The 57671-nt window shown below is 64.1% G+C and carries 49 protein-coding genes and 2 pseudogenes; 39 read left to right on the top strand and 12 right to left on the bottom strand.

Annotation, left to right across the window (positions count from 1 at the left end; translation table 11 throughout):
* Positions 1-4 precede the first annotated feature (4 nt).
* The 8 genes from DES41_RS33255 to DES41_RS33225 all read left to right on the top strand — a co-directional run bounded on the left by DES41_RS33255 (position 5) and on the right by DES41_RS33225 (position 11044).
* Positions 5-568, top strand: a complete 564-nt coding sequence (locus tag DES41_RS33255) for a hypothetical protein (RefSeq protein WP_114471923.1) — start codon at positions 5-7, stop codon at positions 566-568.
* A gap of 74 nt (positions 569-642) precedes the next feature.
* Positions 643-1656, top strand: coding sequence for a DUF7146 domain-containing protein (locus tag DES41_RS33250; RefSeq protein ID WP_114471922.1), 1014 nt, complete (start codon positions 643-645; stop codon positions 1654-1656).
* Between the two features lie 292 nt (positions 1657-1948).
* A complete protein-coding gene (locus DES41_RS33245; protein WP_245965991.1) occupies positions 1949-2986 on the top strand; it encodes a DUF932 domain-containing protein in 1038 nt (345 codons plus the stop codon).
* A gap of 650 nt (positions 2987-3636) precedes the next feature.
* On the top strand, positions 3637-5160 hold the full coding sequence (locus DES41_RS38135) for a hypothetical protein (RefSeq protein ID WP_147283024.1): 1524 nt from the start codon (positions 3637-3639) through the stop codon (positions 5158-5160).
* A gap of 116 nt (positions 5161-5276) precedes the next feature.
* On the top strand, positions 5277-6110 hold the full coding sequence (locus DES41_RS38130; protein WP_147283023.1) for a hypothetical protein: 834 nt from the start codon (positions 5277-5279) through the stop codon (positions 6108-6110).
* 560 nt (positions 6111-6670) lie between these two features.
* Positions 6671-8527, top strand: a complete 1857-nt coding sequence (gene mobH, locus DES41_RS33235; protein ID WP_114471919.1) for a MobH family relaxase — start codon at positions 6671-6673, stop codon at positions 8525-8527.
* A gap of 1 nt (position 8528) precedes the next feature.
* Entirely contained in the window at positions 8529-10427 is a 1899-nt protein-coding gene (traD, locus tag DES41_RS33230; RefSeq protein WP_114472056.1) for a conjugative transfer system coupling protein TraD, read from the top strand.
* A complete protein-coding gene (locus DES41_RS33225) occupies positions 10424-11044 on the top strand; it encodes an IncC plasmid conjugative DNA transfer DtrJ family protein (RefSeq protein WP_114471918.1) in 621 nt (206 codons plus the stop codon). Before traD ends, DES41_RS33225 begins: the two co-directional genes overlap by 4 nt.
* An 11-nt stretch (positions 11045-11055) precedes the next feature.
* Here DES41_RS33225 and DES41_RS33220 read toward each other — a convergent pair whose 3' ends face one another.
* From DES41_RS33220 to imuA, 3 genes are read right to left on the bottom strand one after another with little or no spacing between them, the layout of a single operon-like run.
* Positions 11056-14196 (bottom strand): error-prone DNA polymerase, encoded by a 3141-nt coding sequence (locus DES41_RS33220; RefSeq protein WP_114471917.1) that lies wholly within the window; start codon positions 14194-14196, stop codon positions 11056-11058.
* A complete protein-coding gene (locus tag DES41_RS33215; RefSeq protein WP_211333134.1) occupies positions 14193-15527 on the bottom strand; it encodes a Y-family DNA polymerase in 1335 nt (444 codons plus the stop codon). Before DES41_RS33215 ends, DES41_RS33220 begins: the two co-directional genes overlap by 4 nt.
* Positions 15472-16272, bottom strand: coding sequence for a translesion DNA synthesis-associated protein ImuA (imuA, locus tag DES41_RS33210; RefSeq protein ID WP_114471916.1), 801 nt, complete (start codon positions 16270-16272; stop codon positions 15472-15474). Before imuA ends, DES41_RS33215 begins: the two co-directional genes overlap by 56 nt.
* A gap of 99 nt (positions 16273-16371) precedes the next feature.
* Between imuA and DES41_RS33205 the strand changes: the two genes are divergently transcribed.
* The 5 genes from DES41_RS33205 to DES41_RS38595 all read left to right on the top strand — a co-directional run bounded on the left by DES41_RS33205 (position 16372) and on the right by DES41_RS38595 (position 19577).
* Entirely contained in the window at positions 16372-17031 is a 660-nt protein-coding gene (locus tag DES41_RS33205; protein ID WP_114472054.1) for an alpha-ketoglutarate-dependent dioxygenase AlkB, read from the top strand.
* Positions 17032-17045: 14 nt separating this feature from the next.
* Entirely contained in the window at positions 17046-17846 is an 801-nt protein-coding gene (locus DES41_RS33200; RefSeq protein WP_114471915.1) for a S1/P1 nuclease, read from the top strand.
* A 481-nt stretch (positions 17847-18327) separates the two neighbouring features.
* Entirely contained in the window at positions 18328-18681 is a 354-nt protein-coding gene (locus tag DES41_RS33195) for a hypothetical protein (protein WP_245965990.1), read from the top strand.
* A gap of 17 nt (positions 18682-18698) precedes the next feature.
* Positions 18699-19319, top strand: a complete 621-nt coding sequence (locus DES41_RS33190) for a FlhC family transcriptional regulator (RefSeq protein WP_114471914.1) — start codon at positions 18699-18701, stop codon at positions 19317-19319.
* A 117-nt stretch (positions 19320-19436) separates the two neighbouring features.
* Positions 19437-19577, top strand: coding sequence for a hypothetical protein (locus DES41_RS38595; protein WP_170168364.1), 141 nt, complete (start codon positions 19437-19439; stop codon positions 19575-19577).
* 13 nt (positions 19578-19590) lie between these two features.
* Here DES41_RS38595 and DES41_RS33180 read toward each other — a convergent pair whose 3' ends face one another.
* On the bottom strand, positions 19591-20187 hold the full coding sequence (locus tag DES41_RS33180) for a helix-turn-helix domain-containing protein (protein ID WP_114471912.1): 597 nt from the start codon (positions 20185-20187) through the stop codon (positions 19591-19593).
* Positions 20188-20496: 309 nt separating this feature from the next.
* Here DES41_RS33180 and DES41_RS33175 point away from each other — a divergent pair, with 309 nt between their 5' ends.
* Entirely contained in the window at positions 20497-20748 is a 252-nt protein-coding gene (locus DES41_RS33175; RefSeq protein ID WP_245965989.1) for a helix-turn-helix domain-containing protein, read from the top strand.
* Between the two features lie 119 nt (positions 20749-20867).
* On the opposite strand, the gene DES41_RS33170 is transcribed toward DES41_RS33175, so the two are convergent.
* Positions 20868-21557 carry a LuxR family transcriptional regulator gene (locus tag DES41_RS33170; protein WP_211333133.1) on the bottom strand — a complete coding sequence of 230 codons (690 nt, stop codon included), beginning with the start codon at positions 21555-21557 and terminating at the stop codon, positions 20868-20870.
* A 217-nt stretch (positions 21558-21774) separates the two neighbouring features.
* On the opposite strand from DES41_RS33170, the gene DES41_RS33165 reads away from it, so the two are divergent.
* The 10 genes from DES41_RS33165 (at position 21775) to traC (ending at position 31616) form a co-directional block, all read left to right on the top strand.
* On the top strand, positions 21775-22353 hold the full coding sequence (locus DES41_RS33165; RefSeq protein WP_114471909.1) for an acyl-homoserine-lactone synthase: 579 nt from the start codon (positions 21775-21777) through the stop codon (positions 22351-22353).
* 469 nt (positions 22354-22822) lie between these two features.
* Complete coding sequence (locus DES41_RS33160) at positions 22823-23566, top strand: lytic transglycosylase domain-containing protein (RefSeq protein WP_245965988.1); 744 nt, start codon at positions 22823-22825, stop codon at positions 23564-23566.
* A 356-nt stretch (positions 23567-23922) separates the two neighbouring features.
* Positions 23923-24294, top strand: a complete 372-nt coding sequence (locus DES41_RS33155) for a hypothetical protein (protein WP_245965987.1) — start codon at positions 23923-23925, stop codon at positions 24292-24294.
* Between the two features lie 25 nt (positions 24295-24319).
* On the top strand, positions 24320-24619 hold the full coding sequence (gene traL / locus DES41_RS33150; RefSeq protein ID WP_114471907.1) for a type IV conjugative transfer system protein TraL: 300 nt from the start codon (positions 24320-24322) through the stop codon (positions 24617-24619).
* Between the two features lie 9 nt (positions 24620-24628).
* Positions 24629-25195 carry a type IV conjugative transfer system protein TraE gene (gene traE, locus DES41_RS33145; protein WP_114471906.1) on the top strand — a complete coding sequence of 189 codons (567 nt, stop codon included), beginning with the start codon at positions 24629-24631 and terminating at the stop codon, positions 25193-25195.
* Between the two features lie 106 nt (positions 25196-25301).
* Positions 25302-26120 carry a type-F conjugative transfer system secretin TraK gene (locus DES41_RS33140; protein ID WP_245965986.1) on the top strand — a complete coding sequence of 273 codons (819 nt, stop codon included), beginning with the start codon at positions 25302-25304 and terminating at the stop codon, positions 26118-26120.
* On the top strand, positions 26117-27538 hold the full coding sequence (locus DES41_RS33135) for a TraB/TrbI/VirB10 family type IV secretion system protein (RefSeq protein WP_114471904.1): 1422 nt from the start codon (positions 26117-26119) through the stop codon (positions 27536-27538). The genes DES41_RS33140 and DES41_RS33135 overlap by 4 nt, the downstream gene beginning before the upstream one ends.
* Positions 27522-28388 (top strand): DsbC family protein, encoded by an 867-nt coding sequence (locus DES41_RS33130; RefSeq protein WP_114471903.1) that lies wholly within the window; start codon positions 27522-27524, stop codon positions 28386-28388. The genes DES41_RS33135 and DES41_RS33130 overlap by 17 nt, the downstream gene beginning before the upstream one ends.
* Before the next feature lie 47 nt (positions 28389-28435).
* Positions 28436-29035, top strand: a complete 600-nt coding sequence (locus DES41_RS33125) for a TraV family lipoprotein (RefSeq protein ID WP_245965985.1) — start codon at positions 28436-28438, stop codon at positions 29033-29035.
* A 7-nt stretch (positions 29036-29042) separates the two neighbouring features.
* Positions 29043-31616 (top strand): type IV secretion system protein TraC, encoded by a 2574-nt coding sequence (gene traC, locus DES41_RS33120; protein WP_114471901.1) that lies wholly within the window; start codon positions 29043-29045, stop codon positions 31614-31616.
* Between the two features lie 213 nt (positions 31617-31829).
* On the opposite strand, the gene DES41_RS33115 is transcribed toward traC, so the two are convergent.
* From DES41_RS33115 to DES41_RS33105, 3 genes are all read right to left on the bottom strand, one after another.
* Positions 31830-32783, bottom strand: coding sequence for a methyltransferase (locus DES41_RS33115; RefSeq protein ID WP_114471900.1), 954 nt, complete (start codon positions 32781-32783; stop codon positions 31830-31832).
* 189 nt (positions 32784-32972) lie between these two features.
* Positions 32973-34586, bottom strand: a complete 1614-nt coding sequence (locus DES41_RS33110; protein ID WP_245965984.1) for an ATP-dependent helicase — start codon at positions 34584-34586, stop codon at positions 32973-32975.
* Between the two features lie 32 nt (positions 34587-34618).
* Positions 34619-36943: an ATP-dependent nuclease gene (locus DES41_RS33105; protein WP_245965983.1), complete on the bottom strand. Its 2325-nt coding sequence runs from the start codon at positions 36941-36943 to the stop codon at positions 34619-34621.
* A gap of 403 nt (positions 36944-37346) precedes the next feature.
* Here DES41_RS33105 and DES41_RS33100 point away from each other — a divergent pair, with 403 nt between their 5' ends.
* The 4 genes from DES41_RS33100 (at position 37347) to DES41_RS33090 (ending at position 41311) form a co-directional block, all read left to right on the top strand.
* Positions 37347-38306 carry an IS5 family transposase gene (locus tag DES41_RS33100; RefSeq protein ID WP_114471898.1) on the top strand — a complete coding sequence of 320 codons (960 nt, stop codon included), beginning with the start codon at positions 37347-37349 and terminating at the stop codon, positions 38304-38306.
* Positions 38307-38566: 260 nt separating this feature from the next.
* A complete protein-coding gene (locus DES41_RS33095; RefSeq protein WP_114471897.1) occupies positions 38567-39124 on the top strand; it encodes a hypothetical protein in 558 nt (185 codons plus the stop codon).
* A 357-nt stretch (positions 39125-39481) separates the two neighbouring features.
* On the top strand, positions 39482-39874 hold the full coding sequence (locus tag DES41_RS38125; RefSeq protein ID WP_147283022.1) for a hypothetical protein: 393 nt from the start codon (positions 39482-39484) through the stop codon (positions 39872-39874).
* A 12-nt stretch (positions 39875-39886) separates the two neighbouring features.
* On the top strand, positions 39887-41311 hold the full coding sequence (locus DES41_RS33090; protein WP_114471896.1) for an FAD-dependent oxidoreductase: 1425 nt from the start codon (positions 39887-39889) through the stop codon (positions 41309-41311).
* A 373-nt stretch (positions 41312-41684) separates the two neighbouring features.
* On the opposite strand, the gene DES41_RS33085 is transcribed toward DES41_RS33090, so the two are convergent.
* A complete protein-coding gene (locus DES41_RS33085; protein ID WP_114471895.1) occupies positions 41685-43529 on the bottom strand; it encodes a biotin--[acetyl-CoA-carboxylase] ligase in 1845 nt (614 codons plus the stop codon).
* An 840-nt stretch (positions 43530-44369) separates the two neighbouring features.
* Between DES41_RS33085 and DES41_RS33080 the strand changes: the two genes are divergently transcribed.
* The 11 genes from DES41_RS33080 (at position 44370) to DES41_RS33030 (ending at position 55920) form a co-directional block, all read left to right on the top strand.
* On the top strand, positions 44370-44735 hold the full coding sequence (locus tag DES41_RS33080; RefSeq protein WP_114471894.1) for a hypothetical protein: 366 nt from the start codon (positions 44370-44372) through the stop codon (positions 44733-44735).
* A gap of 80 nt (positions 44736-44815) precedes the next feature.
* A complete protein-coding gene (traF, locus tag DES41_RS33075) occupies positions 44816-45313 on the top strand; it encodes a conjugative transfer signal peptidase TraF (protein WP_245965982.1) in 498 nt (165 codons plus the stop codon).
* A 10-nt stretch (positions 45314-45323) separates the two neighbouring features.
* Complete coding sequence (locus DES41_RS33070; protein WP_114471892.1) at positions 45324-45698, top strand: hypothetical protein; 375 nt, start codon at positions 45324-45326, stop codon at positions 45696-45698.
* The gene (gene traW / locus DES41_RS33065; RefSeq protein WP_245965981.1) at positions 45674-46330 is read left to right on the top strand and encodes a type-F conjugative transfer system protein TraW; all 657 of its coding nucleotides are present in this window, start codon (positions 45674-45676) and stop codon (positions 46328-46330) included. Before DES41_RS33070 ends, traW begins: the two co-directional genes overlap by 25 nt.
* Positions 46327-47355 (top strand): conjugal transfer pilus assembly protein TraU, encoded by a 1029-nt coding sequence (gene traU, locus DES41_RS33060; protein ID WP_114471890.1) that lies wholly within the window; start codon positions 46327-46329, stop codon positions 47353-47355. The genes traW and traU overlap by 4 nt, the downstream gene beginning before the upstream one ends.
* The gene (gene trbC, locus DES41_RS33055) at positions 47345-48013 is read left to right on the top strand and encodes a type-F conjugative transfer system pilin assembly protein TrbC (RefSeq protein WP_245965979.1); all 669 of its coding nucleotides are present in this window, start codon (positions 47345-47347) and stop codon (positions 48011-48013) included. Before traU ends, trbC begins: the two co-directional genes overlap by 11 nt.
* A 4-nt stretch (positions 48014-48017) precedes the next feature.
* The gene (traN, locus tag DES41_RS33050; RefSeq protein ID WP_245965978.1) at positions 48018-50414 is read left to right on the top strand and encodes a type-F conjugative transfer system mating-pair stabilization protein TraN; all 2397 of its coding nucleotides are present in this window, start codon (positions 48018-48020) and stop codon (positions 50412-50414) included.
* On the top strand, positions 50411-50791 hold the full coding sequence (locus tag DES41_RS33045; RefSeq protein WP_114471888.1) for a hypothetical protein: 381 nt from the start codon (positions 50411-50413) through the stop codon (positions 50789-50791). Before traN ends, DES41_RS33045 begins: the two co-directional genes overlap by 4 nt.
* A gap of 10 nt (positions 50792-50801) precedes the next feature.
* A complete protein-coding gene (gene traF / locus DES41_RS33040; protein WP_114471887.1) occupies positions 50802-51656 on the top strand; it encodes a conjugal transfer protein TraF in 855 nt (284 codons plus the stop codon).
* Positions 51657-51666: 10 nt separating this feature from the next.
* Positions 51667-53121 (top strand): conjugal transfer protein TraH, encoded by a 1455-nt coding sequence (locus tag DES41_RS33035; protein WP_245965977.1) that lies wholly within the window; start codon positions 51667-51669, stop codon positions 53119-53121.
* A gap of 21 nt (positions 53122-53142) precedes the next feature.
* The gene (locus DES41_RS33030; protein ID WP_114471885.1) at positions 53143-55920 is read left to right on the top strand and encodes a conjugal transfer protein TraG N-terminal domain-containing protein; all 2778 of its coding nucleotides are present in this window, start codon (positions 53143-53145) and stop codon (positions 55918-55920) included.
* Here the strand turns inward: DES41_RS33030 and DES41_RS33025 are convergent.
* From DES41_RS33025 to DES41_RS33015, 3 genes and pseudogenes are all read right to left on the bottom strand, one after another.
* Positions 55917-56252, bottom strand: a complete 336-nt coding sequence (locus DES41_RS33025) for a hypothetical protein (RefSeq protein WP_114471884.1) — start codon at positions 56250-56252, stop codon at positions 55917-55919. The genes DES41_RS33030 and DES41_RS33025 overlap by 4 nt on opposite strands.
* Before the next feature lie 197 nt (positions 56253-56449).
* Positions 56450-57223 (bottom strand): annotated as a pseudogene (locus DES41_RS33020) (PDDEXK nuclease domain-containing protein); the annotation flags it as partial.
* Positions 57224-57270: 47 nt separating this feature from the next.
* A pseudogene (locus tag DES41_RS33015) lies at positions 57271-57579 on the bottom strand (integrase core domain-containing protein); the annotation flags it as partial.
* Positions 57580-57671: the final 92 nt, after the last annotated feature.

The raw sequence follows: 57671 nt of genomic DNA, 5'->3' as shown, positions 1-57671 counted from the left end.
TGCCATGTGGCATAGCTTTGCATTGGAGCATCCCAGCGGCCCGACCGCCGGGAACATGTACTTCCTGACCCCGAGCACCGCACTCGCCGGCGCGCGGATCGTCAGGAAGGTACTGGAGGATCCTCTCCTGTCGGAGGATGAGGACGACATGCAGGACTGGACCGAGGAAGAGATCGTCTTCCTCCACTGGCGCCTGCTGCAGGACGTGCAGGCGCTTGCCCTGCCTGAGACACCGCTCGACGAGAAGCTCGCAACCTTGCGATGGATCTTCACCGAGCCGGAGAAGGACATGCGTCCGTTCTCGTTCGCGAACTGCCTGCGGGTGGTCGGCTGCAGCCCGCTGTCGCCGATCGCCTACTGCGGGGCAGTGGACTGCGAGACGGTACGTGCGTTCATCGCCGCCGGCGCGAAGCGCTGGCTCGAAGAGACGCTGTCCCGATACCCGAGCTGGGTCAGCGAGGCGCTGGCGCGCAATCCGGAATGGATCGACGCCCAGCTGACGAGAAATCCCCAGTGGATCAACGAACAGCTCAAGCGGCTCACGCAGCAACGCGACCTGTTCGCATGAGCAAGTTCTCTTCTGAAACCGCCGAGCATTGACCGTCCTTGAGACGGCCTGCGCGGCTTTCGACAGGAGCCAACATGGACGAGCAGACATACGCGATACGCGTGGAAGACGTGCAGGCACGTGCGCACGGCCGCTGGGACGAGATCCTGCGCAGCCTGGGCGTGGAGGAACGGATCCTGCGCCGCAGGAACATGGCATGTCCGGCCTGCGGTGGTACGGACCGCTTTCAGTACACGGACCGTTTCGGGGAAGGCAACTACCACTGCCGCAATCCCGAATGCGGTCCTGGAGGGGGCTTCAAGCTGCTGCAGGCCGTCTTCGGGTGGGACTTCGCGACGACGCTGAAGAAGGTCAGCGCCTGTGTCGGAGGCCTCCCCGCAGCCACGGAGAAAGATGCCCCAGGAGCCAGCGCGGAGCGGATGACGCTGCTCGCGCGCCGAATCTGGGACGAAGCCCGGCCGGTCACACCAGGAGATGCCGTCGATCGGTATCTCACGGCGCGCGGGCTGGGCAGGGAGGTCTATCCGCGCACGCTGCGGCTCCACCCGAGCCTTGGCTACTACGAGCGCACGCAGGAAGGCAGATCCCAACGGGTCGCCGAGTACCCCGCCATGCTGGCGCGGGTCGACGGCGCCGATGGGCAGTTGGTGACGCTTCACCGCACCTATCTGGGCGACTGCCGCAAGGCACCGCTCGATGACGCGAAGAAGCTGTTGTCGACCGGCGTGAACGGCGCGGGCATCCGGCTGTTCGATGCCGGCGAGGAGTTGGCGGTCACCGAAGGCATCGAGACGGCCCTAGCCGTCAACATGCTGCGCAATGTGCCGGTCTGGGCCGGCCTGAGCGCAGGGAATCTGGAGCGCATCTGGATTCCCGAGTCGGTGCGTCGGGTGCATGTCTACGCGGACAACGATGCCGATGCGGACTTCGACGGACAGGCCAGCGCCTACGCGCTCGCCCGCCGCCTTCGCAAGGAGGCGAGGCACGCCGGAGAGCGCACGGTGGAAGTGTGGATTCCGCGCAAGACGGGAGCAGACTGGGCGGACGTGTGGTGGGCTGTCGTGCGCAACATGAAGCGCGTGGCGTGAACTCGCAGGCGAGCCGCTGAAGGAGAGAAGGACCGGCGCCACCTTGGCGAGCACCGGTTCCGAGGAGTGTGGCGCCGACCGAGAGCGCCCAACAGGATGCCGCCGCCGTGTGCCCTGCAGTCGAGGGCACCGGGCTGGCGGCGGGTAGCAAGGGGCGCGCAGCGATGCGCGCACACAGGGCCGGGCGCATGCCTGGCCATTCATGACCCCGCGGGGACGCACTCCCCGCGGGGGATGGTGCGCCTTCGCATTTCACCCAAGGAGAGATGACATGCGTAACGGAAGGACCCTCGTGCAACTGGCCGAAGAACTCGAACGCCAACGCACGACGAAGAAGGATCTGGTCCTGCACTCGTCCATGATGCGGCACGAGACAGGAGAAGGCGGAGATACACGGCTCATCGTGGACCATGTGGAAGGAGGTCAGTTCGCGGTCACGGAGTTGGCGCGACGCCAGTTGGCCGGCAAGCTCAACATCCCGTATGCGTACTTCGAGCGCATGCGGGTCGAGCAACCAGGCTTGCTGGATAGCAACGTCAACACTTGGCTGCAGACCGACGACAGCCGAAGGATGCTGCGCACACTGGATGGCCAGGCGCGCGCTGTCCTGTCGGACAGATACCGTCGCCTGGACAACTACGATCTGGCCAGCGCGGTGATCCCGATCCTCAAGACGCTGACGGACCTGCGTTTCGAGTCGGTGGAGCTCACGGCCACGCGGATGTACCTCAAGGCCGTGGTTCCGGTGCTGGCCTACACGATGACGCCTGGCGACGTCGTGCAAGCTGGCATCGTGATCACGAACTCCGAGGTCGGCCACGGTACGCTGTCGGTGCAGCCGCTGCTGTACCGGCTCGTGTGCAGCAACGGCCTGATCCTTCCGGACCGGGCGCTGCGAAAGACCCACATCGGGCGCGCGCTGGGCTCGGAGGACAACCAGGTGCAGGTGTACCAGGATGACACGCTACGTGCGGACGACCGGGCCTTCTTCCTGAAGGTGCGCGACGTCGTGCAGGCAACCGTGACGGAGACGGCCTTCCAGGAGGCCGCGCGCAAGATGCAGCGCACGATGGGGATCCCGCTGACCGGGGATCCGGTGCGCAGCGTGGAGGTGCTCGCCGATCGCTATGACCTGAGCGAGGGAGAGCAGACGGGCGTGCTGCGGCACTTGATCCAGGGCGGAGACCTCTCCGGCTATGGTCTGGTGAACGCGGTCACGCACTTCAGCCAGGAGGTCGAAGACTACGACCGCGCCACCGATTTCGAGGAGATCGGCGGCAAGCTCGTGGAACTCACCTCGAAGGAATGGGATGGGCTGCTGACGGCGTAGCCGCAATCCCAGCCAAGTAGAGCCAGACCCTATCGCCCAACCTGGGCGATAGGATCCTTGGCGCCTATGCCATCGCACGCGCCGTGCGCGCGGTCGCCCAGCTTTTATGGGCGTGGGGCGCTGCTGCATAACCGCGCACTCGTGGAGAAATGCGAGCGCTACCGATGTCCGCACCAGGGCCAACGCGACGTCTCTGTGATCGCAGACGCCGCGAATCGGGTGATTCCGCCGCGCGACTTCGCCCACGTTCGTGCCTTGCTGCTGCAACACAGAAACCCACAGGCGGGCCCACATCGCCACGATCTGCGCTTTGTCTAGGCCACGGGCTCGGGCACTAATCCACATCCTCCAGCGCAGCTGCTTCCGACAAGCTGGCCACACGCAACATCCACCTGAGCCTGCGCTGACGCGTGCGCGCGCTCCCCACTGCGCGCCTCTGTTCCGACGAATAGACGAGCAAGAGCGCCAAACGGTACCTCAAGCAGTTAATTTTCGGATTTTCAGCAGTTTGCATGATGGATTTTCTGCGCACGTTATTGGTGCGTACTACATGCGTAGTAAAAATACTTACTCGATTATTTCGAGGAGTTTTCAACCAGCCAGAAAATTGATCTACCTCAATGACAAGAAATATTTAGATGGAGTTCAGTATGAGAAATCTCATTCAGGTCAGTACGGTAAGACTGCGAACCAGCGGATACTTGGCATCGGTCGCAATGGCCTCGCTTCTATCTGCCTGTGGCGGTGGTGAGGATGCACTGGCAGTTCGTGACTCAGCAAATGCCGTAACCACGGAAACAGCTTCGGAAAGGCTCGTTGTTGATGAGAAAGCTGGTACTGTAAAGTTTTCCTACAACACCATTGGCGGTGGAGTTCTTACCTCGGCATTTCCTCTCGCGGACCAAGACAAGAAGTTCATTTCAGTATCAGAAGCCGAAGCGGCGACTTTGACAAAGCAAAGCACAGGCCGCGAGCAAGCACAGGCAGTAAATCCATCGCCATGCAATACTTATCGATTCAGTGGAACTCAAGGGTGCCTACAACCCGGTTCCGACGTTTTTGAATACGTAGGATCAAGTACTGCCGACATCGTCGGCGTGATACCCAATTGCACCGAAGTAACCGTTGGATCGGCATTCTCTGCAATCACGCCAGCACCGGGTGCTAGGGCGTGTTTTCAGTACACGGTCGAAGCCTCGACAACATTCACGAATCAGGTCATTCTACCTGCCACGATCTCAGCGGCTACTGTTGAGCTATTCGCAGTTATTCCGAATACGCTTGCATTCAAGAAGGCACTTTCTCAGAGCCCGACGAATCCGCACAACCTAACTGCGACGCACGCATATGCCCGTTATGTGCTGATGGTACGGGCGGCTGACGGCGCAGGAGGTCAGCCATTCAACGTCGGCATCGGTGTTCCGGCTGGTCCCCTAGCCACTGCGCTGAACGATGACCCGACGCGGCCTAGTCTGGCTCCGATGAACGAAACGAAGACCGCGACCATCAACACCACCGGACAAGGTGACTTCTACTACTTCTATCCGACGACACCAGGCCAAACCACGGCGCAGTTCCTTTCGACGTTCACTGCCAACCAGACCGTCGCGTGGCGCAAGGCATCGCGGTCGGCCGCAGGCGTCTACACGCTGGTGACGACAGAGACTGTTCTTCCTGCGACGGCGAGCGGGAACACACAGGTGATCAGCGGACTGACGGCCACTGCCGCCGGAGCCGCCACAACAAATGGCGTGATGGTCCGCGTCAGCAAGAAGGCCCCCTTCGCTGGCGTGGCCCAAAACTTCTCAACCCGTGTCGGCGTCAAGACCGGCTATCTGACCGACTATGAGCTTTGGAACTTTGAAGGTCTCAACAACATTTATGACCTCGCCATGGGCCTCAAGCAGGCGCACAACTACATTGGGGTGACTCTCTATGTGAAGGACGCCAACGGCCAACCAGTCAAGGGCGAAGCACTGACGGTCACCGTTTACCAGGACGAATGGGATTTGCCCAGTGCACCAGTGATCGAAGGAACAACCGATGCTTGCCGGCAAGTTCACGATCAGCGCGAACTTGCTCGGATGCCCGTCTGGTGCGTTTTACCAGGAGAACTTTGTAGCATCGAGTCCTGGCGACCACTGGAAGATGCTGGGTACGGCAGGCAAGGTTGAACTTAATCTTCCCAACGCAACGCCGATAACACCTAATGCGGGGGGCAACGCCAGGAGCCTGCGCTACTACCGCGTTTGCAGCGAAACCTACCTAGGCCGTTACTAAGGAGTGCTTGATGAGTGTTTCCGTCACTTCGGTGTCTTCTGGTGTTGCAGCCACAACGGTGAATCTGGCACCGTCGGCGACGGAAGCACCATCTACAAAGAAATCTTCAACACCGTCCACCATTGTCTCGATCAGCAAAGAGTCTACGAATAACCAAGAATCGACGGGTGTGGATGGTGAGTACACTGAGAGCCCCGGTGCAACTCTCCAGTTGTTGAGTCCGCTCGCCCAAGCGGAGAATCGCATCAAAGCGAATGCAACTTTCTCCATTGAGCCAAGGCAAGCTGCCAACAGTGCGTTGCGCACTGCAAATGCAGAACTGGTCCGCCTGCAAGACAGAATCTCTGCCAACCGCCCCACTATGCTGGGGAAGACGTGGGATTTCGTACTGAAGGACAACAAGATTGAAGTTGTCAATGACAATTTGAGCGACAAAGATCGCCAGTGGCTCGAAAACACTTTGAACAAGAATCAGAAGCTAGTTTCTTCTGTTCAGAATTTCTACGGCGCAGTCACTAAGTTTTACGACCATACGGCAGAAAATTCCGCCGCGACAGGTCGCAACTCAACCGGCACTGAATATGCCGGTTATGTCATTAACGCGGGGGAGCAGATCAACGGAAAGCTGGCAATACGGGATATCATGGACAGGTCCATGCAGTCCTTGAATCGGCCTAGCAACACTCTGTCTCCTGACACCACAAAGCCGTATCAGAATTCAATTCTTCTGGTATCCACATACCTAAAATTCGACGCAGAGCCCAAGTTCCAAGGATCCCAATTCGACCTGTCTGATCCTGCTACTGCCAATTATCTGAAGGAGAACCCAGGATTCCAGGGCTAAACTCCTTTGGCCGGGTGCGGTAGCTTCGTTGCGCCCCAAATAAACAAACAAGGGTCAATTTCAATCGCTCATGAAGCGAGTAGACCGCTCGATCGTGGCAGTGCTGGCCTGTTAAGCCTTTGCAAGGCTGACGGTAGGTAAAGAAGGAACGTGTTCAACACGTTCTCTCTTTCCTTTTGACCGGCCTTCTGTAAACCACTCCGACTAAGACCTTTGCCGATTTGCCCTCCGGCGCCGTGGCCAAGTTGGAGTGCGCTGATCGATCCCGCTTGTTAAGCAGCCATCCAGAAATGTCGGGCGAGCGGCTGCTTACCTGGACGATCTGCTGATCCTGTAGAAGCGCAGGCTGCGCGCAGTCCTTCGTGTCCTCATCGCTCGCCCGGCCACGTCCCCGGCCGCTGTGGCACGCGCCACACCGAATAGGCATCGATGGCGGAGAAGTCGGACAGGCCAGCCGCTCGCTTGCGTACGACCCCATCCGCTTCACCCTACCCTGGCGTGCCCCGCGATGAAAGCGCTGTTCATCGCCGACAACTCCACCCCTTCCGGAAAGGGCAGGCATGCGTGCAGACGACCCGGCGGACCCCAGCGCACCGCAAGCGCCATGGGCGGACCCGTCCTCGTTCCATGGCGACGTGGTCCGAGCTTTCGCCTATCCCTCCGTCGATCCCGGGTTCCCCGCGCTGGACCTGAATCGGTTGATGGACGCACACAAGGAGCTGATCACCCGCATCAAGATCTGCTACGGGACCGACAACGCCACGTTCGAGAACGATGTTCTCGTGCCAGTCCGACGCTACGCCGCCTTCGTGCACCTGCTGCCGGCCACGCCGGCAAACTACTTCAATGAGCCCGGCGGCCTGTTGCGGCTCGGCCTCGAAACGGCCTTCTACGCCCTGCAGGGAACCGACGCGCACATCTTCTCCGGCCGCGCAACGATCGCGGCAAGGCGACACCTGGAGCCGCGCTGGCGGCTCGCCACCTTTCTCGCAGGCCTGTGCAGCGAGATCCACCGCACCTTGGGAGCCGTGATCGTCACTGACCACGCGGGTAACGAGTGGAGCGCCTACCTGCAAGGGCTGCAGCCCTGGCTGGTATCGACGAGCGCCGGCCGCTTCTACCTTAAGTGGCGTCCGCGGCCGATGGAAAATCCTGGGCTGGGGCTCTTCGCACTGCCCCACATCGTGCCCGCCCCGATGCTTGCGCATCTTGCCCAAGGCAACGCGATCGTGGTTCCGCACATGATGGCGAGCATCACGGGGATGTCGCTGCCGCGTGAGCACAACGTACTGGGAGACTTGGTGCGCAGGGCCGCGGCACTGGTCATCGACCGCTTCCTCAGGCTCAGCGCCGACCGCTTTGGAAAGCCGCAACTGGGCTCCCACCTGGAGCGCTACCTTGTGGACGGGCTGCGGCGCCTCGTGGCGACGCACCCGTCCTGGACTCCCAACGCGGAGCGATCCCGCGTCTGGTATGGCAACGATGGCATGTTCATCGTGTGGCCCAACGCGGCGCACGACCTTCGCAAGCTGCTCGAGGACGACCAGCTTCCTGGCATTCCCAAGTCCGCGGAGACCATGCTGGAGATCCTTTGTGCGGCGGGTGTCTTCCTGGCACAGGCGGATGAGAAGCCGCTCTGGCCGATCCTGCCCCCGGACGCGAAGGGGCCGTTGGAAGCCGTCAAGCTGGCCGACCCGGCGATCGTTCTCGCCGGACTGGAGCCAAGGCCGACTGCTGCGAGCAACTCGATCATCGCTCCGCCCGCTCAGGCGAAATCGCCGCCTGCGCCAGCCAAGGCGTCCTGCGAACCCTTACCTGCCGCTGAAGGGGCGCCAACGGAAGGCGTGAAGGATGCAGCGCACCTCGACGCACCCGACACGGCGGACGTCCCCCCATCGGATCGCCCACGAAGCGCGCTGTCGCCCAGCCCGCCGCCGCAGCAGCCGATCCCGCAGCAGCTGGAGTTGCCCATTGGGCAGGTAGCCCCCGCGCTACCTGCCGCGCCTGGCAAAGAACTGGGTAGAGAGCCCGCAGCGACGAGTGCAGGCGAGCTGAGCCGCCCCGCTCCTACGAGCGCTGCACTGCGCCTGGCCGCGCCGATGCGACTTGCGACGCAGGTGAAGGCCGCGCTCGTCGATGTGATCGACGCTCTCAGCGGCGAGGATGGTGCGCCCCAGGCGAGGTTGACGGCCGACGGGCTCTTCATCGCGTGGTCGGAGTTTGCCCGCAGAGGCATTGCACCGCCGCGGGCCCAGCAGGCGTTGGCGCAGGCAGGGATGCTGGTGCTCGCCGACGCGGATGACTCCACGCCGGCGCCCAGTGCATCCCAGGGATCTTCAGCTGGCGGTCTCGTGGTCGACAAGGCCTTCCTCACCGGTGCAGCGATGGCCGTGGATGGCCCGCCCCCTGGACGCTGAGATGCTCGTGCGCCCCTATGAGATGCCGTGGCGCAGGGCCTACGAGGCCTATGCGGGCTTGGCCTGGCTGGTCGCCTTCGGCGCGATCGTCCTCGACGCGGGGCGTGGCCGCACGCCGTGGCTGCTCGCAACGCCGATGGCACTTGTGTGCCTGCTGTTCGGCGTGTGGAGAACGGCGCAGGCCTTGCGCATCCTTGTGGTGCGCGCATCCTTGTCCGGACGGGCCATGCAGGTGATCGATGTGCGCACTGTCGAGCGGCTCACGGCCGCTTCCGAAAAGGTGTACCTTGGACAGGGCTTCGAGTGGCTGCCGGTGCACTCCCAGCGCCTGTACGAGCTCGCCAAGGTCGACTACCGCGAGTTCCTGGTCTCCCCCGCCCTGCTGAACCTGTTGGGATACCGAGCGGATCCGCAACCGGACGAGGAGATCGGCCTTCCCTTCATCCACGGCGTCGAACCGCTGGAACAGGCAGTCTATCGACCGCTGCAGAACTTCGAGGGCGGCCTCTTGCTGGTCGGCACAACGCAGTCCGGGAAAGGTGTGGCGCTGGCAATCCTCGTCGCCCAGGCAGTTCGCAGGGGCGACGTGGTCATCGTGATCGACCCCAAGAACAGCCACCGCCTCAAGCGCGTCGTGCAATGGGCTTGTGACCGCTACCGTGAGCCAGACACCTTTCTGGAGTTCCACCCGGCCTTTCCGGACACCGGCATCCGCATCGACTTCACCTTCAACTGGCAAAAGCCCACCGAAGTGGCCTCGCGCATCCAGGCCATCATGCCGCCGGACACGGCGGGAGCCTTCAGCGCCTTCGGCTGGGATGCCGTGAACGTCGTGGTCCAGGGCCTGGTGGAGCTGGAGGAAAGGCCGAACCTGCGCAAGCTCATGCGCTACATCGAGAACGGCATCGAGCCCATCCTGGAGGCCAGCCTTCGTCGCTTCTACGAGGAGCTTCTGGGACCGCAATGGCGCCAGGTGCCGGAGATGAAGAAGCTGCTGCACGATGCTCAGCGCGGCGGCATGCGCAAGCCGTCCGAGGCCGCGAGCCACGAGTTGATGGGCATGGTCTCGTACTACGAGCACCAGGTCAGCGACAGCCAGCGCACCAAGACCATCGACGCGCAGGTACGCACGTTCCGGCACGACAGGGAGCACTACCAGAAGATCACGGCAAACCTGCTGCCGATCCTGTCCATGCTCACGTCGGGTGACCTTGGACGCACGTTGTCGCCCGATCCCTTCGACTTGGAGGACGTCCGTCCCATCATGAACCTGGAGAAGATCGAGCAGGCCGGCCACGTGCTGTACATGTGCGTCGACTCCCTGCCCGACCCTTCGGTCGCTTCAGCGATCGGAGCGCTGGCACTGGCGGACCTGGCCGCGCGCGCGGGGATGCGCTACAACCTCGGGGCACACCGGCGCATCGCTCTGTTCGTCGATGAGGTCTCCAACGTCATCAACCTGCCCCTGATCGAGATCCTCAACAAAGGTGCTGAGGGCGGCATCTACTCGACCTGCGCGATGCAGACGCTGGCCGACCTGGCCAGGCGCCTGGGCAGCGAGGATGCAGCGCGCATGGTGCTGGGCAACCTCAACAACCTCATCGCGCTGCGTACCAAGGACCGTCCGACGCAGGAGTTCGTCGTCGAGACCATCGGCCGCACGGCCATCCACTCGATGCGCGTCGGACTGAGCCACGGCTCCGACGTGCACCTGGGGGACTTCTCGTCGTCCTATTCCACGCAGGTCTCCGAAACCCTGGAGGAGGCGATACCGGCAGACATCCTCGGCAAGCTGCCCAACCTGCACTATGTCGCGTCAATCTCGGGCGGCCGGCGCATCAAGGGCCGGTTCCAGATCATCGATCCTGGCCCGGATCCCCGGGCGGCCAAGCCGTCATGATCCGTATCGTCGCAACAGCCTGCCTGACCGCCCTGCTCGCGGCCGTGCTGTACCTTCCTTCGGCCCATCCGCCTGCCCACTTCTTCCAGCAGATGCTGCAAGAGCATCAAAGTACCGCGCAGATCTGGGGATTTCCCTCGGCAGAGAGCATCGCGCAACGAGCGCTGTCGATGCAAGCCAACGTCGCGAGTTCAAAGCCGATGCCACTTCCTGCTGCGGCGGCCGCAACATCACCGGAGCGCCCGGTCGGCCATGAGATGGCCCAGGTGCAGCTGCGCCTGTTCGGCAGCACCTACTTCCGGTCGGTCGAGGCATTGCTGCTGCTCGCGATGTACCGCGCATCGGCCATCTTCGAGTGGATCCCACGCTGCATCCCGCTCGCCTTGGTACTGGTCCTGGACGGCCTCATGCTGCGCGTTGTCAAGGCGAAGGAATTCCGCCACCACAATCCGGAGCGCTTTGCGCTGCATGTCTGTTTCGGCATCTTCACGATGTGCGCGAGCGTTTTGGTCCTGGTGTGGCCCGGACCCGTTCACCCGGCCACATGGGCAGCGATCCCGGTCATCGTCATCGCGCTTGGCGCGCGGGCAGTGGCCGACTACCACCGCAGGCCCTAAAGCGGCTGTGCCTAGTGAAAATCCCGCGACACCGTCGCCAGACGCCCCAACAGCGGCGTGAGATCGACCAGCCTGTACGCGATGATGTTGGTGACCTCTCCTTCGCGCTGCCAACGCCCCTGCACCGCCAGCAGCCGGGACCGCAGTACCTCGGCGCGCTGCTTCTCGCGCAGCGACTTCCACACGATCACCTGCACCGTACCGGTCTCGTCTTCCAAGCTGATGAAAACCGTGCCCTTTGCCGTCTCCGGCTGCTGCCGGATCGTCACGATGCCCGCGTAACGCACGAAGCGCCGGTCTGGAATCTCGGCAAGGTCCGCAGCCCGCAGCAGCCTGCGCCTGGCCAACGCCGGCCGCAGCAAAGCAAGTGGATGGCTGCGCAACGTAAGCCCAATGGTCTCGTAGTCGTGCACGACCTCCTGGCCTTCGGGCGCAGCCGGCAGCTCCAAGAAGTCTTCGTCCACAGGAGCGTCGGACAACAGCTCAGGTGGGCGCCGCAGCGCCGCGGCCTGCCAGACCTGCTGGCGGCGATGGCCTGACAGGCTTCGCAGCGCATCGGCTCCAGCAAGCAAGGTCATCTCGTGCTGCTCCAGCCGCGCGCGTCTGGCCAGGTCCTCGGGATCCTCGAACGGCGCCTCGGCTCGCGCAGCCGCAATGCGATGGGCCGAGGCCTCCTTGAGCCCCGAGACCAGCCGCAGGCCCAGCCGCACGGCCGGTGGCCCCGGCAGGTCCTCCAGCACGCAATCCCAGTCGCTGTACATCACGTCGGCCGCACGCACCACGACGCCATGGCGTTGCGCGCCCTGCACGAGCTGCGACGGCGAATAGAAGCCCAAGGGCTGCGAGTTCAGCATGCCCGCCAGAAACTCGGCCGGGTGGTGGCACTTGATCCAACACGACGCGTAGACCAGCAGCGCGAAGCTCGCCGCATGGCTCTCCGGAAATCCGTACTCGGAGAAGCCCTTGATCTGCTCGAAGATCTGCACGGCGAAGGCCTCTTCGTAGCCGCGCGAGGTCATGCCGTGGACGATCTTGTCGTAGTACTTTTGCAGCCCGCCCTTGCGCCGCCACGCCGCCATGGATCGCCGCAACTGGTCGGCCTCGCCAGGCGTGAAGCCGGCGGCCAAGACCGCGATTTGCATGACCTGTTCCTGAAAAATCGGCACGCCCAGCGTGCGGCCCAGGGCCTCTTCCAATGCCGCACTCGGGTACACCACCGGCTCCTTGCCCTGCCGTCGGTTCAGGTAAGGGTGGACCATCTGCCCCTGAATCGGCCCCGGCCGCACGATCGCCACCTCGATGACGAGGTCATAGAAGCACTGCGGCCGCAGCCGCGGCAGCATGGACATCTGCGCCCTGCTCTCGATCTGGAACACGCCGATGGTGTCGGCGCTGGAGACCATGGCGTAGGTCTCGGGATCTTCCGCGGGAATGTCCTGCATCTCGAAGCGGTAGCCCTCGCGCAGGCTCACGAACTCCAGCGTCCTGCGCAGCGCCGACAGCATGCCCAGGCCCAGCACGTCGACCTTCATGAGTCCGAGCGCATCGAGATCGTCCTTGTCCCACTGCACGATGGTGCGGTCCGCCATGGCCGCGTTCTCGATCGGCACGATGCGCTGCAGTGGCCCTTGCGTCAGCACGAACCCACCTGGATGCTGAGACAAGTGCCGCGGCATGCCGATCAGTTGGCCGACCAGCACCAGCAGCTGCTGCACGGCGAGATCGTTCGGATCCAGGCCCGTCTCGGCCAGACGCTGCCGGTGCGCATCGCTGCCGTCCCACCAGGTCAGGTTGCTGGCCAGCGCCTCCAGGCGCGACAGCTCGATGCCGAGCGCCTTGCCCACGTCGCGGAAGGCCGACTTCGCGCGGAACGAGCTGACGACCGCCGTCAGCGCGGCGCGGCTTCTGCCGTACTTCCGGTACAGGTACTGGATCACCTCCTCCCGTCGCTGGTGCTCAAAATCGACGTCGATGTCCGGCGGCTCATCCCTTTCGCGGCTGATGAAGCGCTCGAACAGCGTCGACATGCGCGCGGGGTCGACCTCGGTGATGCCCAGGCAGTAGCAGACCACCGAATTGGCCGCGCTGCCGCGCCCCTGGCACAGGATGTTCTGCGACTGCGCGAAGCGGACGACGTCGGCCACGGTCAAGAAGTAGTGCTCGTACTTGAGGTCCGTGATCAAGCTCAGCTCGTGCTCGATCTGGGTCTGCGTCTTGGCCGGGATGCCGTCCTGCCAGCGCCGACCTGCGCCTTCGTAGGTCAGCTGCCGCAGGTAGCTCGATGGCGTGTGGCCGGCGGGAACGACTTCGGACGGGTACTCGTAGCGCAGCTCGCCCAGGTCGAAACTGCAGCGGCTGGCCACGTGCAGGGTCTCGGCCAGCAGGTCCGCGGTGTAGCGCTGAGCCAGCAGCAGCCGGCTGCGCAGGTGCTGCTCGGCGTTCTGCGCCAGGTCCCAGCCGCATTCGGTGAGCGGCCGGCCCACGCGCGTGGCCGTCATCACGTCGTGCAGTGCCTTGCGCGAGCGCACGTGCAAGCGCACGTCGCCGCTGGCCACGAGCGGGATCGCCGTCAGCGCGCTGATCCTGCGCAAGCGGTGCAGCCACATCTCGTCGTCCAGCATGCGGTACTGCTCCACCCCGATCCAGCAGCACCCAAGGAAGGCATCGAGCAGCCAGCGCGCGAGCGTCTCCAGCTGCGCGTCCGTGGCCTCGCGGTTGGGCGAGACCAGCACCACGCAGTCGACCAGGGCCTGCGGATCGACGTCGTCGATGTCCAGGCGGTAGGTCCCTTTCTCCGACGTGCGGCGCAGTCCGGTGATGAACTCGCAGAGATTCCCGTAGCCATTGCGGTTGCAGGCCAGCACCACGAGGGTGAACGGCGCGTCGCACTGCACGGTGAACTGGCTGCCATACAGCAGGCGCAGCCCATGCTCCTTGGCGGCCTCGTAGGCGCGCACGACACCGGCCATGGAGCATTCGTCCGTGATGGCCAGCGCGCTGTAGCCCAGCGCCGCGGCGCGCTCGACCAGCTCGCCCGGCCAGCTCGCTCCCTTAAGGAAACTGAAGTTGCTCAGGCAGCGCAGCTCCGCGTACAGCGGAATGCCCGCGCGCGCGTCCTCTGACGGCAGGTCGGTGTCCAGGGTGACGCTCATGCGAACGCGCCGTGCAGGTACCAGGCGGTCTGGTCCTTGGCCAGCCGCTCCAGGTAGACCCACAGCACGCCCGCGTGCGGGCTGCGCGCGACCCAATAGTCGCGCGCCACGTTGCGCGTGCACTGCGCCTCGCCCACCTGCACGCGGTGCCACCAGCCGCCCTCGATGCGGTGCGGCCCGGTGAGCAACTGCAGCGTGCCTTGGTACATGGGCAGGTGGCCGTCCATGGCCAGGCGCAGCGGCTCGGGCAGCAAGAAGGTCGGCTGCGGGAAACGGTTCCTGCGCGTCCCCCGCTTGGGCAGCGGCTGCGGCGCCTGCTGCCAGTGCTGAGCCCACTCGACGCGGTGGTCCTCACGGACGACGGGCCTGCGCACCTTCTCGGGGCCCAGGCGCGCGGCGATGCGCTCGAGCGTCAGCGTGAGCGACTCGCCCTGCCGGCTGGTGTCGGGCAGCAGCGACTTGCTCGCCTCCTCCAGCGGCTGCACGTCCAGGGCCTCGAGTTCAAGGTCTCCGGCCGGTGCCTGCAGCGTGGTCTTCGCAAGGTGCTCCGCCAGCAGGCGGCACAGGTGCTCGACGTCACGCATGGGCGCGGCCGTGCGGATGGTCAGCTCACCGCCCGGATCTGCGCCGCGCGGACGCATGGCGTCGTGCATCCAGCGCAGCGTGAAAGCCGTGATGCCGGCGTGGCGCGCGGCCAGCCAGGCGCACATCTGCAGCAGCAGGCGCCGCGCGGCGAACAGCAGGCGCCGCGCGGCGAACAGCAGCGCGGGCGCGGCCTCGACCCTGGCCATCAGCTCGTGCCGCACCTTGAAGGCCTCGGGCAACTCCACCCACACGTGGACCTCGGGCCGCAGGCCGTAGGCCTGATCCAGGGCCACCAGCAGTTGCTTGTCGAACCGCCGGCTCAGCCCACCGCGCGGCAGCGCGCGCACGTCGCCCGGCGTGCGGCAACCGAGTTGGGACAGCGTCGTGCGGTGTGGCCGCACCGCCGACAGCGTGTCCATGGGCAAAGGATCGAGCAGCGCAGTCAGCGCGCCGCGGATGCCGTTCTCGCGGCCAGCGCGTGCGAAAGCCAGTGCGGCCAAGCTGGTCGATGACCAGGCGATGGCTTGCACTCCCAGGTCGGCAGCCTCCAGCACCACGCGGTCGCGCAGTGCACGCTTGCCCCCGAAGAGACGCGCGCTGGCCTCCACCTCCATGACCACGGCGTCCTCGGCGATGGCAGTGCGCGGCGAGAGGTGCAGCGCCCAGATCGCAAGTCCGCGCAGCTGGTCATCAGTGGGTGGCGTGGCGTCGGGACCGGGCGGTAGCAGCAGCGCTGTCCACAGCATCGATGGCCTCGCTGGGCAGGAGTAGGCTCGGCCGGAGCACCCGAGGTGTCAGCACGCTGGCGAGACCGCCAGGCAGCGACGCGAGCGCGAGAGGCCTCTCATGGGTCGGACCGCGGCGCTTCAGGACCTGCACATGCAGTTCCCAGTCGACGCCGACCGATGCGTGCACGCGCAGGGGCGCCGCTGACGACTCGTGGCGCGCCGCATCGGGACGGCACAGGAAGACCAGGCCTTCGCAGCCTTGTGCGCAGACCTGCAGCCGGCGGATCTGCTCGGCGCGCGCCTTGGGCAGCCAGGCGATGATCGCGCCAGCCGCATGCGATTTGATGAGCTGCTCGGCTGTCCACAGCCGCTGGGCAGGCGCTTCGGCTTCGATCCAGATGATGTGTCGCTCGCTCAATCCCACCTGCTGCAGCCCGGGCACATGCGGTAGGCGCGGTGGCCCGACGAGCACGACATTGCCGCCGCTGGCGGTCACGGACTTGAGCGCAGGCGCCAGCAGCCGCCATTCGAGTGTCGCCGGCTGGGTCGTCAGGATCTCGACCACCGACTGCTCCGGCCAGCCGCCTCCAGGCAACTCGGCATCCAGCTCTGCCCATCCCGTCGATCGGACCGCCGTCGTACGGTGCTCCAGCTCGGTACCGCGCCACACAGCTTCGGCGACCCGCGGCGACAACGCCACTTGGCGCACCGCACCGACATCGTTGGCGGCGACTGGTGGGGAGAAAGCTGGAACGGCGGACATGGCAAAAACAACTGGATGTTGATACAGTATCACGAACGGCGGCGGATGTCTGTCGGAAACGCCCAATCCAGCCTCCCCCTCCGATCCGGGAACCACAGCATGCAAAGTGACCTGTTCGCCACGGAAGAGATCGTCGCGATCCCGGGCCTGCGTTACGAGAAGGACTTCCTGACCCACGAGGAGGAAGCCGCTCTGCTCGACCTCATGAGCACCCTGCAACTGCAGCCCGCGAAGTACAAGGAATACTTGGCAAGGCGGCAGGTCATCAGTTACGGCGGCTCCTACGACTTCGATACGCACAGGCTGCGGCCGGCCAAGGATCTGGACGAGCGGCTGGCGCCGCTCCGAGACCGCGTGGCTGACTGGCTCGCCGTTGACCGGCGGCAGATCGTGCAGGTGCTGGTTGCCGAATACGCGCCGGGCACCCCGCTAGGCTGGCACCGCGATGTGCCGGATTTCGAGATCATTGCCGGCGTCTCGCTTGGCAGCGAGGTCACGCTGCGCTTTCGTCCATATCCACCAGACCAAGCAGCCAAACGCCAAGCTGTGCAACTGGAGGTCGCCCCACGTTCGATCTACAAGATGGCGGGCGCGTCGCGCTGGGCCTGGCAGCACTGCGTTGCGCCAGTCAAATCGCTCCGATGGTCGATCACCTTCCGGACGCCGCGCGAAACAGCTCGGCAAACGGTTCGGCAGACAACACTGCACCGACCCGCAAACGCCGTGGGAAGCCGCGGCCCTGCAGCGTATAGCCCTTGAACCTCGGAGCACCCATGGACTTATGGAACAGGACGGCGGTGGCAGCTCGAGCGACTGCAGCCGCGCTATGCATCGCGATGCTGTGTTCAGCGCTTCTCCCTTCGACCGCGAACGCCTGGGGACAGCGCGGCCATCGGCTCATTGCCGAGCTTGCACAGACCCAACTTACGCCGAAGGCTCGATTGGAGGTCGCGCGCCTGCTAGCGCCGGAGCCCGGGGCGACGTTGGCGTCCATATCGACCTGGGCAGACGAGCAACGCAGTCCTGCCACAGCCGCTTGGCACTACGTGAACTTTCCGCGGACGTCCTGCTCGTACGACGCCGCCAGAGACTGCGCTGGTGGCCGCTGCGTCGTGGGAGCCCTTGAGCAGCAACTACGCATCCTGCAATCAGCTCCTGGCGATGAGGCTCGGTTTCTCGCCCTCAAGTACGTCGTGCACCTCGCGGGCGACGTGCACCAGCCTTTGCACGCTGGCTTTGCGGATGACCGGGGCGGCAACAGCTACCAGCTGCAGGCCTTCGGAAAAGGCACGAACCTGCACGCCTTGTGGGACTCGGGGCTGCTGCACAACCGAGTCGAAGACAGCTCAGCGACGCTTGCGCGTCTGGCGCAGATCGGTGTACCCAGAGCGAAGCGGCGTGTCTCGGTTGTGCAGGCTGCCGAGGAGTCCTGCGGCATCACCTCCAGGCCCGACTTCTACCCAACAAGGACGCTCGACGACGAATATGCAATCCGGTTCACGCCGATCATGGAGCGGCAACTGGCACTCGCCGGAGCAAGGCTGGCCGAGCTACTGAATGACGCACTTCGCTGACGCTGTGCTGTCCGCCCGTGCCGTTGAAGAAGCGGTTTCAGCCGCACCCTTGCTTGGTCGCTGACGCCCTCCCGATACAGCACGCTGACCAACAGTCAGGTAAGCAATCTCGTCACCGATCTGCCAAACCTGACGGCGTTGCGCGTCATCGCGAACACCGAGTTGGACTGCCTGGAGCAATACAACTGCGCCCGCTACAACCTCGCGCGAGGCATGACGCAGAGATGGATCGACGCCGGACGCCCGAGGTAGGCCATTGAGGCGCAACGGCAAGACACCGGGGCGCGTCACCGCGACGACCAGTGGAACTCGGCGCCGATTGGCTGCGCCGCCCCCGCGTCCATCCTGACTCCAAGGGCATCGAGCACGCAAGGCTTCGGCGTCAGTACCTACTCGATTCAGGAGCCTGCCGGATTCGGCAGGTGGCGCCGAGGGTGGACTCCAACCTATGCTCCTCGCTCCATCAGCTCGAGAGCTCAACATGACGATGCCTCTGCTCCTCTCGTCGCAACCCGGTCAGATGTTCGCCATCTCAGGACAGGCGAGATTGTCCGATGTGCAGACCACCAATTTGCAGTTCGTCTATGCCCTACGCTTTGGGCTCGATCGCGACATGGCTGGCACATGCCGACGCTTTGGGCTGCTCGCCGAACAGGCTCAGGCGATCCGCGCATTGATGCCAGAGCGGTTGTGGGCCTCCGTCTGCGCGGTGGGTCACACGTCGCTGTTTCTCGCGCGCAGCGATGTCGTCACCCTACTCCAGGCGCCTGACGCGGTCGCCGCAACGCTGGCAGCAGCAAGGCCGGCCTTTGCCTCGATCCCCCCTGACCAGTAGGGCGCGAGATCCACGCCATGCCGATCGGCTCCTCGATCACCGTCAAGGTACACGCGCTGTCGCTGGCACAGGACTGCGCGCTGCTTGGCGCTCGTGTGCGCACGATTCAGTACCTCACCGGGCTGCCCGCGTTCGAGCTCCTGCGCATGCTGTTCAGCGCCCGTCATCCAGCGCCAAGAGGACGGACGCCGGACTCTCGGGAGTGGTACCACCGTGCCAACCTGCTTCACCGTGTCGAAGCGTCCGTCGTGATAGGCAGCTTCACGCGGATGCGCGTCGCGGGTTTCGCGCCGGCCGACGCGCTGGTCGCGGCCTACCAGGACTACCGCACGCTCTATAGCCGGCACTGCCGCATCAGCTTTGACCGGGCCTTCGACCTGGCAGCGCACACGTCTGCGCTGTGGATCACCTGCACACGCAGCTTCCACATGGTCAGGTGCGGGCGGTGCGGTTGCGAAGCCATCGACGCGGCCAGTCTGCGGCGATCGGGACCTTCGAGTTGCCCGTTCTGCGATCTGCTGCAACGGCTGGACCGAGATCCGCGCCTTGCTGCGAGCCTGAAGGTCCACGTGCCACCCTGCCCTGAGGCGTGGATACGGGAACTAGCACCCGGCACGCAGACTTCGGACGGCCAATAGCAGCAGCACGCTTCGTGCGGCAAGCAGACTGCCAGTGCTGGCTCGATACCATCTGGCTGCATGGGAGCTGACAATCGAGACTGGTACCGCGAGTGGTGGCGCCGCAGGACCGGCTACGTGGAACGCGCAAGCTTTCGGCTTGGCGCCGACGAACTCGCGCGGCGCAGATACTCGTCCGCCTGGCGCCGCAACTGGATCATTCTTGCCCTGCTGGTGTTGGTGGCCACGGGTTTCATCGTCGCGCGCAGGTTCTTCTGACCCTTGACGAGCGTCAATTTCGGGCGGTGAACGAAATTGCCAGGTAGGAGACGGGCCCCTGGACGATCTCCTCCACACCGTGCAGCGCGCTGGCGTCGAGCAGCAACGAGTCGCCGGCGTCGAACGCCACCACCGTCGCGCCATGGCGGTAGCGCAGGCGGCCGCTCAGCAGGTGCACGAACTTCATGCCGGGATGCTGGTAACTTGCATACGCGCCTGCCTTGGCATCCAGGCGCACCAAGTAAGGCTCCACGTTCAGCTGCGCCGAAGGCACGTGCCCGAGCAGCTCGTGCCGGTACCCCTGTACGCTCGCCAGGCTTTCGATTCGAGCGCCACGGCCCTTGCGCACCAAGCTGAACTCAGGCCGGTCCGCCTGCTCGGCGAAGAACCGCGCGATGGGAACGCCCAAGCCGCGAGCGATGCAACCCAGGGTGTCCACGGATGGGGACACCTGACCCCTCTCGATCCGAGACAGCATCGAGCGCGAGACACCGCTTGCCAGCGCCAGATCCTGCCCGGATAGCCCCGAGCCCATCCGCAGGGATCGCACCTGCACCCCGAGTCGCGTCACCAACGACTGCGGTTCAGCGGGCTTTGGGCGTCGACTCATGCAATGACTCCATCACCGCGATCGCGAACCGGCGAACGACCGGTCACTGGGGCTGCGACACGCAGCCGCGTCCTCACGCCGTCTTCGCCGCGGGTGGATGTTCGGCACGAGCCAATGTTCTCCAAGACGTACCGCAAGTGCCGTGACGCCTCGACGATTGCCCGTACCGCGCCGCGGTCCGCATTCCTGCGTTGAAGCTGGGACATCGCCTGAAGTTGAACTGGCATGCAGTTTTGTACCATACAAGCGGGTGCATAAATGCATCAATGCCGACACAGTTGGCGCATGCGTTCGCATCAAGATCCCGCCTTGCTGCGCGCCTTCGCAACGGAACTACGGGCGCGGCGCAACGCCGCAGGTCTGAGCCAGGAAGGCCTGGCGTTCCAAAGCGGCCTCAACCGCACCTTCATCGCCAAGCTCGAGCTGGCCGATACCAGTCCGTCGATCACCACGCTGTTTCGCATCGCCGAAGGGCTGCGGACAGATGTCGGAGAGCTGATGAGCGCAGTTGCCAAACGCCTTCGCAAGGAACGGCCCGCCTCCGGCAAAGCTGCAACCTGAACCATGCTCAGCTGATGGTCGACATGGCCGTGCGCGCCACGCACCGCACACGTGCACGTTGATACCAGCCCTGCGCACTGAACTGCAGCACTGGAGAGCCGTGAGATCGTGCATGGCGCTCAGCGCAGAAGCCCCATCGCGGCGGCGCGCGCCAAAGCGGCTGTCCGGGTCCGGACGCCGAGCTTGCGCATTGCGTTCTTGAAGTGGAAGTCGACGGTGAACCGAGAGCGGCTGATGATCCGACCGGTCTCATCGGCTGTCTTGCCGTCACCAGCCCAGCGCAGGACCTCGATCTCTCGGCGCGTCAGCTTGCGGGAGCGACGCTTGGAAATGGACACCGCCCACGGCGACAGTGCACCGTGGGCCACGTTGACAAGCCAGCGCAACTCAATGTCCTTCACGCGCAGTTCCAATTCGCTCAAGGGTTCATCGCCACGGGCCAGTGACAGCAAGCCGACACCGCCATCGGGACTGAAGCACGACTGAGCCCAGCCATGACGCAGTCCGAACGAGCGGGCCTCGTCCCAGAGCTGTGCAGCGCCGCGGAAGAGCTTGTTGCTCCACACGATCGGCTCGATCGAGGCGCGTGCACGGATCACCGTCGGGTCGACGCCCAAGTACTGGGCGTCGTCGTAGCGCTCTCGCCAGTCCTTGGCGTAGTTGTTCAGCAAGAAGATCTCACTGCGTGAGAACGGCAACGGATGTTGGTAGCCGTACGCGCAGGAATCGAAGCCAACTTCACGTGCGGCGTTCACGATCGCGGCGAAGGCCTCGTCGACAGACGTCACCTCGCGCAGTTCCTCGGGCAATCGCACAGACCAATACGCCATCCTGCCATCCTTCCTGTGACGAGAATCAATTCTTGCAACCGGCAATTCGGTTGCAAGATCGGTGCCTGAATTGCATATCAAGCAACGACTTCCCGCAACAGTGTCACTCCCAACGACTTCCAACAATTACTACCTATTTCGGTAGCTAGTCATCGATGTCACTCCAGCTTGAAATCCAAGACTCTGGAGGACTGCAATGAACTACGTAAGCGGAACTGCCCAGGAGCTGGGCCGGCATCTGCGCGCACTCGGGCAATATCGTCACCGGGTGTTCGTGCAACGTCTCGGTTGGTCGCTTCCCGAGGCGACTGATGATCTTGAGTGGGATGGGTTCGATCGTCCCGACACGGTGCATGTGCTGGCGACCGACGACACGGGGAGCATCCACGGATGTGCCCGCCTTCTTCCCACCACCCGCCCATACCTCCTCGCCCAGGTGTTTCCTCAGCTGCTGGATGGTGCGAGGCCACCTGCGGTCGAACACATGTGGGAGCTCTCGCGCTTCGCGGCGGTCTCTTTGGACGGCTCAGCACCTGCTCGCGGCACCCTTGACACGGTCCAGTCCCTGGCATTGCTTGCCGCGACCATGGATGTCGCGGCCCGGCGCGGTGCATGCGACCTCGTGAGCGTCTCCCCAGTGGGGATCCAGCGCATCCTGCGCAAAGGGGGCTATGCATTCTCCTGCCTTGGAAGTCCCCAACTCATTGAAGGGCAGCGGCTGTTCGCGTGCAGCCTTCCACTTCGCCCGGAACGACAAGCGCTGGTCGAAGACTGACCCATCGGGTTATGGCACAGGGCACCTCATCATCTCCGGCCACCTCGTGACCCAATCCATTCGGAGCGACGTGTTCACTCTCAGGCGAGTCCTGCGGACTCTCCAGTGCAATCTGAACCGCCAGCTGCCGCGCCGGTGACTGCGGTGATCGAGTGCGCACAGCGCGCTGAGTGCACTTGCAGATGACTGCGCGCGGTTCCCTGCAGGTGCCACGCGGCGTCAGCGCACAACGTCAACGCGCAGCTCGGCCGTATCGCCCCCTCACGTTGTCCCTCGTCGCCTCACAGGGCCTCACCCGCACGCCGTGTGTCCGAGAGATCGCAAGCGTGGCTTGTGGTTCGCTCGACGAAGCTTCCTGGTCCGACCGGCCCCAATTCGCCAGCCCCCCCCTGTTGCCCCATCGCTGCGTCCGGCCAAGCCGTGCGGCGAGCAGAGGTGCTTGGGCGCGGCTAGATCGTCGAGGCACGCCTTGAGAGCCATTCCGGCCTTAACCGCGCGTCGAACTAAGCGCGATATCCCCGTCGCAGTCGCTGCGTTGCCAGGCGACGAGCGAGATGCGGATGCCTACGCTTCGTTCATGGATCACACAGCGCCCAACAACCTGGTCGACTCCAGCCCGCAGCGCGCTGAGGCGCACCTGCGCGGCCGTGAGGAACGGTGGCAACGCGTCGCTCGTGCGGCACGAAGGAGCAGCACATTTCTTGCGATCTCGTTGGCCTTTCTCTCCGAAGCACGGGCTGAGCCGTGCTGGCGCGCCGCAGCCGAGCGCTACGGCATCGCGCAGGAACTCTTGATCGCCGTGGCCCGCACCGAGTCGGGCCTGAACCCGCGAGCCGTGAACAGAGACCACATCGACAGAACGTCGAGCTACGACATTGGCTTGATGCAGATCAACAGCCGCCATCTGCCCAGGCTCGCGCAACACGGCATCGCTGAGGCAGACCTGTTTGACGCGTGCGTCAATCTGCATGTAGGCGCTTGGCTTCTGGCAGATGCATTCAATGGGCTGGGACCGACCTGGGATGCCATAGGCTCATACAACGCCAGTTGCACCCAGCTCAAAGGCGAGGCGTGCACGCGCGCGCGAGCCCGGTATGCCTGGCGGGTCTTCCGCCATCTGCCCTCGGCGGACGGTCAAAAGGGCTCTGATGCCCGTGCCAAGACGGCACAGACATCGCGCATGGGCAGCCTTGCCGCGAGGGTCGGGCCATGAACGACCGTCACGTCGGCCACAGCGGCCCCTGCGTTCGTGTACTCGCGCTGTGCATCTGGGCGTCGACCTACGGTTGTGCCAGCAAGGGCGAGCCGGAAGACGGCTTCGCTCCTGCAGCGGCTCCTCCTGCACCGGCATGCATCGGTCAGGAGGTGGTCGGCCGCAGCGCCACCTTCGTGGTCAGGCCTTGCCAGCAACCCAAGTTGCACCCTGCGGAGGAGGCTACGCCAGCTTCCGTGAAGCGCCCCGCTCCTCCTGCGCCGTCCGCCGTGCCCGTCCGTCCGCCGTGACGGGGCCAGTCGTTGTTTGCCGACCTTCTCCCATCCGTTCGCCCGTCACTTCACAAGGAGCTATTCATGGATCGAGGAACCGCTTCGCTGCCCACCCCCAACCTCCCCGTCATGCCGGTCGCGCGTATGCGCCACGCTGTGACCTGCTGCGCCCTGGTTCTCGTCGCCATCGTGGGAACGTTGCTGGCGCTTCCAGGCCACGCGCTGGACCTGGTGGCATTCACGGGCATCACTGGACCGATGACCTCTGCGCTGTCCCAACTGGCCGACCTGGGCCCGGCGATCAAGGCGCTCGTCGGCTTCATCGGCTTCGTCGTGGCGCTGATCAGCCTGTCGGCACTGCGTAACTTCGGTCCGGTGTTGTTCTACATCGGCATGGCGATCTTCGCAGCCGTTGGCCTGGTGATTGCCGGGGCCATCATGGGTGCCGTGGTCTGAATCCCCGCAAGAACCGGGCAAGACCATGCAGGCGGATACGTACATCCCGCGCCGGCTGGACGACAGCTGGAAGATCGGCTTCTGGGACATCGACGTGGCCGCGCCGGTCCTGTTCATGTTCTTCGTCGGCTACCTGACGTCGCACAAGGGTGCCTTCGCCCTGTGCGTCGCTGGCGGCATCGCGCTGTCCAGGTGGATCGCCCGGCTCAAGGTGGACAAGCATCCGGCCTTTGCGACCCATTGGCTGTACTGGCACCTGCCGACCAGCCCGGCGTCCTCGATGCAGGCCACACCGCCGTCCCACGTACGGCGCATGCTTGGCTGAGGCGCCGTCGTGGAGTTCGAACGACTCAGTGGCGATCTGCGCGACCTGCGCCGGCGCAACCAGAACCTGAGCCTGGCGCTGGGCGGCCTCACCGGCTGCCTGCTTGTGGCACTGCTGTCCATCGTCTTGCTGCTCGGCTCGGTTCGCACCGTGGTTGTCCCGCCGACGCTGAACAAGACCTTCTGGGTCGCTGGCGACAAGGCCTCTGGCGAGTACCTGGAGCAGATGGGCAGTTTCATTGCCTGGCTGGTGCTGGACGTCACACCCAGCAGCATCGACTGGAAGAAGGACATGCTCCTCGGCTACGTCGAGCCGGCCCAGCATGGTGCGCTGAAGTCGCGCCAGGAGGTGGAAGCCGAGCGGCTCAAGCGCATCAACGCGGCCACCGCCTTCTCGCCCCAGCAGCTCGTGGCCAGTGAGGCAAGCCAGTCACTGGTCGTGCGCGGGCGACTGCGCACGCTCGTCAACGGCCACGAGACGGCCAACGAACTCAAGGCCTACCGGATCGACTTCAGCCACGCGGGTGCGCGCATGCACATCGTTGGCTTCAAGGAGGTGCCCTATGCGGTCAAGTGAGAAAGCACATCGCACCCGCGCGAGGTCCATCGATGAGCCGGCGCAGACGGCCGTGTCCGGGCAATGCGCGCGGGAGAGCCTGGCCGGATCACTCGCAATGCCTTGTTTGCTCGCACTGGGCATGCTTGGGCTCGGACTGCCCGCCCACGCCCTGCAGCTCGTCGAGGCGAGCGATGGCGTCGCGGTCGAGGCGGTCCTGTCCCTGAAGGAGCCTACGCGTCTGCGCATCGAGGACGCAGCCATCACCGACGTGTTCGGCAACATCCACTCCAACCAATGCGGCAATGCCGATGCCGGCCCTGGGCTCACGCCGGGCGTCACACCTGCCGCTCCCGGCGCCGGCGCAGCAGGCAACATCAACCTCGACGGCGACATCATCATTGCCTGCGATCGCGGCAAGGGCGAGATCTACCTCAGGCCGGTGGGCGACAGTTCGCGCCCGGTGAACCTGTTCGTTTCTTCGGCCACCGCCACCTACACCCTGCTGCTGCGTCGCGCGGACACGCCTGCCGACACCATCGTGATCAGGGACAGGACGCCACGAGCACAGCGCCGGCAGGCGCAGCAGTCTCCACCGGCGGGCCCGGCACCCAGCCACGTGCGCACCATGAAGGCCCTGCTGGTCGCCATGGCTTCGGGCCGCATTCCTTCCGATGTACGGGTGGAAGATGTGCGACGCACGCTGCACCTTTGGCCGCAGGTCCAGTTCACGCTCCTGCGTCAGTACGAAGGTCGCGGGCTAATCGGGGAGCGGTACACGCTGAAGAACATCGGCGCCGAGCCGATGGCCCTCGCAGAGCAGGCGTTCTATCGACCCGACAGCCCGGCAGGCGGCGAGATCACGGGCATCGCCATCGAGCACCACAAGCTGGAGCCGGGCGACACGACGACGGTCTACGTCCTGCGGCGCGGAGGTTCGCGATGATCCCTTCCACCCCTCCCCGCAAGCCGCCAAGCGATCCGGCATCACCGCGCGAGCGCTGGTTGGCGCGGATGACACCGCGCCAGAGGCAGTTCGCGTTGCTGGCAGCGATCGTGGCCGCTGGGGTCGCCCTGTTGTGGATCGTCTTCAGCTTCTCGGAATCGGCAACCACTTCCGGTGGTGGTCGGCAGCCTGCAGCGCATCCCGACGACGTCACCAACATCGGGGTCATGCCCCCTGGCGGGCAGGTCAATGCACTGGACCAGTGGGTCGGCCAGGCCGGCCGCAAACTGGCGCAGTACGAGTCCGAGCGCGAGGAGCAAGGGCGCCAGAACAAGGATCGCCAGGCGTTCGAAGCGAGGACGATGCAGCGCTTCGCCGAGTTGGAGCAGCGATTGCTTGGATCGGTCAATCGAAGCCCGCCGCCAACGCCAGCGCCGCCAGCTCCCCAGTCCCAGGCGGAGCCACCCTATGCGACCGTGATGCCGCCGCAGCAGGCATTGCCTGTCCGGCCTGCCCCAGCGGCGCCCCTGGGACCTCCGCCCCCAAGTTCGCCTCTCACGGGTTCTCCTGTTGCCGTGGTGGTGCCGAGATCGCCCTCACCGGTCATCTCTCGGGTGTCGCTCGGAGGCGCTCCAGCTCGGCCGATCGAAGCCGCAGCGGTGCCGAGCGACACAGCCGCAGGCGCCGCCACAAACCAAGCCTCTAGCACGGTGTCCACATTCCTGCCGGTGAGCTTCACCCGCGGCATCTTGCTGGGCGGCCTGGATGCGCCCACCGGTGGGCAATCCCAGTCCAACCCCCATCCCGTGCTGATCCGCCTTTCCGACAACAGCGTGCTGCCAAATCAGTTCCGCGGCGAGTACGTGGAGTGCTTCGTGGTCGCGGCAGGCTACGGGGACATCAGTTCCGAGAGGGCCTATCTGCGCACGGAGAACCTGTCCTGCGTGCGGGCCGACGGCGCCACGTTGGAAGTGCGGATCCAGGGTTCGATCTACGGCGAGGACGGCAAGGTCGGCATGCGCGGGCGGCTCGTCACGAAACAGGGTCAGATGCTTGCCAACGCGCTGCTGGCCGGCGTGGTCAGTGGCATCGGCCAGGGCCTGTCGACGGCCAATACCAGCTACAGCAGCTCGCCGCTGGGCACGGTCGCCAGCACCGACAGCAGCGCGGATGCCTACCGCGCCGGCCTTGGAAGCGGCGTCGGCAAGGCGCTGGACCGTCTGGCGCAGTACTACATCAAGCTCGCGGAGAACACTTTTCCGGTGATCGAGGTCGATGCGGGACGGCAGATCGACGTCGTCATCACCAAGGGCGTGCGCATCGAAGTGCCCATGACGTCCACCACGCAAGCCGGCGCGCGCCGCGCCCAGGCGCCGCAACACCGTTACCTGGAGCCAACCGATGACCACAGCTACTGACTTGGGACGGCGGCCTGACGGCCGGCCAGCAGCGCTTCTGCCCGCTCGCGCCTCTGCACTCGCTCTCGCCGCCGCGTTGCTCGCACCCTTGCCGGGTCTCGCAAACACCGGCGAGGCCGCCCGGCTGCTCGAGCAGTTGCGCACGATGCATCCAGGCACCCAGTTCTCGGAAGTCGCCGTCACCGAGGTGCCTGGCATCTACGAAGTCTGGATGAACGGAAACGTGGCCTACGTTCCCGCCGCCAAGCCGCGCTTCTTCCTGTTCGGGCGTCTCTTCGACACCGAGGCGATGCGCGACCTGACCGGACCCAAGCTCACGCAGCGTGCCGGCGGACCGGAGGCGCTCCTTTCCGCTGCGAGCGAAACTACGGTCGCTCTGGACTTCGGGCAGCTTCCGCTTGCCGATGCGATCACTGTGCGCCGCGGCAAAGGAAGCCGCCAGGTGGTGGTGTTCAGCGATCCGAGCTGCGTCTTCTGCAAGCAGCTCGAGCCAGAGCTTGCGGCGCTGCAAGACGTGACCATCCACACCTTCTTACTGCCGTTCCAGGGCGAAGCCCGCCCCGTCGGAATCTGGTGCGCGAAGGACCGTGATCGTGCATGGCACCAGTGGATGCTCAAAGGCGACGCCAGTGCCCAACGCCCGGATGCGGGCTGCGAGCATCCGATCGGGCGCAATCTCGCCCTGGCGCGCTCGCTGCGCGTGACCGGTACTCCCACGCTCTTCTGGCCGGACGGGAGCCGAACGGACGGCTACGTCGACCGCACCGTGCTGCAGGCACGACTGCAAAGCAGCGGTGCGCCGCCAAAGGCTGCTGCAGCGGAGCCGAAGGCGGCGGAGCCGAAGCCATGAGTCGGTGGCTGCTGGCGTCCAGCCTTGCGCTGGCTGGCTGCGTCAACATGTCCGGCCTGGACGGCGAGACCAGGTATGCGTGCGCAGCGCCAACCGGCGTCGCCTGCGACTCCGTCTCTGGCACCTACGCAAACGCAGTGCACGGCAATTTGCCGAGCCAGCGCCCAGCCACTGCCGGCGCAGAGCGCAATCCGACCAACGCGAGTACTGCGCCATCGCTGATCGACAACGCGGGCGGCGCGGGCACTGCTCCGCTACCCGCTGCACCGTCCGCGCTGACCGAGCCGATGAGCGGACAGGCCGCCATCGTTCTACGCGCCCCGGCCAGCGTACTGCGCCTGTGGACGAAACCTTGGGAGGATGCCGACGGCGATCTCTGGGACCAGGGCTATGTCTACGTCCAGGTCGACAACGGACGCTGGCAACTCGACCACGTGCGCCAACGCATCCTGGACAGCTACACCGCGCTCAAGCCACCGCCCGCAGGCAAGGCCGATCCTGCTGAATCGCGCGCAGAGCCGGATTCGACGTCCTCCCCATCGCTGGAGGCGCCGGCGCGCATGTCGTCTCAATCGCCTCAATCGCCATTCGGCGGCTTCCCCGCGTTCAACCAGCCGCCGACCGCCAACGGTCTGCGCAAGCCCTGAAATCACAATGCACGCCGATCTCTCCGCCTCCGATCCACCGGCAAAGCGCCGTTGGCCCTGGACCCTCGGCACGCCCTCGCCCGCAGAGCAGTTCGCCGGCTGGCTGCCCTACTCCGGCTACCTGGCCGACGAGCGCATCTTCGTGAACCGCGACGGCATGGGTTTCATGCTCGAGCTCATGCCCCAGGCCGGGGCTGATGAGCGTATGGCCGAAGTTCTGGTGTCCATGTATGCGAACTGCCCGCCCGGCACCGGCCTGCAGTTCCACCTGTTCGCATCGCCGCACATCCGCCAGCAGCTGCGCCAGTACACCAACCTGCGCGTGGAGGACACGGACCAGGCCGAGCGTGCCCAGCCCTGGGGCAGGCCCGTTCCCGACGAGAACCTCTTCCGCAAGCTCGCGCGCCAACGTGTCCAGCACCTGCTGCGCGGCACGAAGGAGTCGCTCACAGCCGGATTTCACTACACCTTGCGTGACTTCCGCCTGATGCTGAGCCTCACAGTCCCAGGCGATGCCGAGGACCTGACGCGGCGGGACGCGCTGCTGACGCTGCGCGACTCCATCAGCGCTACGCTGCGCTCGGCCATGTTGCCCAACCGCGTGTGCGACGCGACCGATCTCATCAACTGGTGCGCCCTCTTCACCAACCCGGACCGTATCGCGCACTCGGATCACCCGGACCTCAACTTCGACGACGACCGCTGGCTGCACTACGACGATGGCCGGGAGATCCGCGACCAGATCGTGGACTTCGACACGATCCAGGACCTCAGCCCCACAGGCATCAAGCTCTGGAAAGAGACCAGCGAGGAGGTTCTCGAGGCGCGCTTCTTCTCCGTCAAGAGCTACCCCGAGCGATTCGGGCTCTGGCAGATGGGCTCGCTTATCGGCGATCTCATGCAGCCAGCCCTGCAATACCAGGCGCCCTTCATGATCACCTTGGGCGTGCACATGCTCGATCCCAACGCGACGAAGTCCATCATCACGGCCAACCATGTGCGCGCCACCCAGAACGCCAGGAGCAAGATGGCCGACGTGATGCCGGACGTGCAGAAAAAGCGCGATGACTGGGCGGCAGCGGCAAATGCCATCGACCATGGCGGTGGACTGGTCAGCCAGTACCACCAGCTTGCGATCTTCACGCACCCGGACCGGGCGACTGCGGCACAGGAGGCCGCGCACGCGATCTGGCGCGCACGCGGCCTGCAGCTCAACGCGGACACCTACATGCACCGGCAAGCGCTGCTGGCCAGCCTGCCGATGACCTTGACGCCGCGGTTCCACAAGGACCTGGCCAAGATGCGGAGGGTCACGCGCAAATTCATCTCCAACGCCGTGCACATGGCCCCGCTCATTGCCGAATGGCGTGGCACACGCACGCCCGCGCTGGTCTTCGGCGGCCGCCGCGGCCAGCTCATGACCCTGGACCTGTTCGACAACGACCTGGGCAACTACAACTTTGCCATCATCGGCGCGCCCGGTTCAGGCAAGTCGGTGCTCATGAACGAGCTCGCCTGGTCCTACCGCGCGATCGGGGCCAAGGTCTGGATGCTGGACCTGGGGCGCAGCTTCGAGAAGCTATGCCGCAAGGCCCACGGCACGTACATCGAGTTCCGTCCGGACGTGAAGATCTGTCTGAACCCGTTCACCATCGTGCGCGACATCCACGAGGACATCGACATGCTGGTGCCCGGCATCGCCAAGATGGCCTCGATGCAGCACCAGCTCGAGGAGGTCCAGTACAAGGCCATCTCCGCCATGGTGCTGCAGCTGTGGCGCGTCCATGGACAGGACCTGACCATCACGGGCCTGCGCGACGCCTTCAAGACAGGCTCCATCCCTGATCTAGGCATCGTCAACGACCAGCGCATCAAAGACCTGGCCATCATGCTGAACCCCTACGCTCGCGGCGGGCAGTACGAACGCTTCTTCGAGGGCAAGGCCAACGTCGACTTCAGCAACGACTTCATCGTCATCGAGAACGAGGAGCTCAAGCGTCGCCCGGACCTGCACGCGGTCGTCAACATCTTGCTGCTGCACCAGATCACGGGCGAGATGTACCTCACGCGCAACCGGCGCAAGGTCCTGTTCATCGACGAGCTCAAGCAGCAGTTGGGCGACATCGGCGCCGACGACCCCGTCAAGGCCGCAGTCGTCGAGGAGGCGGCACGACGCGCACGCAAGTACGGCGGCGCGCTGGGTACGGGGACACAGAGCGCGGACGACTACTACGGCTCCGCACAGATGGAGGCCGCCTTCAACTGCTCGGACTGGGTGTTTCTCCTGCGTCAGAAGCCCGAGTCCATCGAGATGCTGGCCCGAAAGGGACGCATCAGCATGGACGAACCCAAGAAGCGCCTGCTTGGCTCGCTGCGCACCGAAATGGGCGCTTACTCGGAGCTCTACATCTCTTCGCCGGTTGGCGAAGGCGTCGCCCGCAACATCCTGGATCCTGCCACACACCTGCTGTTCTCCAACAAACTGGAAGACAACGCGCCGATTGACGCCCTTCGCGCACAGGGCCTTTCAATCGACGAAGCGATTACCGAACTGCTGCGCCAGCGTGGACACATGCCCTGAGAGGATCAGTCGCGGCGCATGCGTCGGCATGCTGTCTTCCACAGATCCGGGATCCGTCCAGGCATGAAGGCATGAGCATCACGACCGCCTCACGCACTCAATGTTCATTCGGACCGAGTACTTGCAGATCGACAGCGATGCCAATAGTCTGCCCGCGAGCTGGCTACCTGCGGGCAGCCTCGGGCGAGCCCTCCCGGCTCGCCCGAGGCTCGCTTAGCTACCGCGGAGAGAACGCCTGCGAGGCGTCGCTCGTCTGGCGACCTCCACCTCCCCTGGCCATTCGCCGTTTGCCCGGAGCAGGCGTGCCGTTGTAAGACCGTCCATGAACATCATCCTGCAAGGCGACTGGAAGCTGCGCTGCAGTGCGAACGCCTCAGTTTGCTTGCGAACAGGCGCGCCGATCTGGTGGCAATGCTGAACCACGTAGACGTGCGCAGGGATGTTGAACAGCCGGTAAAGCTGGTCGCCGTTCTTCCCTAGGTCGGTCGGCTTCATCGGATGGAACCGAGAAGGTCCTTTGAGCAGAAACGCTGCAGTATGACGGCGACCATCGAGCATCAGGTTCGCAGACATCACGTCGCTTTCCTCCCCGCCCCAATCCTTCGGCACCGAGTGCTCGCCCAGCAACTTGCAGATCAGGCCTTTCACCGCAGACTCGGGAATGCCCGCCATGCGCTTGAACTCCGACTCGGACGGAATCCACTGGTTGTCCATGCTGGCAAACTGGTCGACGTCCTCGGGGCGAAGTTCCAGAGAACTCAAGAACGGAAGTTCCAGCCCAGTCCCCGTCGTGACGAGATCCCCAATGACGTACGGAACTGCGCGCAGCACGTCCTGGTCGATGCCTGTGATGTAGCCGAACACGAAAAGACGCGTTGAACCTGACAGGCGCACGTACGCGGTGCTATTCGCCAGCCCGCCCTTCGAGAACTCCACGAGAAGCCTCTTGCCTTCGAGCGGAGCATCGAGCTTCTCGGAAAGGGATAGCGCGGGGGTCTTGTTCGCTACACCGAAGCCCTTTCCGTAGACATGCCCGTAGTAGATGAAGGGAGCTCCCTCGCGGAGCTCGCCTGTGAATGCGAGCTGGGGCAATGTCTTGACGTGCCCGTCCGAGATCGCGGCCATAAGGTAGCGGCCTACCGCATTGGAGAGGATTGCTGCGGACATTGCGACGTCCTGACCTTGAAGAGTGGCTTGAACGTTCGCTGGAAGAGGTTGTGATCCAAATAGGCCCAGCACTCGGTCCTTGCTGAGGTAGAACGCCGTCAGTCGGGCACCATCCATCGCGAAGCCAGGCTCGGGCAGCGGATAGTCTTCGTATGGCTCGAAAGGAGGAGATGGCTTTGGCGGCATGGTCTAGAGAGCCGCTTTGGCGTAGTCGAGGAACTCCGCGTGGGGCGTGCGGGCTTCATCCCAACGGTTCGCGCCTGCAGGGCGATGCCTGCGCCCTGAAACTGTCAGAAGAAGCCGGCGCTTTGCTCGCGAGATCCCCACGAAGTACGCAGATCGTTCAGAGGCTACGTTGCTCCAATAAGTCTGGGCTTCAACCCCGAGCATGACGACGGTGTCGAACTCCAAGCCCTTGCTCTTGTGAATGGTCATGATCCGCACAGCACTGTCCTCCGAGAACCGCGACACCGCCTGCAATGGATCGTTGCCAAGCCTAATGAGTTCGTCGATCCGGTCGAAGGTCAGTGCAATCACCTCCTCAAGCCTCGCGCCCTGCTCGTAGTCGGCCGAAAGCGCCGCCAAGGCATCGCGGCCCATCAGCGTCAAAAAGGCGACTGCCGTCTCGCGCATCGCCGCCGCATTCAGCCGGGATCTCCGCGCTCTCTCCCGCGCCTCATCAATGAACCGGTGCCAACGGGCATGTACTGCGTAAGCTGCACCCTCCTCATGCCCGGTGGACAGCAGAACGCCCATCAGGCGACTATAAGCGTCGGGCTCCCGGTTTCCCATCACGACCGCGAGATAGTCCACGACTAGGCGCGACGCCGGTTCGGCACACAGGTCCTGCAGGACTTGCTCGTTGCGAAACGCGATGCCGCGCCTGGCCAGCTCGGCCATAAGGCGATCCGCGTACAGCTCGGGCTGCTTGCTGATCAAAACCGCGATCTCGGAGGCTGCAACGCCTTCCTCATCGGTCCACACGCGGATTTTCTCCGCCAGGCCCTCCGCTTCCCTTTGGCTGTCTGCGTAGGGCGCCACCGTCACTTCGCCACTATTGCCGATCAGGGTGGCATCGGACACTGCCGCCTGAGGATCCATGACCTTCACCATGGCGTTCTGCATCCGGCGCAGGCGCGGCAAAGAGCGGAAGTTCTGATACAGGTGCAGGTGACCAGCGTCGAAATCCTGGGCGAAGGTCTTGAAGACCCCTTCCAGCGCGCCGGCCCATCCCATGATCCGCTGCTTCGTGTCGCCCACTGCCGTGAGTTGCGCGCCCGTCCCGCGGAATGCCAGGCGGACAAGCTGATACTGCTGACCCGTGCAGTCCTGGAACTCATCTAGGAACACATGGTCGTAGGTCTGCCGGATCGCGTTCCGGGCAACCACGCAATTGGTCAGGATCTGGACAGCGAGTGGCACCAAGTCCTCGTAGAGGATCTGACGGCGCGCAATCCGGGGCGTTCCGATCCTGTAGTCCGCATCCAAGGCGTCCGTGCCGGTCAATACAGTCCTGAAGCGGTCGATCACGCGCTTGGCGAACGCATGAAAGGTGTGGCTGTCCAAGCGCCCCACAAGATCCGGGCCACACCGCTCGCGTGCGCGCTCCTTGAGGTTGCGGCTCGCGTCGACCTTAAACGATATCGCCAGGATGCGCTGCGGGTAGCGGCAGGCTCCGGTCCGCAGCAGGAAATCCGCGCGCTGTGCGAGCATCTCCGTCTTGCCTGCACCAGGGCCTGCGGTCAACGCCAGGCACCTATCCGTCTCCTTCACCGCGCGCAGGGCGTTGGGCTCCAGCGTCAAGCCACCGGAAGGCATCCAAGCCGCCACCCCGATCACTCTGGCAGCCCTGCCAGCCGGACCTTGACCGCCTCGATCAAGCGACCGATGCGTCGCGGCATCGGAGTGAGCAGTTCTTCGTCGTCGAGATCGGCCAGCGCGGCAAGGTGCTCTGCGGGCTTGCTACCAAGCTTGAACCGCTTGTGGTACGCCGAGAAGTAGCTCTGGTGCTGCGTGTTGTACTGCTCCACCCCATGTCGCTTCTTGCCGAGCACAGCGATCAGCGTCGAGGGTTCAGGTGCACCGAGTTCGTCTTCGGTGACACCGTATGCCTCGCTGTACCGACGCAGCATTGCGAAATCAAGGTCTAGAGGTGAAGAGAAGAACACCTGCCAAGTCTCCAGCCAGGCAAGCACATCCTTCCCCCGCTGCGACTTCAGAACGTCATCGTCACCATTCCACGCCGGTAACGCGTCGATGTACTCCCGGTTGAGGCCCTGTATGGGCACGCCCAGTTCGAGCAACTGCCTGGCAGCGTAGCGCACCCTTCCCCAGCCCCCTTGGTAGCGGCCCAAGTCCAGGTCGAGCAGCGTGACATGCGGAATGCCTAAGCCATTAAGCAGCCGCCAGAAGTGGTTGACATGTCGGCCACCCAGCGGTGCAACGACGATCGACGCATCGTCCTCCACCAGGCCCTTTGCTTGCATCAGCCGTGGGAGCACGATCTCCTCACTGTCGCCCTCTCCCAGTACGACCAGCCGTGAAAAGTACAGCTCTGGAAACGACTGCACCGCTTCGCGCACGAACTTGTGCGCCTCGTCGGCAGCGTTTGGCAGGACGATCAAGCTGACCGCCGTGTGCCGGTTCGCATCGAGCCTCAGGTAGCGAATGTTCTCCGGCGGCACCCGACGCAACAGGGACGGGGCATGCGTAGCAACTACCGCCTGTGCATCGTGATGCCCGGAGAAGCCAGTAAGGGCCTTGATGACTCGGCCTAGATAGTGCGGCGAGAGACTATTCTCCGGCTCTTCCGTCGCAACGAGCGTGAACACGGCAGGCCTCAGCTTGTCAATGTCGAAGGCGTCCGACTCCCCGGCGAGCGCTTGACGTCCGATGGCCTGAACCGCCAGCACCAACGAGATGTAAAGGAGAGACTGCTGACCGTCGCTCAGGCGAGAGAAGTCGACGGTCTCGTCGTCATGCCCGGGGGTGAACCCAACCGTCAGATGCCTCAGAAGGTTGTCGATCTCGTCGCGCGCGAACGAGACCGAAGGGTTGGCATAGTAGGCGCCCTTGTGCAGGGCGGCCCAATGCGCTGCCAACTGCTGGCCAAGCCCTTCGACCGCAGAATTTCCTGCCAGGGCTTCGCCGATCTGCTGAGTGAGCCCACTGATGTCGGCCTGTTCCTGCCGCCAATTGGCGGCACGCAGCACGCGGCCCAGAAGCGAACTAGCGGCGAAGGAAACATGGTCCTTGGGATCCCGCCTCGCTGGGAGGTAGTGCACCTGGATGGCATTGCGGGCGTGCTTGGACACGATAGCCGTCTTGACAGGCTCGTCGGCAGCGTCGGCCTGAACGACGTAGTGCATCGTTTCCTCGATGTCTCCGTCCTCATCGAGCCGGGCCATCAGCCGAAAGCGTACGCGCGGGATGCCGTCGGGCGACGCTAGCTGCATGTGCGCGAAGTGCCCAGGGATGGTGGCGTGCTTGCCCACGGCCAGCCTGAGCTCTGGGAACTCGAATTGTGCTTCCAACCACAGCGACTGGGGAACGGTCTCGCCGGAAGCAAGTGCTTTCGGCGGGATGTGGAAGTCAGTGCGCCGGATCCTGCGAAGCGTAGGATCAAAGCCGAACAGCCGGGCCAACGCCTGCAGAACGGCGGTTTTCCCAGAGCCATTGGGTCCAAGAAGGTACGTTGTAGCCTCCAAACCAATGACAGTGGGCTGCGGCCCAAACGACTGAAAGTTGCACATCCGCAACCGCGTGAGTTTCATCCTGCCCCCTGTAGTCATCTTTACCGTCCGGCAACTGCCACGCGGCGGCCGGCGATGGGATGGCACCCATCCCGGCGGCAGTTTATCGACGCGCAGCGGGAACATGCTTAACCCATCGATGCTCCTGAGCACGTGCAACCTTGCCGACCCCTGAGGCGCCTCCGGCAGCCAGTGAAAGTTGCGCGAAGTGGTCGAAAGCCCGCCAAGCATGGGAGAGAGATCTTCCAATTCCTGCTCGATCAGATTGGCAACGCCGCTTTCGCGCTGCCAGCGCCCGTAGACTGCAAGCAGCTTGGAGCGCAGCATCTCGGTGCGCTGTCTCTCCTTGAGCGTCGGCCAAATGATGACCTGCACGTCTCCGGCTTCGTCTTCGAGCGAAACGAACACTGTTCCCTTCGCTGTTTCAGGCGCTTGGGCGCCCAAGCGACCTGCGCTACATCGAGCTAGGTAGCCTGCGCGACGACGCGGTCGCGCAGCGCGCGACGGCCACCGTACAGCCGCACACTTCCTTCCACCTCCAGTACAACGGCGTCATCAACGATGGCCACGCGCAGCGAGAACTGCAGCGCCCATGTTGAAAGAATGCGCAGTTGCTCATCCGAGGGCGGCGTGCTGGGGGGGCGACTGCAATAACAGGGCTGCCCACAACATGGGGTGCCTCGCGCTGATCAGAAGATGTCGAACGCTGCATGCGGGGCGTCAGCACGGAGGCGAGCCCCCTAGGGAAGGTCTGCGTAAATCGCGCCGCGATGTGCTGATCAGCGGTGACCAGGCGCAGAGAATCTAAGCCATGAAGCAAGCCGACCTGGGCCTGAACTTGACGACCAAACGCACGCGCAAACGCGAGTTCCTGGCAGAGATGGAACGCGTGGTGCCGTGGACAGCCTTGGTGGCCTTGATCACGCCGTACGCCCCAGAGGGCAAACGCGGTCGCCCGCCGTTTGCTGTGGAGACGATGCTGCGCATCCATTTCATGCAACAGTGGTTCACGCTGAGCGATCCGGCGATGGAAGAGTCGCTTCACGACGTACCGCTGTTCCGCGAATTCGCGGGCCTGAACTGGGACACGCCGATGCCCGACGAGACCACGATCCTGCGGTTCCGCCGTTTGCTGGAGGAGCACAAGCTGGCCCCGCAGATTCTGGCGCTGGTCAACGAACTGCTGGGCGCCAAGGGCTTGATGCTGCGCGCCGGCACGGTGGTGGATGCCACGCTGATCGCCGCGCCCAGTTCGACCAAGAACGCCTCGGGCGAACGCGACCTGCAGATGAAGCAGAGCAAGAAGGGCAACCAGTGGTACTTCGGCATGAAGGCCCACATCGGCGTGGATGCGGACTCGGGCCTGGTGCACACGGTGCGCGGCACGGCCGGCAGCGTCAACGACGTGATCGAGGCCAACACGCTGCTGCACGGCCAGGAAAGCGAAGCCTGGGGTGATGCCGGCTACCAGGGCGCTGGCAAGCGCCCCGATGCGAAGGTCGCCGTGCGCTGGAACATCGCCATGCGCCCAGGCAAGCGCAAGCTGCTGGACAAGGCCCGCCTGGTCGACAACCTGACCGACCAACTCGAACGGCTCAAGGCCAGCATCCGGGCCAAGGTCGAGCACCCGTTTCGTGTGATCAAGCGCCAGTTCGGCCACATCAAGGTGCGCTACCGCGGCCTGGCCAAGAACACCGCGCAGTTGCACACCCTGTTCGCGCTGTCGAACTTGTGGATGGTGCGAGGGCGTTTGATGGGAGCGCAGGCATGAGTGCGCCTGCACACGACCAAAGGGCTGGAAAGCCGGCCTTAGACAGCGCTGCGATGGCCTGCGCACGAGAGGTTGCCGCGAATCTGTTTGGCCGCCCGGCATCAGCACATCTCAAAGCGCATTGCGCAGAGAGTCCCTAGGGATGGACGGCACACCAGCGGCTGCTCCTGCGGTGGGCCACGTCGCTTGAGGATGCGGACGGAAAGATCCCAGTCTTCGCCGGATTCAGCATGCAACCGAAGCGGTGCTGCGGAAGCTTCATGGCGCGCGGCATCAGGACGGCAAAGGAACACGGGCCCTTCACACGCGAGCGCGCAAACCTGGAGCCTACGCAGCTGATCAGGCCGGACCTTGGGCAGCCAGGCGATGACCGCCCCTGCTGCGTTCGACTTGATGAGCTGCTCTGTGGTCTACAGCCGCTGCGCCGGCGCATCGGCCTGAAGCCAGATGAACTGTCGCTCGTCCAGTCCCATATGCTGCAGGCCTGGAAGGTGTGGGTGCCTGGGCGGACCGATGACCACTATCTGACCGCCAGCTTGAACCACCTGGCTGAGCGCCGGTGTCAGAAGCCGCTATTCGCTGACGGATGGCGGAGCTGCGAGAACCTCGGTGACGGAACGACGCGGCCACCCGCCACCGGGCAGCGCTACGTCCAGTGCGGGCCATCCAGACGGCACGGCTTCGATTACCTGGTGGCCCAGTACGTCGCCACGCCAGACTGCTTCAGCCACGTGCGGCGCGAGCCGCAGCACCCCGCAGCCATCGTTGGCGGCGTGGGGCGCGGCGAAAGTAAGGACGGCGGCCATGCTCCAGAATGACTGTATGTAAATACAGCATAACGAAGCCTAGTGCCTGTCGGCGACGTGGAACTCAGCGACCAGTGGCTCTTGCCACCCAAGTTTCCCCAGCAGCTGGCCTGCGAGGCGCGTCGACACGCCACAGTCGTCATCTTCGACATGGGCGGCAGCGCGAACCCTCGCCCGCACGGACTTGACGTGTTCCACCGAAGTGGCTGTAGAAGCCCGGCAACAGCCCTCACTTCTGCGGATGATTCGCTGCCCGCGTCAGCGTAAGATGTGAGGATGGCGGGCAGCATGCACTTGCACTCTAATGGGTTCCTGGTCAGGAGCGGTACACGCCCGCCTCAACCTCCGCCGCGCCAGCGACAAAATGTCGTGATCCTTACCTGGAAGGCTGGATATGCAAAGGCGCTCCTGGAGGCGGAGAGCGCACGTGGTCGTGGTGATGTTCCTGTGTTTCTGAAGCATGCGCGCCAGGACTCGCCAGACGCGGAGACGTGGAAGCTCATCCACACGCGAAGCATTCCCCTGCTTTCAGTATCCAGCCGGTTTGCCGGTGAGGGTTGGACTTGGGACGAATTGGCGCGGGCAACGCAAGAGGCCTGGCGTCAGAGCCAAGAAGGGCTGACCGGCATGCCGCAGACCGGTCAGCTGTCCCCGCTGCCACGAGACACACAACCAAGCACAACAACGGTGTTGACCGATGAAGAACGACGCGAGTATCTGCGAGCCATGTACGGCAACCCGGAGGACGACGGCGTTCGATGATGGAACTGCCGCGTGAGCCGGGCACTTGCCGACTTCCGGCTTGAAGATCGCGTCTACCGTCTAGGTCAGTTCTCACCGGTCAGCATCCGGGATCAGGTGGTCCGAGCGACCTATCTGGTCGAGCACCTCGTCGCGACCTCGGAGCTTGCAAAGTCCACACGGCTGGTGGTTATTGGCGCAGGCGCTGCAGGGCTCACCGCAGCGGTCGCGGCCGCTCGCCTTGGCGTTCAGCACGTGACGCTGGTGGAGCGCGCGGGTACGGTTATGCCGCTGCAGAGCCGCTCGCAGTCGCGCTGGCTGGACCCCGTGCAGTACGACTGGCCCGCATCCCATTGGCGAGAGCAGGCATGGCCGATCGACGAGAACCCTCGGCGGTTCACTGCGGTCGCGGCCACCTTCCCCGTTTTGCGAGCCGCAGTGGCCGAAGACTGGGCCTCGAACTTCGAGAGCCGAGCAAGCCCCGTACTGGGTAAGGGCGTGACCGTGCTTTTTCACACTGAGGCGTTGGCCTGGACCGTAGCGCCCACAGGCGTGGTAATCGATCTCCACGATGCGAAGACTGCGACGACAAGCCCCATCGATGCCGATGTCTTGATCCTCGCGGCCGGATTCGGCACGGAAGACTCGGCGGTGCCTGACGCATCGAATCCAGGAACAAAGTTCAGGGGCGTGGACTTCTGGGCCGACGACCAGTTCGAGTCCGCAACGATGGGCATTGCCACCAACAGGCACGGTGTCCTGGTTTCTGGAAGCGGCGATGGTGCACTCCAGGACTTCGTGCGGCTGAGCGTCGGTGTGCGTGCTGTGGGAGACGTCCTTGACGCCGTGTGGAACAGCACGACGGCCCTGACTCCCTGGAAGGAGCAGATGCTGGGGCTATGGCATTGGGAGGACCACGCTGTCCGGGCTCGCGGCTTCTCTCCATCCCCCCTTGACGAGTGCATCCTCCTGCGGCGCTTGCATACGAGGCACCATGAGGCGGTTGAAGCGCTCTTTGGTTCTCCCCAGTGGCAAGCCGTTCAGCGCTGGTTCGACGCAAAGATCTCGCGTCGCAATTTCGGAAGTGTCCAACTCGCGCTGAGATGTGACCACTTCCACTGGTGCTATGCCCTCAATCGCACCGGCGCGCTGATCGCGATCAAGTACTTCCAAAGCAAGGGCTTCGATCCCATACTCGCCAACGTCGCGCTCAAGAGTACTGCTCCCCTCGCCCACTCTTGCAGCGCCGGCTGCTGGGGACATGCGCACGAGGCACATCTCGCCCAAGGCGTCACCTGCGCCGACGATGCGAGTGCCATTCATGCTTGGCCAGCGGCGCAGACAACGTCAGGCCAGTACGACGGCTTGGTGATCCGGCACGGCATCGACCCTTTGACGTATGGTCCGCGGACGTTTGACCGGCTGAAGCCACAGATCATTCCCTTTCACCTGCCGTGACCGGCAAGTCGCGCTAGCCTCGAAAATTTCAAGCTCGCGCACCTGTGATGGCTATCGTCTCGAGCCGACTTACGAGGGCAGGATTCGATAACCACCAACAACGCACGGACACACGAGGCGGTAGTGCAGCAGCTTTGTCGACAGCTCGGGCTCTGCACGTGCACGGATCGGATGGGATGGGATGGCGACCTGCGCCTTGCCGCTCGATTCGCTCTGCCAATTTTTCCCGAGCGGCAGCGATCGACCAGAGATCGCCGCTGGTGAGCGGAAGCTTCCCTTCTAAAAAGCCCGAGGCACACGTTCATGCTTGCGAGCTCTGCTGAGAAAGGCCGCTGGTAAGCCCCGGATGGATTTAGTCGATATCCCGTATGGGCTACGCGACGGCTGTAGCGCTCGTCAGCTGCACCGTGAACAGGGGCTGCTCAAACTCGATGGCTTGTCCATTCTGGACCAAACAGGCCTCGACGATGCCTTCAACGTCCGACTCGATCACGTTCATGATCTTCATGGCTGAGATCAAGCAGATCTTTTGGCCCACTTTGACATGCGACCCAACCTGCACTAGCGGGGGACTCTCCGGACCTTCAGCCCTATAGAAGGTGCCGACCATGGGGCTTTTGATCTGAAAGTACTGCTTTCCGCCGATGGCCTTGACCGGCGAAGACTTCACCTGAGGAGGCTCGTCCGGATCTGGCGAGTCTTCCGCACGAAGGGAGGTCACTTCGCCGGAATGGTACTCACGCCGGGTGCCTCCTGCGAACTCAAGGACCAACTGGCCCTGCGCCGTGATGCCCCGGTTGTACCCCTTCGCGGTCGTCTCTCCCTTCGCTGAGAGGAGCTTCACGACGCGACCCATGGAGTAGTCAAGCGCCTCATACTCTGTCCGCTGCGCACCGAGGCCTCTGCTGTCGATAAGCATCTTGATGCGTCGCTCAAGGTGGGGCGTGATCGCTTCGACCGCCTTCTCGACGTGAAGCTCCCGTGCCCGGTCGTCGGCAAAGTCGTTGAAGACGCTGGCTGGCGGCAGCACGTTGTCGCGCTGGTCCTTTACCTGGGGAACGCGGCATACGTTCATCCCGATACCAATGGACGCAGCCTTGCCTCCAACGTCCCTGCGGATCTCGATCAGGATGCCCGCCACCTTCTTCCCGGCAATCAGCACGTCGTTGGGCCACTTCAGCTGCACATCCGTCAGCGCTGGGTTCAGCTCGACGATCGCATCGCGCACGGCGAGAGCGGTGGCGATGTGGAGCAGGCCGAGAGCTTCAAACTCGGAGCGATCGAGGCTGAATCCATAGTTCCAGGTGGCCGTCATCACGCCTGCGCCGCCCTGCCAGGTGCGACCCAACTTCCCCTTGCCGTTTACCTGGTTCCACGCGTGGAGGATGAAGGGCAGTCGATGGCCGCTGTCGATCAGCCGCTGGGATTCGTCGTTGGTGCTTGCCAGCGAGGTCCTAGTGAGAAGCGCTGGTTGGTTCCCCCCTCCGATCAGGTCGGCGGAACGTATTCCCAGCATTCTTGAGGCGAAGTCGCATAGCTGCCTGTGCTGAATCGCGCTGCGGTGCCCGGGCTTGGCGATCGAAAAGTGGTCTGACTCGGAGACCTTGAACTGTTCGCCAAAGTAGCGAGCGCCACTGATTGGCTGGACGATGGCCTTCACGAAAGGGAATCGAGCCTTCCTGTTGAAATGCTGCTCGACCAGTTCTTTGCCAACGATTCGGAGCCGGCCGGACTCCTTCAAGTTCATGAACTCCCGGTCCAGGTCGTTCAGCCACTGGTTGCTTTGAGAGAATTTGAGCACCTTGGCCTGCGATTGGCCGAGAGCATCCCCGAGCAGACCAAGCCAGTTCGCGTACGTCGATCCGAGGGAGGGCGAAGCGACCAGGAAAAAGCCTATCGTTCTGTCCGGCTCGCTGAAGTCGGCCTCCCGGGACACCAAGAACTTTCGAGCGACGATCCCGCCCATGCTGTGGCAGACAAACAAGATCTGCTTGTAGCGGTGGACCGCGTCCAGCCGAAAGCGTTCCTTCAAGTCATCAACGGCGTCGCTGATGGTGTAGTTGCCCGAAAAGAGATCCGTGTGATAGGTGTAGACGTAGATGGAGGCGTGCGAGAGGGCGGACTCCGCATGCAGGAGCTGTGGCCAGGAATCGCCCTCGGCGCCTACCCAGGCATTTTCACCGTTGGACAAGATCCCGTGGATGAAGACGACCGCCATCGGGCCATCTGTCTGCCTCAACCAAGCACCCCGCACATTCCACTCCCGTTTGACGCACTGGCATCAAATGTAGCGCGCCGATTCGATGGTCCGGCTGAGGGCGCAGGCTCCGTTCGCACGGGTTGCGGCCGCACAAGGGCGGCGACTTCTTCCAGTTTGGGGTCGCAACAGGCACATCAACGGCGCGTCCCCGGCGCCCAGGCTTTGCCGCCACTAGCGCCACGACAGGCGTCCCACAAGAGTCGGGGCCCCTGGAAGTGGCCTTTGCTCTTGGCGAATCGCAACACTGACCCGCGGCCGCTCGTACGCGTCTCGGGACGTTCACCTTCGGGACGCTCTCGTCACGCCTTCAGCACCTTGCACTGACGACGCAACCTTCGCTTTCCATGCTGGTTCTGTTTCCGAGCAACCGGAATCCGAGCCTGGCAACAAGCGCTAGCAGCTCCGGGTGGCCAGGAAAGGAGGCTCGGGTAGCGGCCGACACACGAGCGGCCTGGGCAACTGAACGCGAAACGCCCCTCCTACGTTGCCCATTGCGAGTCGACCAACTCGCGGCTGACTCCTACGCTCGATCCCATCTCAAACCGCGGCGCTCCGGGCGTCGCAACCACCGAGAGGATGGATCCATGCGGAGCAAGCCCACCCCATTGACGCAACAGCGCAGCGTCCGTGGCTCCAACGCGCAGTGCCCGACTGGCCTTGCGAGCACCTCGGGCAGACGTGGCTCGATCCGGCACCTCGGGACGAGCCCAACGAGCGTTGAGCGAGCGCCATTGCCAGGCGTTCGGATAGGCAGCTCATCAAGCTCGCACTGGGGCTCTCGGTAGCCAGCGCTTGCGCATGCAGATTCCTATCTCGCACCTCGCGCTCAACCTCCTGGTGGCGGCTATCGTGTCTGCTGGCTTCCTCGCTACGTACGACCGTCAGGTTCTGCGCCCAGCTCTTTCCATCGGGACCGTGGATCTCGCAGAGGTCTACCGGGCAAAGGAGGCCCAGTTCACGCAACTGCTTACCGCCAGCAGCGGCGAGGAGGACCGTCAGCGGGCGCTCGCACTGGCACACATCTTCGCCCAGCAGCTACCAGCAGCTCTGGACGAGCTTCCGCACGAATGCCGCTGCCTGGTGGTCGTCCAGTCCGCGGTCATTGGAGGTCCACGCACGCGCGATCTCACACCAGCGCTGCGCAGAAAGGTAGGTTTGCCGTGAACTCGGATGCACACCGATCAGTAGCTGGGAAACGGACGCAACGGCTTGCCAGGACCGACCTCCCCGGCCTCCTGTCTCACATGCGCCTGCGCTGGTACCTGTACGCGCCTGTCTTCGCGATCTGGGCCTTCGCATACGCAAGGCTCTTCATCGACTCCACCCCAAGGTTCCCCCTGCTGTTCAACTGGACGCCGAGCCTGCCGTACCACGTCGCTTGGATGCAAGGCGGCGCGGCAGCGCCGCAGCGCGGAGACTTCATCGTCTTTCGCTTCGACGGCCCTGGCCAGACGCGTTACCCAGGCTTGCGCGGGCAGCCGTTCTTCAAACGCGTCCGGGGGCTGCCTGGGGATGTAGTCACGGTTCAGGGCCGCATGGTGCACGTCAATGGAGAGGCTGTGGGGTTGGCCAAGTCCCACGCCTTCGATCGCCATCCGCTCGCGCCGATCGGGTCCCTCGTCATTCCTCCTGATCACTTCTACGTGCAAGGCACAGCCGCGGACAGCTTCGACTCGCGGTACAGCGACAGCGGCCTGGTCCGCTCCGGTCAGGTCCTGGGCATTGTCGTCCCCCTGTTCTGAGGTCCAAGCCATGAATAGCCCTCGCGTACATCTCATCCTGCTGATCGCAGCCTGGACCTCAGGCCCCGCATTCGCGCAAACCAGCCCCGCTTACGGCCAGCTTGCATCGCCGGTGGCGCCGTCGCAGGACCCACCGCTTTCTGACTATCTCGCGCTCCTGGGACAGATCGCCCCGGCAGCACAGTCTGCCGCGCGCACCTACATTGCTGCTGTACGCCTGCGCTGCGGCTACGAGATGGATGCGGGTGCGTTGCGCCAGATCATGGCCCGCAGTGGCGGTGATCCTGTGCTGATGGGCCTGATCCGAGCGGAAGCGTCGCAGGACGCTGCAGCACGCAAGCAGCTGGTCGCGCAGATTCCATGCTCGGCAAAGTTGGTGCCATGAGGACAGGACTGCCCGCGCGCTCACCCTGGCGCCTGGTGCTCTTGATGGCGCTCCCCTGCGCTGGCGCCGACCTCGGTGTAGTCGGTCCGACCTACCCCATTGCCGAACCGCACTTGCTCCAGATGATCGAGGGGCGTCTGCGTCAGAAGCAGCAGTCCGGAGAGCTTGCCCGTCTGGAGCAGCTAAGCCGTACGAAGGGCGAGCGGGCCGTGCGCGAGCCGGCTGCAGTGGACGGGGTGCGCACAACGACTGCACCGCGCAGCTTCCACGTCGACCCAGGCATCGAACTCACGCAGAACATTCTCGGCCCAAGTGGGGAACTGCTGTACCCAGCAGGCACGCGAGCCAATCCGCTGGATGTGGTTGCGCTGTCGCGTCAGCTTCTGTTCTTCGACGGCCGCGACCCGCGCCAGGTCCTTCAAGCGCACCAGCTCATCGTCCAGTCGCCGGACGGATACAAGCCGATCCTGACGGGAGGCTCGTACTTGGACCTCATGCAGCGCTGGCAGGTGCCCGTCTACTACGACCAACTTGGCTTGCTGACCCGGCGCCTTGGCATCGCCCAGGTGCCGGCCTTGGTGTCCCAGGACGGCCGTCGACTGCGCATCGACGAGCTGGAGGTGCTTCCATGAAACGCACTCTCGGCCGCCGGCTTCTCCAAGCGGCTGCAGTCATCGTCCTGATGCTCGCCGGCAGCACCGCAAGCGCCGCCACGGCAACCACATGCACTGGCCGATTCCCCAACCCGATCACCGACATCTGCTGGAGCTGCATCCTTCCTATCAGCATCGGCAGCACGCGCATTGGCAACCTTGGCGATCAGGAAGACCTGGACAACCCGTCCAACCCGGTGTGCTCCTGCGGCGCCAACCCTGTGATCGGCCTGTCGGTGGGCTTCTGGGAGCCGGCGCGCCACGTGGAGGTGGTGCGCAAGCCGTTCTGCTTGAGCGCCCTTGGCGGCATCGATCTGAACCCCGGGCTGCCGGCACCCGAGGCAGCCCGGTTTACGCGCTCGGAGGGCGATGGCGACGGTGGCAGCTTCTACCAGGCGCACTGGTACACGAACCCCATCCTGCACTACCTGGCAGTGGTCACGGACTTTCCGTGCCTGGAACAGGGCTCCTTCGACCTTGCCTATCTGACGGAGGTGGATCCGCTGTGGGCCGACGATGAGCTGAGCCTCATCCTGCACCCGGACGCCATGCTGTTTGCCAACTCGGTGGCGGTTGGCTCCTGCGCTGCCGACTGCGTGGCTGCATCCGTCGGGTTCGGGATCCGAGAGCTGTTCTGGTGCGCAGGTTGCCAAGGAAGCGTCTACCCGTTGAACGGGCGCGTGCCGTACCACATGGGCGGTGTGCGTACGGCGACGCTGATCGCCCAGCGCTTGGCGGCCAAGATGCATCGTGAGCTGATCGCCTGGGGCTGGCACGGCCAAGCTGGCCTGTGCGGTCCCTACTTCGCGCCAGTGATGGACAAGACAGCATACAAGACCCAGCTGACCTATCCGATCCCCAACACCACCAAGGAGGCTGGCCGCTGCTGCCAGCCCTTCGGCCGCACCACCGCCATCTGGGGTGCCGGCAAGGAGTATCCCGTCCAGGGAGAGGACTTCGGCTTCATGCTGTTTCGCAAGAGGAACTGCTGTGTTGGCTACTGAGCAAACCGCCCCTTCCGTCGGTGCGAACACGAGGCCATGGCCTATCGCGCTGTTCGTTGCAGCCGCCCTGCTGTCGGCGTCGGCTCTGGCTTGGCCGCAGACCACGTTAGCGGGGGCGTCAACCTCGGGGCCGCGCATCGACGCCCTGCCCCAGCCGCTCGTCAAGCCATCCTTCGATCTTGAGGCGATTGCGCGCGGCTACGCCTCCCAGTCGCAGGAGCACAGCTCACCGCCAGCTCAGCAGCGCGGCCCCGGACTTATCATCTTCGTCAGCCTCGCGATGCCTCGCCTCACACTGGAGCGCTTGCTGGACCAGGCCACGCGTGCCGGTGCCAGCGTCGTGCTGCGCGGCTTCGCCGAGGGCTCGCTGCGCAAGACCGTCACTCAGCTTCAGGAGCTGATTGGCAACCGCCCTGTCGGCGTGCAGGTCGACCCACCTGCCTTCGATCGCTTCGCCATCACGCGCGTGCCAAGTTTCGTGCTTGTGCGGGATGGCACTCGGCCAAAACCGTGCGAGGAAGGAAGCTGCGCCCCGCCTGAGGACTTCCTGCAGGTCGCGGGCGACGTGAGCCTGGACTATGCCTTGACGCACATGCAGCGCTCGTCGCCCAGCTTCAAAGCCGAGACCACCGTGTTTCTAGACCGGCTGAGGCCTTGAAGCCATGCACAAGCCCTCCAAGTCCTTGATGCAGCGCGCCGCGGTCTGGTGCACGCTGGTGGCCATCTCGATCACATCGACACATGCTGATCCTGCGCTTCAGGCGGCCCAGGCCGCGCATGAGGAAGGCCTCGCCGCCGGCCATGCCGCGCAGCCGTCCGTGCGCAACAGTGTTCGCGCCTCCAGTGCCCAGGATGTCGTGCCGGGATACACCGCAACCCCGCCCGAGCGCAGCCACTACGGTCAGCCGAACTTGTCGGGCGCCAGCGATGCCCAACTGAGTGCCTGCGCACTGACCCCATTCGACCCTGTGTGCCAGGCACTCACCGGCGCCAGGGCGTCTGCCAACATCCCGCGCGAGCAGGTGTCGCCCTACGACCCATCTGTGCTGGATGCGCGCCGCGTTGCCGCCAACCCAGCATCGGTGCTCGAAGACATCGCGAGCTTCTACAGTGGCTGCGAGGTCACGTCACTGCCCACCGCCACCACCGAGAGCCGCGTATGTCGCCAGTACAGCGGTGCCACACCGCAATCCTGCGCGCGCACGCTGACAGTTGATGTCGCGCGCACCAGCAGCTGCACACCAGGCGACTGGATCGCGCAGGCCAGCCAGGGCACGCTCAGCTTATCGGTGCAGTGCAAGCCGGACCAGCCAGCAGCAGCCCAACGCATGCGTCTCGCGAACCGGGGAGAGCCGCTGGCGTTCTTCGACGTGGATGTGGAGACCCCGCTCACATTCCCTCAGGCCGTACACACCCTGGCCGACGGCCGCATGGTCTGGATCGCGAACAACCGTTGCGTAGGAGACGACTGCCAGCTCACCGGCCTCGTGGCGGCGCCGACCATGCTGGTCTGCACGTCCGAGGGAGAAGGTAGCGCGGCGTGCACGGAAGAAAGGCCGTTTCTTGCGCGCTACGGAAGCTGCCCAGCCGGAACCCTTCCAGGGAACCAGATCATGCGGTTTCACGAGGAAGGTGTCACCACGTCGGGAACACTCGAAACGGCAGCCTGTTTCGTACCAGATCCATCCCGCAACGGTGAAGTCGGCTACGACCCGACTGGCTCCATCACCGGGACCTCCTGGCGGCAACACAGCCTGAGGCCGGTCACGGGATACGAGATCAACCCCCGGTACGGCGCCATCCCGCAAATGGGACTGCGCTTTGAGCGCCCGCACACCACGGTCACCGAGACTGACCGGTGGGACGACCGCTGTCCGGCAGACTTTGGCGATGGGCGCTGCACTGTCTCTGCTGCTGCGCGCTGCGTCGACGGGCCGGCCACCAGGTCGATCGAGGGTGCTCTCGTGACACGGGACTGCTGGCGCTACGAGACGGCGCTGTCCTGTCAGTTCAATGCCTCATCCGACGAGTGCGCACCGCTCACCGCGGCCGGCTGCACACCCAGCGGCTCCGTCTGCCGGCAAACCAATCCTGCCACCGGTCAGTGCGAGGTGCTGGAGGCGACCTACGCCTGCCCCGTCGCGCCAGCGACTGGCGTCGCGGCCAGCAATTGCCCCGCCGATGTGTTCTGCGTTGCCGGGAGCTGCTTCAACACAGCTCGCACCGCCGACACCGACTTCGCGCGCGCCATGACCTTCCTGGAGGCAGCGCGCGAGGCCGGCGTCTACCTGGACACCGATCTGATGCGGGTGTTCTCGGGCGAGAGAAACCGGTGCCGTGACCGACTGCTCAAGAACTGCTGCACATCGGACAGTGCGGGGCAAGGCATGTCGAACCAAAGTGTGTTCGGCGTGGGCTCGAGGCTCGTGTTCGATGCACTCATGAACTCTGGGAACCGCGAGTTCCTCTACTACGGCATGCGCGCCCTCTTGATGAACGGCGGCTTCAACGGCACGTTTACAAGCTATGGCGTGACGGTCGCCGTCAATGGCACGGCGCTGCCGGCGGGCTCCTCTGTCCTCTACGCCGGCGAAAGCATGGTCGTCGCTTTCGATCCATGGAGCTTGGTCATCGCCATCGTGATCTATGTCGTGATGTCAGCCATCTCCTGCGACGAGGAGGAAGGCCAACTTGCCATGAAGGAAGGCGCTGGTCTGTGCCACGCCGTAGGCACCTACTGCTCCTCATGCATACGCGTGCTGGGCAGCTGCGTGTCCTGCATCACCCGCACAACCAACAAGTGCTGCTTCAACTCCGCTCTCGCACGGATCGTGCAGGAACAGGGGCGGCTGCAGATCGGCAAAGGCTGGGGTAGCGCACAGAACCCCGACTGCTCCGGATTCACGGTCGCGCAGCTGCAGCAACTGGACTTCGCGCGCATGGATCTGAGCGAGTTCTACGCCTCGATCGTTCCGACCTTGCCCAACACCGGAACGATCCAGACGGACAACCTGAACCGGGCAACCACCTGCTACTACGGAGAAGGACGCTGCCCATGAAACACTTCATCGCCAAGACAGCAAGCTTGGTCGCTCTGCTCGATCCGATGCCTGTGCGAACGGAGCCGGTGAGAACGCCAGTCCCGGACGCCCGACCGGTGCTGCTGGCGGCGCTGCAGGCGGACAGCGGCAAGGCACACGGCGTGCTGACAGGAGAGACCGCCAACGCAATCACCCGGCACTTCGGGGCGAGCTCGCCGATCTACATCGATGTCTCGACCGAGAAGAAGTACCAGCAGCCTGGTTGCAGCAGGCTCAAGGTGCTGTTTTGGCAAGAAGGCGTGCTGTTGCCCGAGGCAAAGGAGCCACGCCGCCAGACGATCGAGTTCGGCATCGACTACTGCATGGACGGGTTGCCACCGCGATCGCTTTCCTGAACGGCGCGCCATGGCAAGGATCACCCGCTTCCTCTGGCCCTTCATTGGGTTGATCGCGGCGCAAGCGCTGGCCCAGAACGCCGGTTCAGGCGACGCGCTCCATCCAGCATCGGCGCCGTACTGGATCGACCGCTGGCGCGGCTGGCACTTCTACGAAGCGCCCACTGCCCAGTTGCCCGAGGAGCTCACGCAGCCAGCACCGCTCGCACGCCCCCCGGCCCCGCATCGGCCACCCGAACTGGTCGAGTTCGAACGACTGCAGAAAGCGCTCGAGGACAACCGGAACATCGCCATCATGCGGCCCACCGAGGCGAATGTGCGGCGCTACATGGAGCTGGAGATGCAGGTCGTCGGCCGTGCCTCCTACTTCGCCGACGTTGCCCAGCGCGTTGCCTGGGCGACACCCTCGCTGGATCCCACCCTCCACGGACGCCCGGTCAACGCCACTGCGTTGGAGGTCTTCGAACGACAGCAGCAGTCTGACCGCTCCGGCACGGTGGCGGCCCTGGGACGGGACCATGTGCTGTTCTTCTTCTACCGTTCCGACTGTCCCTATTGCCATGCCTTTGCACCGATCCTGAAAACCTTCGAGGCGCGTCATGGGATCCAGGTCGTGGCCATCGGCTTGGACGCGGGAACACTGCCGGACTTCCCGCACTCCCGCCAGAACAACGGCATTGCGACTGCGCTGCAGGTCAGCCAGGTGCCGGCGGTCTTCCTCGCCCAACCGTCCAGCGGAGTCATCACGCCGATCGGATACGGCGTGCTCTCTGAATCCCAGTTGCTGGAGCGTGTCTCGATCGTCGCGTCGCCTCAAACCCAGGCCATGCTGCCGGACACGCCGCGGCGCCTTGCAGTCCCTTAGGAGATGTCCCGTGACCCCACCGAAACCTCTTCCTTCCGTCGCGCTTCGCCACCGTATCGCCGCAACGGCAGCCGCCGCGATGCTGGCAATGCCGAGCGTCGGCCGCGCTGATCTCAACAGCGAGGTCAACGACATGTTCAATCAGCTCGGCGCCATCGGGAACTACACGGCCCCAGGGGCGTTTCGGGGCCAGACATACAACACCTACACGGGCGGCAGCCTCATGATGCGTTCGCCGAACAAGGTGTACCAGCTGGCGGCGGTCCAGTTTCCGAGTGCCAAGGCCGGCTGCGGCGGAATTGACGTGTTTGGCGGAAGCTTCAGCCACATCTCCGCAGACGAGTTCAAGAACATGCTGCGAAACATCACAGCCGCCCTGCCCGGGATCGCGTTCCAGCTTGCGCTGGAGGCTGTCTCCCCCTTGCTCGGCGGCCTGACGAAGTGGGCCAAGGGCCTGGAAACTTGGATCAACAACGCGCGGATGAACTCCTGCGAGACCGCCAAGGCCCTAGTCAGCACCGCGGCCGAGTCCGTCGGCTACAGCAGCCAGGAGAGCTGCGCGGACCTGGCGATGGAGATGGGGCTGGAAAGCGACCGTGATGCGGCGCGCAGGCGCTGCGCCACCGACCGCTCGTCCATCCTTTCCAGCGCCCGCTCGTCAAGCGATCCGAGCGTGCGCAACAAGGCCCCCTTCGTCGGCAACCTGACCTGGAAGGCACTGCAGCACGCCAGTGCAACGATCACGGATGCCGAGCGCGAGCTGATCATGAGCATGGTCGGCACCATCATCTATCACCCCGAGGAGTCAAGCCGGGATCCCGAACACATCGCCCCGACGCTGACGTCGATTAGCCAACTGCTCTATGGCCAGGCGGCCAGTGGCAGCAGTCAGGTCGTGCAACACCTGCTCCGGTGCAACGACTACACGGAATGCGACACCGTTTCGCTGGACCAGACCTACACCCACACGCCGTTCACCACCCGCGTGGAGACGCTGATGCGCTCGATCTCGGATCGAATCACCACGCGAACCGCCATCCCGAACAACTCCGCCGAGGTCGGTTTCGTCAATCAGACCACCGAGCCGGTGTACCGAATGCTTTCCATCGGCACCAGCATTCCCGGCTCGGGACTTGCGGACAGCCTGATCGCTCAGTACCGCGACCTCATCGCTGCCGACTATGCCCATGTGTTCCTCGAACGCAACCTTCGGGTAGGCCTCGCGGCGCTGGATAAGGACTACACGTTGCAGCAGGCCCAGCGGGAACAGGCTGCGGCCATCCGCCAGCGCGCCCAGGCCCTGCTGGCGCAGCTCTCGCAGGAGAAGAATCTCCTGTACCAGAAGGTTGGCTCCTTCCGCGCCGTTGCAAGCCATCTGGAACAGCTCGAACGCCAGCTGCGCTCGAGCATGCCTCAGCACGTCATGGACATGCTGGGGCAGCAGGCGGCCTACCGCACGCGATGACGCCACTGGACCATCGGCGGCATGTGGGAGATCTACGCTTACCAGAACGCCGACAGCCTGTTCGGCGTGTTCAACGCTGCCGCCGCGATCCACGGCGCCAGCGACTACGCATCGGCGCTTGCCGCCGTCGCGTTCTGCGGTTTTGTGGCCGCGCTGATCGCCTATGCCTTCGCTCCCGAGAAGCTGCAGGGCTGGAAGTGGCTGGGTACCGTGGTGCTGGTCTTCGGACTGCTGATCGTCCCGAAGGTCACGGTGGGCATCGTCGACAGAACGGGCGGCTCCGCCGTCAAGGTCGTCGACAACGTACCCTTCGGCGTGGCCATGCTCGGCAGCATCACCAGCACGATCGGCCACACCCTGACAGGCCTGTTTGAGACTGCGTTTCAGGTCATTCCGGGTGCCGGCGCACTCCCGGCTGAGCTGAGCTACCAGCGCAACGGCCTGATGTTCGGCAACCGCCTGGTCCGAGAGAGCGGCAACCTTGTGTTCCAGGATCCGAGCTTCCGCACGGACCTGGTCAACTTCATCCACAACTGTACGACCTACGATCTGGTCGACGGTACGCTTGATCCGGCAGCGTTCGCGGCCTCATCCGACGTCTGGCCCCTGATGGGCTCGCCGAACCCCGCCCGCTTCAGTACCGTCTCGAGTCCAAGCGGCGTGGATGTGGCCACCTGCCCTGACGTCTACCTCAACCTGAGCAACCGCCTTCCGGCCCAGGTCCAACGGTTGCAGGATCGGCTGGCATTCCAGCTCAACCCCACCCTCCCCGCCGCCGCGGCTGCCGCAGTGATCGCCGCGCAGGTCCAGCAGGCCTATCTCAAGAACAACATCGCGGACGCGTCTGCCAGTGCAGCAGACATCGTGCGCCAGAACGCGATGCTCAATGCGCTGGAGGACACGACCCGCATCGTCGGTCAAAAGGTGAATGACCCCGCCGCCATGGTGCTGGCGGTCGGACGCGCACAGGCCGTTGCACAGATGAACGCTTCCTGGCTCAACTATGGCAAGGTGGCCGAGCAAGCCCTTCCTGTGTTTCGGAACGTCGTGGAAGCCGTCAGCTACGCATTGTTCCCACTTCTCGTGCTGCTTCTCCTCCTGACCAGCGGCCGAGAGACCATGATGGCCTTCAAGGGCTACGCGGCCATCCTGATCTGGATCCAGCTGTGGCCGCCCCTGTACGCGATCCTGAACTACATGGCCTCCATCTACGCTGCCTACGACTTGGCGGCTGCCGCCGACCTTGGCTCCGGTGCCCGGGGGCTGGCACTGCAGACTTCCTCGGTGGTCTACAGCCGGGCTGTGTCTGGCGAAGGAGTGATCGGCTACCTGGCCATCAGCATCCCCTTCATTGCGTGGGCTGCACTCAAGCGCATGGAGAACTTCGGCACGGCACTCACCGGAGGCCTGTCGGGCCTGCAGGCCTCGATCACCGGGGCAACGTCGGCTTCCACCATGGGAAACACCACGCTGGGCAGCGTCAGCATGGACCAGATGCAGCTTGCGCCCAACCGCAGCTCGGCCTTCATGGGCCACTGGCAGAACGACCTGAGCGGCAACACGTTCTCCTCCAACGCGCTGAACGGCAGGACGGCTGTGAGCCTGCTGCGCAATCAGGGCTTCGCGTCACGCGTCGTGTCGATGCGGGTGTCCTCACAGGACGTGCAGGATGCAAGCCGACAGGTGGACGCGGCACGCGGCGAGGCAATCGCTGCGAACCAAGAGCGATCGACGGTACTTGCAGACGTTTTCAGCAGGGGCCTGGCTAAGCTGCAGGCGTCGCGCAGCAGCAAGGGAACGTCCTCGTCCAGCTATGAGCAACTTGGGGAGACGCTGAACGAGATGAACCAGATCAGCCGCGGAGTTTCCGACGCGACAGGCATGTCGCAGTCCCAGGTCGCGCGAATCGCTCTCGACGCATCGGGGCGTGTTGGCAAGAACATCGGGATCGCGGGACTTCAAGCAGGAGCTAGCCTGGGCAAGTCGTACGCGTCAGGACTCTCCGCGACTGAGCAAAAGGTGCTCTTGTCAATGACGAGCGAGCAAGTGGCAGTGTTCCGCCAGTTCGGAGACCGCGCCACGAGCGACAGCAGCTTCGTTCATTCGATGAGCAGCGATGCCCGAGACGCGCAGGAAATGTCTGCAAGGCTTGCGTCGGCGACATCTCGCACCCAGCGCGCCGATGCCAGCCTGTCAGAGCGTACGGCCTTCGCAGAGCGAGTCACGACCGCGCATGAACGAGGAGATGCAGTTTCGCTCGACATCGCGCAGGATCCGCACAACCTGCGAATGTTCATGCGCTACGCCGAGCAGTACGGTGGCGACAGTGCCTCCGCGCAAGTTTTGATGTCCTCGGAGCTGGCTCGCCAGTCGATACAACCACAACGCGTGTTCTCGGACGGTTCGGCGCTCCCGGCAAGCTTCGGAGCAGTCGCCGACCAGCACCGGCGTGAGGCCAGGTCTGATGGCCTGAATCCAGACCTTGTTCAACGGCATCAAGCAGACTTGGTCAGGACGCGCTCTCAAGGCGAAACCCAGCTCGCCCCAGCGATGACGACCAAGCCAAGCACGCTCAAAGACGAGCTACGCGATCAAGCTGCGGGTATCCGAGCCGTGGTGGCAGGGGAGGAGGTTCAGTTCAAGGAACAGGCCGATGCAGGCCGAACGCCCGATGGCACGCTCAAGTCCGAGAAGTCGCTTGTCGTACGCACCGCAGATCAAGTTGGACAGGATCTGACTGCAAGCGCCGAGCGCACCGCGCGCGGCCTGAGGCGTTTACTGAAACGTGATGACAACTAAACGTTCTTGTCGGCATCAAGCATATGGGCCCCGTGCTCCGCCGGTGGAGGTTTCATGAACGGTGGATGGTCTTCGTCCCGCCAGTAGTTTGCCTCCCGGTCCCGAAATGAATCTCCCATCCCGGGGATCGGATGGAGCTCCTCCTCCGTCAACGACGGCTGCAACTTCGGGTTGCCTGACCCGATCTCCGACAACCCCCCGCCGATCGCACCGCCAAACATCCCTCCGACGCACATCACAATCAACTGGACTCCTAACGCCTCGTCGAGCGTCCACAGCCAGCCAAGGCCAACACCGCAAAGCAGGACCGACCAAAAGATGAGCCTACGCATAAATCCCTCCTTTAACAGACTAGCAGGACTCCGTAGCGAGCGAACGTTGCCCCTAAAGACCACAGAGCGTCAACGACCTCAGCGACAGAGCGTTTTCGACCGCAGATGTTCCTGCCAATGACTGCCGATAGAGATGGCGACCTGGTCTACTACGCATGTCTGCCAGGCCACCAAACAAAGCAGGATCCAGAAAACATCTAGGATCGACGTCTCTCGCGGAGGCTGTTGGTGCGCTGCTCCAGCCGACGCCGGGTCGTCTCGATCTCCTTCTGCAGCAACTCTGCGTCCGGTAGAACTGTTCGGTAGTTCGCGGCCATGACCTTGCTCGGAAGTCCATCCAGCGCATAGCGAGCCAGGGCGTGGCCTTTGTCCGCGCACAGGATCAACCCCACCGGCGGGTTCTCGTCCGGAAAGGCCCAGTGCTCCCTGGCGTAGTTGCAGTACATGTGCATCTGCCCAACATCCGCATGGCCCAGGCTCCCCAGTTTGAGGTCGATGATCACCAGACAGCGGAGCCGACGGTGAAACAGAAGCAGATCCACGCGGTACCAGGTCTGGTCGATCCGAAGCCGCCGCTGGCGTCCGACGAACGTGAAGCCTTCACCCAGTTCGAGAAGAAAGTCCTCCAGTCGCTGAATCAGCGCCGCTTCCAAATCGGACTCCGAGTATTCGTTCTTGAGGTTCAAGAACTCGAGCACGTACGGGTCCTTGATGGCGTCATCGGCAGAGACGTAGTCCTCCGGCCTCGGTGCAGCGCCTTTCGCCAAAATTGCAGCCTTGTCCCTCGACAAGGCCGTCCGTTCGTAGAACTGGCTGCTGATCTGCCGGTCAAGCTGGCGAACGCTCCATCCGCCCCGCAAAGCCTCGGCTTCGTAGAACTGTCGAGCGTCGCCGTCCTTGACCGCCATAAGAAGAGCGTAGGCGGACCAGGGCAACGTAAACACCTGAGCAAGCTCTGACAGTTCGAATTTCCGAGACTGAATCGCCCCGGTTTTCCGCGGAGGCTGTTTGGTTTAAGTCAGCCCGCCACCGCGGTGGTCTGACTGGCGAGTTGCCGGTAGTAGTTTGCCTCGGCCTCGGCCGGCGGGATGTAGCCGAGGGGTTCGAGCAGGCGTTGATGGTTGAACCAGGACACCCACTCCAGCGTGGCGAACTCAACGGTGTCCCTGCTTTTCCAGGGCGCCCGGCGGTGAATCAGCTCGGCCTTGTACAGGCCGTTGATGGTCTCGGCCAGGGCGTTGTCGTAGCTGTCGCCCCTGCTGCCCACGGACGGCTCGATGCCGGCCTCGGCCAGCCGCTCGGTGTAGCGGATGCTGACGTATTGGGTGGATTCAACCGGTCGACGCAACACCGGGTTACGCGGCGGATTTTAGGTAGTCGTTCAGCGCCTCCGTGGGAGTCCTCCAGTCCAACGTTTTG

This window comes from Pseudorhodoferax soli, assembly GCF_003337555.1.
Lineage (GTDB): Bacteria > Pseudomonadota > Gammaproteobacteria > Burkholderiales > Burkholderiaceae_C > Pseudorhodoferax > Pseudorhodoferax soli.
This window is presented reverse-complemented; position numbering and strand designations above follow the sequence as displayed.

Bases quoted from the DNA above. Each gene is read 5' to 3' on its own strand.
- DES41_RS33255 (WP_114471923.1), top strand. From the start codon at position 5: ATGTGGCATAGCTTTGCATTGGAGCATCCCAGCGGCCCGACCGCCGGG.
- DES41_RS33250 (WP_114471922.1), top strand. From the start codon at position 643: ATGGACGAGCAGACATACGCGATACGCGTGGAAGACGTGCAGGCACGT.
- DES41_RS38135 (WP_147283024.1), top strand. From the start codon at position 3,637: ATGAGAAATCTCATTCAGGTCAGTACGGTAAGACTGCGAACCAGCGGA.
- DES41_RS38130 (WP_147283023.1), top strand. From the start codon at position 5,277: ATGAGTGTTTCCGTCACTTCGGTGTCTTCTGGTGTTGCAGCCACAACG.
- mobH (WP_114471919.1), top strand. From the start codon at position 6,671: ATGCGTGCAGACGACCCGGCGGACCCCAGCGCACCGCAAGCGCCATGG.
- traD (WP_114472056.1), top strand. From the start codon at position 8,529: ATGCTCGTGCGCCCCTATGAGATGCCGTGGCGCAGGGCCTACGAGGCC.
- DES41_RS33225 (WP_114471918.1), top strand. From the start codon at position 10,424: ATGATCCGTATCGTCGCAACAGCCTGCCTGACCGCCCTGCTCGCGGCC.
- DES41_RS33220 (WP_114471917.1), bottom strand. From the start codon at position 14,196: ATGAGCGTCACCCTGGACACCGACCTGCCGTCAGAGGACGCGCGCGCG.
- DES41_RS33215 (WP_211333134.1), bottom strand. From the start codon at position 15,527: ATGCTGTGGACAGCGCTGCTGCTACCGCCCGGTCCCGACGCCACGCCA.
- imuA (WP_114471916.1), bottom strand. From the start codon at position 16,272: ATGTCCGCCGTTCCAGCTTTCTCCCCACCAGTCGCCGCCAACGATGTC.
- DES41_RS33205 (WP_114472054.1), top strand. From the start codon at position 16,372: ATGCAAAGTGACCTGTTCGCCACGGAAGAGATCGTCGCGATCCCGGGC.
- DES41_RS33200 (WP_114471915.1), top strand. From the start codon at position 17,046: ATGGACTTATGGAACAGGACGGCGGTGGCAGCTCGAGCGACTGCAGCC.
- DES41_RS33195 (WP_245965990.1), top strand. From the start codon at position 18,328: ATGACGATGCCTCTGCTCCTCTCGTCGCAACCCGGTCAGATGTTCGCC.
- DES41_RS33190 (WP_114471914.1), top strand. From the start codon at position 18,699: ATGCCGATCGGCTCCTCGATCACCGTCAAGGTACACGCGCTGTCGCTG.
- DES41_RS33180 (WP_114471912.1), bottom strand. From the start codon at position 20,187: ATGAGTCGACGCCCAAAGCCCGCTGAACCGCAGTCGTTGGTGACGCGA.
- DES41_RS33165 (WP_114471909.1), top strand. From the start codon at position 21,775: ATGAACTACGTAAGCGGAACTGCCCAGGAGCTGGGCCGGCATCTGCGC.
- DES41_RS33155 (WP_245965987.1), top strand. From the start codon at position 23,923: ATGGATCGAGGAACCGCTTCGCTGCCCACCCCCAACCTCCCCGTCATG.
- traL (WP_114471907.1), top strand. From the start codon at position 24,320: ATGCAGGCGGATACGTACATCCCGCGCCGGCTGGACGACAGCTGGAAG.
- DES41_RS33135 (WP_114471904.1), top strand. From the start codon at position 26,117: ATGATCCCTTCCACCCCTCCCCGCAAGCCGCCAAGCGATCCGGCATCA.
- DES41_RS33130 (WP_114471903.1), top strand. From the start codon at position 27,522: ATGACCACAGCTACTGACTTGGGACGGCGGCCTGACGGCCGGCCAGCA.
- DES41_RS33125 (WP_245965985.1), top strand. From the start codon at position 28,436: ATGTCCGGCCTGGACGGCGAGACCAGGTATGCGTGCGCAGCGCCAACC.
- traC (WP_114471901.1), top strand. From the start codon at position 29,043: ATGCACGCCGATCTCTCCGCCTCCGATCCACCGGCAAAGCGCCGTTGG.
- DES41_RS33115 (WP_114471900.1), bottom strand. From the start codon at position 32,783: ATGTCCGCAGCAATCCTCTCCAATGCGGTAGGCCGCTACCTTATGGCC.
- DES41_RS33100 (WP_114471898.1), top strand. From the start codon at position 37,347: ATGAAGCAAGCCGACCTGGGCCTGAACTTGACGACCAAACGCACGCGC.
- DES41_RS33095 (WP_114471897.1), top strand. From the start codon at position 38,567: ATGGCGCGCGGCATCAGGACGGCAAAGGAACACGGGCCCTTCACACGC.
- DES41_RS33085 (WP_114471895.1), bottom strand. From the start codon at position 43,529: ATGGCGGTCGTCTTCATCCACGGGATCTTGTCCAACGGTGAAAATGCC.
- DES41_RS33080 (WP_114471894.1), top strand. From the start codon at position 44,370: ATGCAGATTCCTATCTCGCACCTCGCGCTCAACCTCCTGGTGGCGGCT.
- traF (WP_245965982.1), top strand. From the start codon at position 44,816: ATGCGCCTGCGCTGGTACCTGTACGCGCCTGTCTTCGCGATCTGGGCC.
- DES41_RS33070 (WP_114471892.1), top strand. From the start codon at position 45,324: ATGAATAGCCCTCGCGTACATCTCATCCTGCTGATCGCAGCCTGGACC.
- traW (WP_245965981.1), top strand. From the start codon at position 45,674: ATGCTCGGCAAAGTTGGTGCCATGAGGACAGGACTGCCCGCGCGCTCA.
- traU (WP_114471890.1), top strand. From the start codon at position 46,327: ATGAAACGCACTCTCGGCCGCCGGCTTCTCCAAGCGGCTGCAGTCATC.
- traN (WP_245965978.1), top strand. From the start codon at position 48,018: ATGCACAAGCCCTCCAAGTCCTTGATGCAGCGCGCCGCGGTCTGGTGC.
- DES41_RS33045 (WP_114471888.1), top strand. From the start codon at position 50,411: ATGAAACACTTCATCGCCAAGACAGCAAGCTTGGTCGCTCTGCTCGAT.
- traF (WP_114471887.1), top strand. From the start codon at position 50,802: ATGGCAAGGATCACCCGCTTCCTCTGGCCCTTCATTGGGTTGATCGCG.
- DES41_RS33030 (WP_114471885.1), top strand. From the start codon at position 53,143: ATGTGGGAGATCTACGCTTACCAGAACGCCGACAGCCTGTTCGGCGTG.
- DES41_RS33025 (WP_114471884.1), bottom strand. From the start codon at position 56,252: ATGCGTAGGCTCATCTTTTGGTCGGTCCTGCTTTGCGGTGTTGGCCTT.